General features: G+C 63.3%; 63 protein-coding genes and 1 pseudogene (2 of these 64 cut by a window edge). 25 read left to right on the forward strand and 39 right to left on the reverse strand.

Going from position 1 to position 53885, the window contains the following annotated elements:
* The 3 genes in view from FJ940_RS15425 to FJ940_RS15435 are tightly spaced (at most 4 nt apart) and all read left to right on the forward strand, a layout consistent with a single transcriptional unit that may run on beyond the window.
* Nucleotides 1-728, forward strand: partial view of an ABC transporter ATP-binding protein gene (locus FJ940_RS15425; protein ID WP_140496430.1) — the 3' portion only. Its footprint begins 1156 nt before the window's first position; 728 of the gene's 1884 nt are visible here — the last part of the coding sequence; its start codon lies off the left edge, out of view; its stop codon occupies nt 726-728.
* Between the two features lie 4 nt (nt 729-732).
* On the forward strand, nt 733-1200 hold the full coding sequence (locus FJ940_RS15430) for a GNAT family N-acetyltransferase (protein ID WP_140657071.1): 468 nt from the start codon (nt 733-735) through the stop codon (nt 1198-1200).
* Nucleotide 1201: 1 nt separating this feature from the next.
* On the forward strand, nt 1202-1513 hold the full coding sequence (locus FJ940_RS15435) for a DUF6665 family protein (protein WP_140496039.1): 312 nt from the start codon (nt 1202-1204) through the stop codon (nt 1511-1513).
* Here the strand turns inward: FJ940_RS15435 and FJ940_RS15440 are convergent.
* Nucleotides 1494-2378 carry an alpha/beta hydrolase gene (locus FJ940_RS15440; protein ID WP_140657073.1) on the reverse strand — a complete coding sequence of 295 codons (885 nt, stop codon included), beginning with the start codon at nt 2376-2378 and terminating at the stop codon, nt 1494-1496. The genes FJ940_RS15435 and FJ940_RS15440 overlap by 20 nt on opposite strands.
* Nucleotides 2379-2507: 129 nt before the next feature.
* Complete coding sequence (locus FJ940_RS15445; RefSeq protein ID WP_140496037.1) at nt 2508-2852, reverse strand: cupin domain-containing protein; 345 nt, start codon at nt 2850-2852, stop codon at nt 2508-2510.
* Nucleotides 2853-3163: 311 nt separating this feature from the next.
* On the opposite strand from FJ940_RS15445, the gene petA reads away from it, so the two are divergent.
* From petA to FJ940_RS15470, 5 genes are all read left to right on the forward strand, one after another.
* Complete coding sequence (gene petA, locus FJ940_RS15450) at nt 3164-3724, forward strand: ubiquinol-cytochrome c reductase iron-sulfur subunit (RefSeq protein ID WP_140496036.1); 561 nt, start codon at nt 3164-3166, stop codon at nt 3722-3724.
* Between the two features lie 16 nt (nt 3725-3740).
* Nucleotides 3741-5042 carry a cytochrome b N-terminal domain-containing protein gene (locus FJ940_RS15455; RefSeq protein WP_140496035.1) on the forward strand — a complete coding sequence of 434 codons (1302 nt, stop codon included), beginning with the start codon at nt 3741-3743 and terminating at the stop codon, nt 5040-5042.
* Nucleotides 5043-5069: 27 nt separating this feature from the next.
* Nucleotides 5070-5942, forward strand: a complete 873-nt coding sequence (locus FJ940_RS15460; protein ID WP_140524913.1) for a cytochrome c1 — start codon at nt 5070-5072, stop codon at nt 5940-5942.
* Nucleotides 5943-6128: 186 nt separating this feature from the next.
* Nucleotides 6129-7274, forward strand: coding sequence for an alpha-hydroxy acid oxidase (locus FJ940_RS15465; protein ID WP_140517004.1), 1146 nt, complete (start codon nt 6129-6131; stop codon nt 7272-7274).
* A gap of 191 nt (nt 7275-7465) precedes the next feature.
* Nucleotides 7466-8011 carry an adenine phosphoribosyltransferase gene (locus FJ940_RS15470; RefSeq protein WP_140496033.1) on the forward strand — a complete coding sequence of 182 codons (546 nt, stop codon included), beginning with the start codon at nt 7466-7468 and terminating at the stop codon, nt 8009-8011.
* Nucleotides 8012-8056: 45 nt separating this feature from the next.
* On the opposite strand, the gene FJ940_RS15475 is transcribed toward FJ940_RS15470, so the two are convergent.
* The 4 genes from FJ940_RS15475 to FJ940_RS15490 all read right to left on the reverse strand — a co-directional run bounded on the left by FJ940_RS15475 (nt 8057) and on the right by FJ940_RS15490 (nt 11688).
* Nucleotides 8057-8518 (reverse strand): MaoC family dehydratase, encoded by a 462-nt coding sequence (locus tag FJ940_RS15475; RefSeq protein WP_140516910.1) that lies wholly within the window; start codon nt 8516-8518, stop codon nt 8057-8059.
* Complete coding sequence (locus FJ940_RS15480; protein ID WP_140516908.1) at nt 8515-8985, reverse strand: MaoC family dehydratase; 471 nt, start codon at nt 8983-8985, stop codon at nt 8515-8517. The genes FJ940_RS15475 and FJ940_RS15480 overlap by 4 nt, the downstream gene beginning before the upstream one ends.
* A gap of 124 nt (nt 8986-9109) precedes the next feature.
* Entirely contained in the window at nt 9110-10084 is a 975-nt protein-coding gene (gene corA, locus FJ940_RS15485; protein WP_140496030.1) for a magnesium/cobalt transporter CorA, read from the reverse strand.
* 269 nt (nt 10085-10353) lie between these two features.
* Nucleotides 10354-11688 carry a solute carrier family 23 protein gene (locus FJ940_RS15490; protein ID WP_140657075.1) on the reverse strand — a complete coding sequence of 445 codons (1335 nt, stop codon included), beginning with the start codon at nt 11686-11688 and terminating at the stop codon, nt 10354-10356.
* A 135-nt stretch (nt 11689-11823) separates the two neighbouring features.
* Between FJ940_RS15490 and guaD the strand changes: the two genes are divergently transcribed.
* A complete protein-coding gene (gene guaD, locus FJ940_RS15495) occupies nt 11824-13188 on the forward strand; it encodes a guanine deaminase (RefSeq protein ID WP_140556092.1) in 1365 nt (454 codons plus the stop codon).
* A 25-nt stretch (nt 13189-13213) separates the two neighbouring features.
* On the opposite strand, the gene FJ940_RS15500 is transcribed toward guaD, so the two are convergent.
* The 5 genes from FJ940_RS15500 to FJ940_RS15520 form a co-directional block, all read right to left on the reverse strand.
* Nucleotides 13214-14119 carry an EamA family transporter gene (locus FJ940_RS15500; RefSeq protein ID WP_140524960.1) on the reverse strand — a complete coding sequence of 302 codons (906 nt, stop codon included), beginning with the start codon at nt 14117-14119 and terminating at the stop codon, nt 13214-13216.
* 143 nt (nt 14120-14262) lie between these two features.
* Nucleotides 14263-15366, reverse strand: coding sequence for a redox-regulated ATPase YchF (gene ychF / locus FJ940_RS15505; RefSeq protein ID WP_140524909.1), 1104 nt, complete (start codon nt 15364-15366; stop codon nt 14263-14265).
* 95 nt (nt 15367-15461) lie between these two features.
* Nucleotides 15462-16175 carry an aminoacyl-tRNA hydrolase gene (gene pth / locus FJ940_RS15510; RefSeq protein WP_140524908.1) on the reverse strand — a complete coding sequence of 238 codons (714 nt, stop codon included), beginning with the start codon at nt 16173-16175 and terminating at the stop codon, nt 15462-15464.
* A gap of 23 nt (nt 16176-16198) precedes the next feature.
* On the reverse strand, nt 16199-16837 hold the full coding sequence (locus FJ940_RS15515; protein WP_140496025.1) for a 50S ribosomal protein L25/general stress protein Ctc: 639 nt from the start codon (nt 16835-16837) through the stop codon (nt 16199-16201).
* A gap of 378 nt (nt 16838-17215) precedes the next feature.
* Nucleotides 17216-18250, reverse strand: coding sequence for a class I SAM-dependent methyltransferase (locus FJ940_RS15520; protein ID WP_140567070.1), 1035 nt, complete (start codon nt 18248-18250; stop codon nt 17216-17218).
* 321 nt (nt 18251-18571) lie between these two features.
* Between FJ940_RS15520 and FJ940_RS15525 the strand changes: the two genes are divergently transcribed.
* Nucleotides 18572-20542 (forward strand): EAL domain-containing protein, encoded by a 1971-nt coding sequence (locus FJ940_RS15525; protein WP_140657166.1) that lies wholly within the window; start codon nt 18572-18574, stop codon nt 20540-20542.
* A 185-nt stretch (nt 20543-20727) separates the two neighbouring features.
* On the opposite strand, the gene FJ940_RS28485 is transcribed toward FJ940_RS15525, so the two are convergent.
* Nucleotides 20728-20874: a hypothetical protein gene (locus FJ940_RS28485; RefSeq protein WP_181168390.1), complete on the reverse strand. Its 147-nt coding sequence runs from the start codon at nt 20872-20874 to the stop codon at nt 20728-20730.
* Nucleotides 20875-20971: 97 nt separating this feature from the next.
* Here FJ940_RS28485 and msuE point away from each other — a divergent pair, with 97 nt between their 5' ends.
* The 5 genes and pseudogenes from msuE (at nt 20972) to FJ940_RS15550 (ending at nt 25615) form a co-directional block, all read left to right on the forward strand.
* Complete coding sequence (gene msuE, locus FJ940_RS15530; RefSeq protein WP_140524906.1) at nt 20972-21529, forward strand: FMN reductase; 558 nt, start codon at nt 20972-20974, stop codon at nt 21527-21529.
* 34 nt (nt 21530-21563) lie between these two features.
* Nucleotides 21564-22922: an LLM class flavin-dependent oxidoreductase gene (locus FJ940_RS15535; protein WP_140524905.1), complete on the forward strand. Its 1359-nt coding sequence runs from the start codon at nt 21564-21566 to the stop codon at nt 22920-22922.
* Between the two features lie 24 nt (nt 22923-22946).
* A pseudogene (locus FJ940_RS15540) lies at nt 22947-23794 on the forward strand (ABC transporter permease).
* Between the two features lie 46 nt (nt 23795-23840).
* Nucleotides 23841-24839, forward strand: coding sequence for an ABC transporter substrate-binding protein (locus FJ940_RS15545; protein ID WP_140657079.1), 999 nt, complete (start codon nt 23841-23843; stop codon nt 24837-24839).
* Nucleotides 24840-24856: 17 nt separating this feature from the next.
* Nucleotides 24857-25615, forward strand: coding sequence for an ABC transporter ATP-binding protein (locus tag FJ940_RS15550; protein WP_140516892.1), 759 nt, complete (start codon nt 24857-24859; stop codon nt 25613-25615).
* Between the two features lie 40 nt (nt 25616-25655).
* On the opposite strand, the gene FJ940_RS15555 is transcribed toward FJ940_RS15550, so the two are convergent.
* A complete protein-coding gene (locus FJ940_RS15555; protein WP_140666080.1) occupies nt 25656-26879 on the reverse strand; it encodes an MFS transporter in 1224 nt (407 codons plus the stop codon).
* 151 nt (nt 26880-27030) lie between these two features.
* On the opposite strand from FJ940_RS15555, the gene FJ940_RS15560 reads away from it, so the two are divergent.
* Complete coding sequence (locus tag FJ940_RS15560) at nt 27031-27900, forward strand: helix-turn-helix transcriptional regulator (RefSeq protein WP_140496018.1); 870 nt, start codon at nt 27031-27033, stop codon at nt 27898-27900.
* Nucleotides 27901-28017: 117 nt separating this feature from the next.
* On the opposite strand, the gene FJ940_RS15565 is transcribed toward FJ940_RS15560, so the two are convergent.
* From FJ940_RS15565 to FJ940_RS15595, 7 genes are all read right to left on the reverse strand, one after another.
* Entirely contained in the window at nt 28018-28953 is a 936-nt protein-coding gene (locus FJ940_RS15565; RefSeq protein ID WP_140496017.1) for a ribose-phosphate pyrophosphokinase, read from the reverse strand.
* A gap of 239 nt (nt 28954-29192) precedes the next feature.
* Entirely contained in the window at nt 29193-29822 is a 630-nt protein-coding gene (locus FJ940_RS15570; RefSeq protein WP_140657083.1) for a hypothetical protein, read from the reverse strand.
* Between the two features lie 43 nt (nt 29823-29865).
* On the reverse strand, nt 29866-31017 hold the full coding sequence (locus FJ940_RS15575; protein WP_140516886.1) for a Xaa-Pro peptidase family protein: 1152 nt from the start codon (nt 31015-31017) through the stop codon (nt 29866-29868).
* Complete coding sequence (gene pgeF / locus FJ940_RS15580; RefSeq protein ID WP_140556078.1) at nt 31017-31811, reverse strand: peptidoglycan editing factor PgeF; 795 nt, start codon at nt 31809-31811, stop codon at nt 31017-31019. The genes FJ940_RS15575 and pgeF overlap by 1 nt, the downstream gene beginning before the upstream one ends.
* Nucleotides 31812-32168: 357 nt before the next feature.
* Nucleotides 32169-33266: a class I SAM-dependent methyltransferase gene (locus FJ940_RS15585; RefSeq protein WP_140657085.1), complete on the reverse strand. Its 1098-nt coding sequence runs from the start codon at nt 33264-33266 to the stop codon at nt 32169-32171.
* On the reverse strand, nt 33263-34123 hold the full coding sequence (gene lgt / locus FJ940_RS15590; protein WP_140496012.1) for a prolipoprotein diacylglyceryl transferase: 861 nt from the start codon (nt 34121-34123) through the stop codon (nt 33263-33265). The genes FJ940_RS15585 and lgt overlap by 4 nt, the downstream gene beginning before the upstream one ends.
* A gap of 131 nt (nt 34124-34254) precedes the next feature.
* Nucleotides 34255-34494 (reverse strand): BrnA antitoxin family protein, encoded by a 240-nt coding sequence (locus FJ940_RS15595; RefSeq protein ID WP_031250360.1) that lies wholly within the window; start codon nt 34492-34494, stop codon nt 34255-34257.
* A gap of 214 nt (nt 34495-34708) precedes the next feature.
* On the opposite strand from FJ940_RS15595, the gene FJ940_RS15600 reads away from it, so the two are divergent.
* The 3 genes from FJ940_RS15600 (at nt 34709) to FJ940_RS15610 (ending at nt 36204) form a co-directional block, all read left to right on the forward strand.
* Nucleotides 34709-35011: an accessory factor UbiK family protein gene (locus FJ940_RS15600; protein ID WP_140496011.1), complete on the forward strand. Its 303-nt coding sequence runs from the start codon at nt 34709-34711 to the stop codon at nt 35009-35011.
* A gap of 316 nt (nt 35012-35327) precedes the next feature.
* Nucleotides 35328-35828, forward strand: a complete 501-nt coding sequence (locus tag FJ940_RS15605) for a YbjN domain-containing protein (protein WP_127855850.1) — start codon at nt 35328-35330, stop codon at nt 35826-35828.
* Between the two features lie 16 nt (nt 35829-35844).
* Nucleotides 35845-36204 (forward strand): tRNA-binding protein, encoded by a 360-nt coding sequence (locus FJ940_RS15610; protein ID WP_140496010.1) that lies wholly within the window; start codon nt 35845-35847, stop codon nt 36202-36204.
* A 13-nt stretch (nt 36205-36217) separates the two neighbouring features.
* Here FJ940_RS15610 and FJ940_RS15615 read toward each other — a convergent pair whose 3' ends face one another.
* The 4 genes from FJ940_RS15615 to FJ940_RS15630 form a co-directional block, all read right to left on the reverse strand.
* Nucleotides 36218-37240 carry a glycosyltransferase family 1 protein gene (locus FJ940_RS15615; RefSeq protein ID WP_140496009.1) on the reverse strand — a complete coding sequence of 341 codons (1023 nt, stop codon included), beginning with the start codon at nt 37238-37240 and terminating at the stop codon, nt 36218-36220.
* Nucleotides 37241-37488: 248 nt separating this feature from the next.
* Nucleotides 37489-38904 carry an ATP-binding protein gene (locus FJ940_RS15620; RefSeq protein WP_140567059.1) on the reverse strand — a complete coding sequence of 472 codons (1416 nt, stop codon included), beginning with the start codon at nt 38902-38904 and terminating at the stop codon, nt 37489-37491.
* A gap of 48 nt (nt 38905-38952) precedes the next feature.
* The gene (locus tag FJ940_RS15625; RefSeq protein ID WP_140496007.1) at nt 38953-39672 is read right to left on the reverse strand and encodes a response regulator transcription factor; all 720 of its coding nucleotides are present in this window, start codon (nt 39670-39672) and stop codon (nt 38953-38955) included.
* Entirely contained in the window at nt 39659-40192 is a 534-nt protein-coding gene (locus tag FJ940_RS15630) for a MarR family transcriptional regulator (RefSeq protein WP_181165219.1), read from the reverse strand. Before FJ940_RS15630 ends, FJ940_RS15625 begins: the two co-directional genes overlap by 14 nt.
* Nucleotides 40193-40450: 258 nt before the next feature.
* Between FJ940_RS15630 and FJ940_RS15635 the strand changes: the two genes are divergently transcribed.
* The 3 genes from FJ940_RS15635 (at nt 40451) to FJ940_RS15645 (ending at nt 42614) form a co-directional block, all read left to right on the forward strand.
* Nucleotides 40451-41344 (forward strand): branched-chain amino acid aminotransferase, encoded by an 894-nt coding sequence (locus FJ940_RS15635; protein ID WP_140657087.1) that lies wholly within the window; start codon nt 40451-40453, stop codon nt 41342-41344.
* 146 nt (nt 41345-41490) lie between these two features.
* Nucleotides 41491-41805, forward strand: a complete 315-nt coding sequence (locus tag FJ940_RS15640; protein ID WP_140496005.1) for a hypothetical protein — start codon at nt 41491-41493, stop codon at nt 41803-41805.
* 170 nt (nt 41806-41975) lie between these two features.
* Entirely contained in the window at nt 41976-42614 is a 639-nt protein-coding gene (locus tag FJ940_RS15645; RefSeq protein ID WP_140496004.1) for an MBL fold metallo-hydrolase, read from the forward strand.
* Nucleotides 42615-42701: 87 nt separating this feature from the next.
* Here the strand turns inward: FJ940_RS15645 and FJ940_RS15650 are convergent, their stop codons facing one another.
* The 3 genes from FJ940_RS15650 to FJ940_RS15660 all read right to left on the reverse strand — a co-directional run bounded on the left by FJ940_RS15650 (nt 42702) and on the right by FJ940_RS15660 (nt 44063).
* Nucleotides 42702-43124 (reverse strand): BA14K family protein, encoded by a 423-nt coding sequence (locus FJ940_RS15650; protein ID WP_140516874.1) that lies wholly within the window; start codon nt 43122-43124, stop codon nt 42702-42704.
* 190 nt (nt 43125-43314) lie between these two features.
* On the reverse strand, nt 43315-43527 hold the full coding sequence (locus FJ940_RS15655) for a cold-shock protein (protein ID WP_006202521.1): 213 nt from the start codon (nt 43525-43527) through the stop codon (nt 43315-43317).
* A 323-nt stretch (nt 43528-43850) separates the two neighbouring features.
* Entirely contained in the window at nt 43851-44063 is a 213-nt protein-coding gene (locus FJ940_RS15660; RefSeq protein WP_006202520.1) for a cold-shock protein, read from the reverse strand.
* 581 nt (nt 44064-44644) lie between these two features.
* Between FJ940_RS15660 and FJ940_RS15665 the strand changes: the two genes are divergently transcribed.
* The gene (locus tag FJ940_RS15665; RefSeq protein ID WP_140567056.1) at nt 44645-45049 is read left to right on the forward strand and encodes a Kazal-type serine protease inhibitor; all 405 of its coding nucleotides are present in this window, start codon (nt 44645-44647) and stop codon (nt 45047-45049) included.
* A gap of 77 nt (nt 45050-45126) precedes the next feature.
* Here FJ940_RS15665 and FJ940_RS15670 read toward each other — a convergent pair whose 3' ends face one another.
* The 5 genes from FJ940_RS15670 to FJ940_RS15685 form a co-directional block, all read right to left on the reverse strand.
* A complete protein-coding gene (locus FJ940_RS15670) occupies nt 45127-45351 on the reverse strand; it encodes a hypothetical protein (RefSeq protein WP_140567053.1) in 225 nt (74 codons plus the stop codon).
* An 89-nt stretch (nt 45352-45440) separates the two neighbouring features.
* Entirely contained in the window at nt 45441-45578 is a 138-nt protein-coding gene (locus tag FJ940_RS28490; RefSeq protein WP_181165218.1) for a hypothetical protein, read from the reverse strand.
* Between the two features lie 42 nt (nt 45579-45620).
* The gene (locus FJ940_RS15675; protein ID WP_140560619.1) at nt 45621-45905 is read right to left on the reverse strand and encodes a hypothetical protein; all 285 of its coding nucleotides are present in this window, start codon (nt 45903-45905) and stop codon (nt 45621-45623) included.
* Nucleotides 45902-46171: a hypothetical protein gene (locus FJ940_RS15680; protein WP_140516870.1), complete on the reverse strand. Its 270-nt coding sequence runs from the start codon at nt 46169-46171 to the stop codon at nt 45902-45904. Before FJ940_RS15680 ends, FJ940_RS15675 begins: the two co-directional genes overlap by 4 nt.
* A 168-nt stretch (nt 46172-46339) precedes the next feature.
* Nucleotides 46340-46546, reverse strand: a complete 207-nt coding sequence (locus tag FJ940_RS15685; protein ID WP_140495998.1) for a cold-shock protein — start codon at nt 46544-46546, stop codon at nt 46340-46342.
* A gap of 325 nt (nt 46547-46871) precedes the next feature.
* Here FJ940_RS15685 and FJ940_RS15690 point away from each other — a divergent pair, with 325 nt between their 5' ends.
* Nucleotides 46872-47096, forward strand: a complete 225-nt coding sequence (locus FJ940_RS15690) for a hypothetical protein (RefSeq protein ID WP_140516868.1) — start codon at nt 46872-46874, stop codon at nt 47094-47096.
* Nucleotides 47097-47283: 187 nt separating this feature from the next.
* A complete protein-coding gene (locus FJ940_RS15695) occupies nt 47284-48918 on the forward strand; it encodes a tetratricopeptide repeat-containing sulfotransferase family protein (RefSeq protein WP_140495996.1) in 1635 nt (544 codons plus the stop codon).
* 51 nt (nt 48919-48969) lie between these two features.
* Here FJ940_RS15695 and FJ940_RS15700 read toward each other — a convergent pair whose 3' ends face one another.
* From FJ940_RS15700 to uvrB, 7 genes are all read right to left on the reverse strand, one after another.
* Nucleotides 48970-49323, reverse strand: coding sequence for a DUF1428 domain-containing protein (locus tag FJ940_RS15700; protein ID WP_140495995.1), 354 nt, complete (start codon nt 49321-49323; stop codon nt 48970-48972).
* A 113-nt stretch (nt 49324-49436) separates the two neighbouring features.
* Nucleotides 49437-49862: a glyoxalase/bleomycin resistance/extradiol dioxygenase family protein gene (locus FJ940_RS15705; RefSeq protein ID WP_140495994.1), complete on the reverse strand. Its 426-nt coding sequence runs from the start codon at nt 49860-49862 to the stop codon at nt 49437-49439.
* 153 nt (nt 49863-50015) lie between these two features.
* On the reverse strand, nt 50016-50198 hold the full coding sequence (locus tag FJ940_RS15710) for a hypothetical protein (protein WP_140495993.1): 183 nt from the start codon (nt 50196-50198) through the stop codon (nt 50016-50018).
* A 127-nt stretch (nt 50199-50325) separates the two neighbouring features.
* Nucleotides 50326-50634, reverse strand: a complete 309-nt coding sequence (locus tag FJ940_RS15715) for a HigA family addiction module antitoxin (protein ID WP_140567050.1) — start codon at nt 50632-50634, stop codon at nt 50326-50328.
* Nucleotides 50635-50661: 27 nt separating this feature from the next.
* A complete protein-coding gene (locus FJ940_RS15720) occupies nt 50662-50940 on the reverse strand; it encodes a type II toxin-antitoxin system RelE/ParE family toxin (protein ID WP_140567047.1) in 279 nt (92 codons plus the stop codon).
* A 64-nt stretch (nt 50941-51004) separates the two neighbouring features.
* On the reverse strand, nt 51005-52531 hold the full coding sequence (locus FJ940_RS15725; protein WP_140657089.1) for an ABC-F family ATP-binding cassette domain-containing protein: 1527 nt from the start codon (nt 52529-52531) through the stop codon (nt 51005-51007).
* Between the two features lie 416 nt (nt 52532-52947).
* On the reverse strand, nt 52948-53885 hold the end of the coding sequence (gene uvrB, locus FJ940_RS15730; protein WP_140657091.1) for an excinuclease ABC subunit UvrB. Its footprint extends 2224 nt past the window's final position; 938 of the gene's 3162 nt are visible here — the last part of the coding sequence; its start codon lies off the right edge, out of view; the stop codon is at nt 52948-52950.

Genomic DNA, 53885 nt, shown 5'->3' on the forward strand with positions numbered 1-53885 from the left:
GCATCGATCTCGTGGTGCGGCCGGGCGAGAAGGTCGGGCTGGTCGGGCCGTCCGGCGCCGGCAAGACCACGCTCGCCAACCTTATCCTGCGGCTGTACGAACTCGAAGGCGGAAAGATCGCCATCGACGGCCAGGATGTCTCGCAGGTGACGCAAAATTCGCTGCGCGCCAATATCGGCGTCGTCAGTCAGGACACAGCGCTTTTCCACCGTTCGCTGCGCGACAATATCAAACTCGGCATGCCCGACGCCACCGACGCGCAGGTGATCGCGGCGGCCAGGAAAGCCGAGGCGCATGATTTCATCCTGACCTTGCGCGACAATCGCGACCGACAGGGCTACGAGGCCTATGTCGGCGAGCGCGGCGTCAAACTGTCGGGCGGCCAGCGCCAGCGCGTGGCGATCGCGCGTGTCTTCCTCAAGGATGCGCCGATCCTGATATTGGACGAGGCGACCTCGGCACTCGATTCCGACATCGAGGCGGCGATCCAGGAAAACCTGACGCGGCTGATGGAAGGCAAGACGGTCATAGCCATCGCCCACCGGCTGTCGACGATCGCCGCGCTTGACCGCCTCGTCGTGCTCGACGGCGGCCGCATTGTCGAACAAGGCACGCATGATGAACTGGTGGCGCTCGACGGGCTCTACGCGCGGCTGTGGAAGCGTCAGTCCGGCGGCTTCCTCTATCATGAGGAAGCCGTGCTGGAAGAGACGCGGCCGGCGGAGTAGCGGCATGGGCGCGACGCATGAGACCGACTATCTGCTGAAACGGCTGCGGCCGACGACACCGGCCTTCGATGCGCTGATGGAAGAGAGCCGGCGGGAAGGCTACTGGATGCTGGTGCGGCTTCGCGACGGCTGGACAAGCGGCCGCAACAAGTTCCTGAAACACGGCCAGGCACTGTTCGGAGCATGGCACGGCGGCGAACTCGCCGGCGTGTGCGGGCTGAACATCGATCCCTATTTCGAGGGCAGGAACCATGGCCGGGTCCGGCATCTGTTCGTCGGCGCGCGCCATCGGCGCACCGGCCTTGGCCGCATGCTGGTTGAGACCGTTGTCGACAGGGCACGCCACTATTTCACCGTGCTCAACACCCGTGCGCCGCAGGAAGCCTTCGGCTTCTATGAGCGGCTTGGCTTCGCGCCGGTGGCGGGCGAAGAATTCGTCACGCACCGGATGATTTTCGCGAAAGGAGGCTGAAATGTCCCTGCGTCCGCCGTCCCGTCTGACCAGTGCCTCTGCCGCCGAAGCCGCCTTCGACGCGCTCGGCCATGAAGTCCTCGCCGAGAAGGCGGCGGCACTCGGCCGCGCCGGACAACGCGTCGAAGAAACGCTGGCCCGGCTGCGCAACAATGGCGACGAGCAGTTGCGTCCCCGGCTGCTCAAGGAGGCGGCGGTGGCGGTGCATGGCTACTTCATCCAGCGCGAACTGTGCGGTCTTCGAAAGCACGATGCCGTCATCCGCGAATACAACATCCCGAAGGCGGTGCTGGTCAGGCTCGGCGCCATGTAGGGTTGGCGCTTGCCGCGCCGATTTCCCTGTGGAATCTCGCCAGGCGGCTGGCGAGCGCTTCGGGGTTCTCATCGGGGACGAAGTGCCCGCTGTCGGCAATGATGTCGCCCTCGATATTCGAAAGCCCGGCGGCCCTGAGGCCCTCGACATAGTCGCCGATGTCGCCGGACTCGGCCGAGCCCCTGAGATACAGCACCGGAATAGCTGTAGGCGCCGCGGGCCGCGCGGCATTGGCTTTGGCGTCTTCGGGGAAGGCGCGATACCAATCGAAACCGGCCTGGAGGCTTTCAGGCCGGGAGTAGGCTCTCGCATAGATTTCCCTGGCCTGCGCCGGGATCGATGCCCGATCCTTCGAAAGCACATTGAAGAAGAAGTCGAAATAGGTGCTTTGGTGGCCGCTCACCAGCGTTTCCGGCAGCGCCGGGACGGCATGGAAGGCAAAGTGCCAGATCCGCGGATTGCGAATGACCTCTTCCCACGGCGCGACACCCGGAACAGCGACATCCATGATCGCCGCGCCGGAAAGGATCTCGGGATGGTCGCGCAGCAGGGCGAACACGATCTGGCCGCCGACATCATGACCGGCCGCCACGAGGTGCCGCAGCCCGCAGGCCTCGGCAACGCCTCTCATCAGCCTCGCCAGAGTTCTCTTGTCGCCGGCCTCAGGCATGCCTTGCGAGCCGCCGATGCAGGGCAGGTCAGGTGCGACGACACGGTACTCGGCAGCCAGCCGGCCGATCACCCCTTCGAACGCATAGGAGCTTTGCGGCCACCCATGCAGCAGCAGGAATGCAGGCGCTTCAGCCGGGCCTGCCTCGCGGATCGCTATGCTCAGCCCTTCGATTTCGATGTTCGAGGTTTGCATGTCCTGGCCCTGCCGGCTGCCTATGCCATAGATCTAGGCGGCGATCGGAAGACCGACAGGGCTGGATTGTTTGACCCGTTTGCGGACGCAAACCGTTTCATACTTTTCCAGGAACCACCTGGGCCTGGATCACTCCAGCCACTGGGTAATGAAAGTGCCGTTCTCGTGGATGTCGGTCGTTTCCAGCGGGCCGGGGCCGAGATTGGTGAATTTGTGCGGCGTGCCGGGCGGCACGATGACGATCTGGCCGGCGGAGGCCTCGATCTCCTCACCGCCGACCGTGAACAGGCCGATGCCCTGGCGGATGATGAAGATCTCGGCGTAGGGATGGGAATGCAGGCGCGGTCCGCCGCCGGTCTCCGGCAGGTAGTTGAAGATCAGGCAGGAGTTGGAACCGTAGGGGGCACATTGCAACTCGCCCTTCCAGCGGTCGGGGCGAACAGCCCATTCCTCGCGGTCTATGACATGCGCCATGGGGGCAGGATAGCCCCCCCGGAGCCAGGTGTCGAGGCGAAGCTGACCCCCGGATTCGCTACTGTTCCCCGCTGTTTGGCGGTGTTTCACGGTCATCCGCCGTCTTGTCGCGGGGTGCCGGATTTCGTCCCCGCGACAATCTGCCCTTGTGCCTTCACCCGTCTGGACAAAAACGGGCTTCACGCATAAACCGAAGTCCAAATGCCGGAGGAATTCGCTAGCCTGTTCGCCATGCGCTGTCGGGTTGGCGTGAATGAGCGGGGAACAAGGCTCGCCCACCGGCACGGAAGAGGCGAAAGGATCAGGCACCCGTGAGCGCAACCGACACCCAGGATCCCAACCGTCGAGATTTTCTCTACGTCGCCACGGGCATGGCCGCCGTGGTCGGCGCGGGCGCCGTCGCGTGGCCGTTCATCGACCAGATGCGCCCCGATGCCTCGACGCTGGCGCTCGCCTCGGTCGAGGTCGACGTCTCCTCGCTGACGCCGGGCATGTCGCTGATCGTCAAGTGGCGCGGCAAGCCGGTCGTGGTGCGCAACCGCACCGAAAAAGAGATGAAGGACGGCGAGGCCGTCAATCTCGCCGATCTCAAGGATCCGATCGCCCGCAACGCCAACCTGCCGGCCGACGCGCCGGCGACCGACGCCAACCGCACCACGCCCGGCAAGGAAGCCTGGATGGTGATGGTTCAGGTCTGCACGCATCTGGGCTGCATTCCGCTGGGTCAGGAAGGCGATTTCGGCGGCTGGTTCTGCCCTTGCCACGGTTCGCAATACGACACCGCCGGCCGCATCCGCAAAGGCCCGGCGCCCGAGAACATGGCTGTGCCGGTATTCAAGTTCATTTCCGATACCAAGATCCTTATCGGTTGAGGCAGGGGATATTTCGATGAGCGAGGGACACTCGACCTACACGCCCAAGACCGGTATCGAGCGCTGGTTCGATGCGCGCATGCCTCTGCCGCGGCTGATCTATGACAGCTTCGTCGCCTATCCGGTGCCGCGCAACCTCAACTATGCCTGGACCTTCGGCGGCATCCTGTCGATCATGCTGGTGGCGCAGATCCTGACCGGGATCGTGCTGGCCATGCACTACACGTCCGACACCAATCTCGCTTTCGATTCAGTCGAAAAGATCATGCGCGACGTGAATTCCGGCTGGCTGCTGCGCTACATGCATGCCAACGGCGCGTCGTTCTTCTTCGTCGCGGTCTACATCCATATCTTCCGCGGCCTCTATTACGGCTCCTACAAGGCGCCGCGCGAGCTGCTGTGGATCCTCGGCTGCATCATCTACCTCCTGATGATGGCGACCGGCTTCATGGGCTACGTGCTGCCGTGGGGCCAGATGAGTTTCTGGGGCGCCACCGTCATCACCGGCTTCTTCAGCGCCATTCCACTGGTCGGCGACTGGATCCAGCAGCTTCTGCTCGGCGGTTTCGCGGTCGACAATCCGACCCTCAATCGCTTCTTCGCGCTGCATTACCTGCTGCCGTTCATGATCGCCGGCGTGGTCGTGCTGCACATCTGGGCGCTGCACGTGGTGGGCCAGTCGAACCCGACCGGCATCGAGGTGAAGTCGAAGACCGACACCGTCGCCTTCACCCCTTACGCGACCATCAAGGACGCGTTCGGCATGATCGTGTTCCTGTTCTTCTTCGCCTATTTCGTCTTCTACCTGCCGAACTATCTCGGCCACCCCGACAACTACACGGTCGCCAACCCGCTGAAGACGCCGGCCCACATCGTTCCGGAATGGTACTTCCTGCCGTTCTACGCGATCCTGCGCGCCATCACCTTCAACATCGGGCCGATCAACTCCAAGCTCGGCGGCGTGCTGTGCATGTTCGGCGCCATCGCCATGCTGTTCCTGGTGCCGTGGCTAGACACCTCCAAGGTGCGCTCGGCGGTCTACCGGCCCTGGTACAAGCTGTTCTTCTGGCTGTTCGTGGCCGATGCCATCCTGCTTGGCTGGCTGGGCTCGCAGCCGGCAGAAGGCAGCTACGTGTTCATGGCGCAGATGGCGACGCTGTTCTACTTCGCCTTCTTCCTGATCATCATGCCGGTGCTCGGCCTGATCGAGACGCCACGCAGGCTGCCGAACTCGATCACCGAGGCGGTGCTCGAGAAGAACAAGGGCGGCAGCGGGCATCCGGCGGGCGCCACGGCCGCACCTGAGACCAAGGGTTGAGCGGTAGAGAATCTAAGGGGATTTGGCATGAAAAAGATTCTCACCTCGCTTGCGCTGATCGGCCTTGTGGCCGCCGGCCTTGGGGCTACGGGCACCTGGGCGACCGCGGCCGAAGAGGCGCATAACGCGGCGGCGCCGACGCATTTCCCGATCAACGAACCGAAGGAAATGGACTGGAGCTTCACCGGCCCGTTCGGCACCTATGACAAGGCGCAGCTGCAGCGCGGCCTCAAGGTCTACAAGGAAGTCTGCTCGGCCTGCCATTCGATGAACCTGGTGGCATTCCGCACGCTTTCGGACCTCGGCTATTCCGACGCACAGATCAAGACGCTGGCGGCCGAGTACACCATCCATGACGGCCCCAACGACGCCGGCGACATGTTCGACCGTCCCGGCAAGCCGTCCGACCATTTCCCGGCGCCGTTCGCCAATGAGGAAGCCGCGGCAGCCTCGAATGGCGGCGCAGCCCCGCCCGACATGTCGCTGCTGGCCAAGGCGCGCGGCGTGGAGCGCGGCTTTCCGCAGTTCGTCTTCGACATCTTCACCCAGTATGATGCCGGCGGCCCTGACTACATCCACTCGCTGCTGACCGGCTACGACCAGACGCCTCCGGCTGGAATGGTCATCCCGGAAGGCACGCACTACAATCCGTACTTCATGTCCGGCGTGTCGCTGAAGATGCCCAAGCCGCTTTCCGACGGCCAGGTGACTTATGACGACGGCGCGCCGCAGACCGTCGACCAGTACTCCCGCGACGTCGCCGCTTTCCTGGCGTGGGCGGCTGAGCCGCATATGGAAGCCCGCAAGAAAACCGGCTTCCGGGTGCTGGTGTTCCTGCTCCTGTTCGGCGCACTGGTCTACATGACCAAGCGCAAGGTTTGGGAAGCAGTCGCGCACTAAGCCGCGCGGCCGGAGATTGAAGAAAGGGCGCCCGCGAAGCGCCCTTTTTGCTTGCCGAAGAGGCTGGCGCGTGAGGTGATCGCTTTGTTGTCGAACAAGCCGGTTGGCAGCGCGGCAGGCGATTGCTATTCGACGCCCCGACGGCGGCGAAAGCTTTGCCGCCTATAGGGCGTTTGGGGTTCCATGATGCGGCTCAGCGACTGCCACAACTTCTCCGATTTCCGCCGCATGGCGCAGCGGCGGCTGCCGGGGCCGATCTTCAACTACATCGACGGCGCGGCGGACGACGAGATCACCTATCGCCGCAACACCGAGAGCTTCGAAACCTGCGATCTCGTTCCCAACGTGCTGCGCGGGGTGAACGAGATCGACATGTCGGTGACCGTCATGGGCCAGAAGCTGGCGATGCCGTTCTACTGTTCGCCGACCGCTCTCCAGCGGCTGTTCCACCATCAGGGCGAACGGGCGGTCGCCAGGGCCGCTGCAAAATACGGCACCATGTTCGGAGTTTCCTCGCTCGGCACGGTCAGCCTCGAGGAAGTCCGAAAAATCAGCAGCGGCCCGCAGGTCTATCAGTTCTACTTCCATCGCGATCGCGGCCTCAACCGGGCGATGATGCAGCGGGCACGGGAGATCGGCGTCGAAGTGATGATGCTGACCGTCGACAGCATCACCGGGGGAAACCGCGAGCGCGACAAGCGCACCGGTTTTGCGATTCCCTTCAAGCTCAACCTGGCGGGAATGGCGCAGTTCGCGATGAAGCCTGCCTGGGCGATCAACTATTTCACGCATGAGGCGTTCAAGCTGCCGCAGCTGGACGAGCATATCGACATGGGCGGCGGCACGATGTCGATCAGCCGCTACTTCACCGAAATGCTCGATCCGTCGATGACGTGGGACGACGTCGCCGAGATGGTGAGGCTTTGGCCGGGACCGTTCTGCCTCAAGGGCGTCATGTCGGTGGAGGATGCCAGACGCGCCGTCGAGATCGGCTGCAAGGGCATCGTGCTGTCGAACCATGGCGGCCGGCAACTGGACGGTTCGCGCGCGGCTTTCGACCAGCTCGCCGAGATCGTCGATGCGGTCGGCGACCAGATCGACGTCCTCATGGATGGCGGCGTGCAGCGCGGCACGCATGTGCTAAAGGCGCTGTCGCTCGGCGCCAAGGCCGTCGGCGTCGGACGCTACTATCTGTTTCCGCTGGCGGCGGCGGGCCAGCCTGGCGTCGAACGCGCACTCGAGCAGATGCGCATCGAGATCGAACGCGGCATGAAGCTGATGGGGTGCAGCTCGATCGAACAGTTGACCCGCCGGAATTTGCGTTTTCGGTGATGGCCATTGCTTCGATGCGAAAGATCGCAGCGCCGGCAGAGGCAAGCCTTTGGACGTATATGCTCCTTTCGCCGGATGCGCTTGTCTCGGCCGCCACATCGCGCTAGCCGTTGTCGGTCGCGCCGGGTTAGGATTTGGCGCTGCGCCATTTCACGCCTTTCCGCCGAAACTGGACCACCCGGAGCCGCCTCATGAAACCTTCGCTCGAAGACACGCTGCTGGCGGCCATCCGCACCATTCCGGACTATCCCAAGCCCGGCATATTGTTCCGCGACATCACCACGCTGCTTGGCAACGCGCGCGCTTTCCGCCGCGCCATCGATGAGCTGGTGCATCCCTATGCCGGCGAGAAGATCGACAAGATCGCCGGCATCGAAGCGCGCGGCTTCATCCTCGGCGGCGCCGTCGCCCATCAGCTCTCCGCCGGCTTCGTGCCGATCCGCAAGAAAGGCAAGCTGCCTTATGAGACAGTGCGCGTCGCCTACAGCCTGGAATACGGGCTGGACGAGATGGAGATGCACAAGGACGGCGTGTCGCCGGGCGAGAAAGTGATCCTGGTCGACGATCTGATCGCCACCGGCGGCACGGCGGAGGCGGCGGTGAATCTCCTGCGCCAGATCGGCGCCGATATCCTTGCCGCCTGCTTCGTCATCGACCTGCCGGATCTCGGCGGCCGCGCCAAGCTGGAAGCGCTCGGCGTGCCAGTGCGGACGCTGATCGGGTTCGAGGGGCATTGAGAGAGCAGTTCCTCCTTCTCTCCCTGGGAGAAGGAAGAGGCGCCATTACTCCACCTTGACCAGCACGGCGCTTTCGAACTCCAGTACCTTGTCGCCGGTCGAATCGAAGGCTTCCGAGCGCAAGGTCAGCACCCGCCAGCCCGGACGTGAGGCGATCGGGCGGTGGGAAAGGGCGGTGCGGGTGAAGGTCACGGTCTGCCCGGCATAGACCGGCTTCAGCCATTTCAGGTTCTTGAAGCCAGGCGAGGGCCCGAATTCGGGCGTCGGGCCAGGGCCGGTCCACTCGGCGTCCATGCGGGTTTCGAGGTTGAGCTTCATCCAGGTGGCGGCGGTATGCCAGCCGGACGCACACAGCCCGCCCAGCACGCTCTTCTTCGCGGCATCCTCATCGACGTGGAAGACCTGGGGGTCGTATTTGCGGGCGAAGGCCTTGATCGCCTCGGCTTCGAACGTATGCGAGCCCAGCGTGACGGTGGTGCCGACGCGGAAGAATTCGTCCAGCATCATGCAAGGCTCCCTGCGGCATTGCGCGTGAGGAACATGACGGAATTCTCGAGCTCGAAGACGCTTTCGCCGCGTTGGTTGAGCAGCTCGCTGCGCATGGTCACGAAGCCGAGCTGCGGCTTCGATTTCGAAGGACGCTTGGCCAGGACGACGAGGCTGCCCTTGAGCGTGTCGCCGGCCAGCACCGGCTTCTTCCATTTGACCTGATCGACGCCGGGTGCGCCCTGGCAGGTCGAGTCCAGCAGGAAGGCATCGCATAGCATGCGCATGAACATGGCGCAGGTATGCCAGCCCGAGGCCGAGAGGCCGCCCAGGATGCTTGCCTTGCCGGCCTCCTCGTCGAGATGCATCGGCTGGGCATCGAATTCGCTGGCGAACTCGATGATCTCGGCCGCGCTCACCTGTTTGGTGCCGAGGTCGAACGAGGCTCCTTCGACGAAGTCCTCATAGGCCCATGTCTTTCCAGTCATGGCGTGGAATCCGGTTGCAGAACGTGCGATCCACATGGATCGGCAAACCCGGATGCAGGCCGGACGGCGTTTGGTCAAGCCCTTTCTGGTGAGCCAGCCGCGGGCGCCCGGCCGGCCGTTGCGATCACAGCCAGCCGCGGCGGCGGAAATACCAGAAGGGCAGGATCGCCGAGAGGACCATCATGGCGATCGCGAACGGATAGCCGAACTCCCATTTGAGCTCGGGGATGACGTCGAAATTCATGCCGTAGATCGAGGCGACCAGCGTTGGCGGCAGGAAGATGACGGCGGCGACCGAGAAGATCTTGATGATGGCGTTCTGCTCGATCGAGATCATGCCGAGCGTGGCGTCGAGCAGGAAGGAGATCTTCTGCGACAGGAAGGTGGCGTGGTCGGCAAGAGAAAGCACGTCGCGCGACAAGGTCTTGATACGGGCGCGGACGTCCTTGCTCATCTTGGCCTGGGTCGCGACATGGGCGAGGAAGCCGGCCAGCCGCTGCAAGGAGATCAGGCTGTCGCGCACGGAGGAAGCGATGTCCTCCTTGCGGCCGATGCCCTTCAAGAGTTCCTGGAAATCACGGTTGCGCTTCGACACCTTGGTCGATCGCGCCTCGAAAATGTCGCGCGAGATCGCTTCGACGTCGCGGCCGGCGCGCTCGAGGATGTCGGCGAGCCGGTCGACGATCGCTTCCAGCAGGCCGATCAGGATGGTGTCGCCGCTGGTGCAGCCGGTCGCCACCTTCTCGGCGCGCAAAGGGAAGGTCTTGAACGCTTTCGGTTCGTGATAGCGCACGGTGACCAGCCTGTTGCCGGCGAGTGCGAAGGTAACCGGCGAGATCAGGGGATCGTCGACGTCGGTCTGGGCGGGCAAGGTGGCGGTCATGAAGTAGGCGCCGTCCTCGATATAGAGGCGGCTGGAAATCTCGATCTCCTCCATCTCCTCGCGGGTCGGAATGGCGATGCCGAGCCAATTCTCGATTGTTGCCTCTTCGTCCTTGGTCGGATTGAAGAGATCGGCCCAGACGACCTTGTCGCCATTGGCCAGGAGATCGTCCGTGAGACGCAGGCGATCATTGTCCACGACGAAAGCCTTGATCATCGCCAGATCTCCCTGCCGGAAAGCGCGTTCGGATTGCTGCGTCGTATCGGATCGCACTAGCCTTCGTGCGCCGAGCCTGTGCCCGCCGCTTAGACTTGCGGCATGACAAAATCAAGACACGCCGGACTTGGGGCCGACACCAGGGGCGCTCAGAAAAATTCGTCGAGCAGCCGGCAGCATGAAAGCTTCGACGGGTCGGGTCATCGACCGCGCTTCGGGCTTATCGTGGAGAGCAGGCCGGACCCGCGGGGGCCGGCCTGCGAATGCCCCTATCGGGCGCTCGGCAGGATCTGGTGCAGCACGATGGCCCAGACGGCGCCAAAGGCGATGGACGAGCCCAGAATGTACTGCACGATATCGGGAAGCGTCTTGACGAAATCCGGCGGCGCAAGCGTAGCAAACAGGGCCATCAGGATCGGCAGGCCGACGACCAGCATGTTCCTTTCCGTCAGCGGCGTGCCGCGCACGACGCGGAACCCGTTCATGGCGATGACGACGCAGAGCACGCCGAACACGCCGCCGATGATCGGGCCCGGGATCGAGGCGATCACCGCCGACAGTTTGCCGATCAGTCCGAACAGGACCAGGAAGATGCCTGCCGCGGCGAAAGCGGCGCGGCTGGCGATGCCGGTGATGGCGATGATGCCGGCATTCGACGAATAGCCGGTGACCGGCGTGCTGCAAAGCAGTGCGCTGACCAGGCAGCCGAGGCCTTCGCCGGTGGCGCCCCTGTCGAGCTGTTCATTCGACAGCGGCTTGTCGATAACGGCGCCGACCGCGAACCAGGTGCCGGTGGTTTCGGCGAGGACCACGATATAGACGATGAGCATCGTGAGCGTCGCCGAGAGCGAGAACGTCACGTCAAGATTGAGGAAGGCGATGCGCGGCATCGAAAACCAGGTCGCCTCGGAGACCGCTCCCATGTTGAGTTGGCTCATGGAGGCGGCGGCCACGCAGCCGGCCACAAGTCCGATGATTACGGAGAGCAGGCGCAGCCAGGCGCCCTTTGCGCCGAGCGCCATGCCGGTCAGCATGCAGCCGACGAGCACCGCCGCCGCAACAAAGGCAAGGATGATATTGCCGCCGACGGTGGCCGTGCCGTGGACCGCGAACACGCTTTCGCGGAGTGCGACCGGCATCAGCGCGATGCCGACGACGATGATGATGGCGCCGCCGACGATGGGCGGGACAAAGCGGTCTACCAAGCGATGGAAGATTCCCGTGGGCGAACCGAGCAGCATGACCAGTATGGCGCCGGGAATGAGCGCTCCGATCACCGCGGAAAGACCGGCAATGCCGCCGCCGGCACCGAAGGCGATAGCCAGCACCGCGCCGATCGGCACAAAGGACGGCCCCTGCACCACCGGCAGGCGCATCAGAAGCTGCGACTGGATCAGGGTGGCGATGCCCGCCGCGACGAAAGCCGACTGGATGAAGGCGCCGGCATCGCCCGCGCTGAAGGCCAGGACCGATGCGATGATGAACGGCACGATGTAAACATCCATCGCCAGCACGTGCTGGAGGCCGAGCAGGGCGGCCTTGCCCAGTGGCAGCGGATCGTCCGGCTGAGCAATCAAAGTGATTTCCGGTGCAGTGCGTTCCATGATGTCCCCTCTGGAATTTCCCGGCCGATCATGGGATCAGTCGGCGCCAAAGGACAGCGGCGCAAAGGCTTGCCAACTGTTTTCTTGCGCGCCATGCAATAACGGCCACACGCGCCAGCGCAACCGGAGCGATCCATGACAAGAGAGGCCTTCACGCTGCTTGGCACCGCCTTCCACACGCCGGAGCGCGGCCGGCTGGAGGTGCTGAAGGACCATCTGTTCAGCATCGATGCACAGGGACGGATCGCGGAGATTCTCGCACCCGGCCATCCCGAATACGCGGCGAGGAAGAGCGATGCCCGCCAGGCGGGCAGCCTAGTGGAGCTCGGCGAAGGCCAGTTCCTGCTGCCCGGCCTGATCGACCTGCACATCCACGCGCCGCAATGGCCCCAAATGGGCAAGGCACTGGACGTGCCGCTCGAGGTCTGGCTGCAAAAATATACGTTTCCGCTCGAGGCGCGCTATGCCGACACCGGCTACGCCCGTGAGGTCTATGCCGACCTGGTCGACAATCTTCTCGCCAACGGCACCACCACGGCACTCTATTTTGCCACCGTCCATGTCGAGGCCAGCTTGGCGCTTGCCGAGATATGCCTCGAAAAGGGCCAGCGCGCTTTGGTCGGCAAGGTGGCGATGGACGATCCCGAGCAGTGCCCGTCTTTCTATCGCGATGCCGACGCGGCAAGCGCCATTTCCGACACCAGACGCTTCATCGAGGCGGTCAGATCGTTGGATACCGGCGAAAGACCGCTGGTCCGGCCGGTGATCACGCCGCGCTTCATCCCCAGCTGCACGGATGCGGCGCTGCAAGGCCTGGGCGAACTCGCAACGGAATTTAGCTGCCACGTGCAGACACATTGCTCGGAGAGCGATTGGGCAAGGCAATTCGTCGAGACGCGCTTTGGCTGCACCGACGCGGCGAGCCTCGACGGTTTCGGCCTGCTGACGCGCCACACCATCCTGGCGCATTCGAACTTCATCGACGGGCGGGATATGGACCTCATCAAGGGGAAGGGGGCTGGGGTTGCGCATTGCCCGCTGTCCAACTTCTATTTCGCCAATGCGGTGTTTCCGCTGCGCGACGCGCTTGACCGGCACATGCATGTCGGGCTCGGGACGGACATTTCCGGCGGCTACAGCCCGTCGCTCTTCGACGGCTGCCGGCATGCGCTGTCAGCCTCGAGGACGCTGCAGAGCGGCGTCCATGCCGGCATGGACGCAGCGCAGCGCGGCGCGCCCGGCGCGCCGATCACGCATCAGGAGGCGTTCTGGCTGGCCACCGCCGGCGGTGCCGAAGCGCTCGACCTGCCGACGGGCAGCTTTCGCGTCGGCCATGAATTCGACGCGCTGCTGATCGACACGACGGCGAAGGCCTCGAACATCCACATCATCCCGGCGGACGACACGCTCGACGATGTCTTCCAGAAGATCGTGCTCAACGCGGCACGCGCCAACATCGCCACGGTGTGGGTGAGCGGAAGGACGGTGGCCGGGCAGTAGCCACGTCGCAGTCGCAGATCTGGCCCTATGCGCGCGATGGTTCCTCGGTAAGAGATTGTTTTTGCACCTTCAGCAACATGTCCTTGGCAGCGATCACCGCGCCGACCGTGATCAGGACGCAAGCGAGCGCAACAGACCAGTGAAAGATACCGAATCCGGCCAGCAGCAGCACGATCACGGAGAACAGCGGCGCGGCATAGGAAAGCGCGCCCAGGATCATGATGTCTCCATGCTTGCAGCCATAGTCCCATGCGTAGAAGCCGGCGCCGAGCGGTATCACGCCTAGAATGACGATAGCGCTCCATTGCGTCATTGTCTGCGGCCAGACAGTGATCTCGAGCGCGAGATGGAGAGTGAAGGCGACGGCCGCGGTGATCAGGCAGTACACCGCCACCACATCGGTCGGCACCTGGCCGAAACGGCGCGACAGGACGGAATAACCGGACCAGACGAAGGCGCAGAACAGGGCAATGACGTGGCCCGGCTTCACGCCGTCAGCAAGGCCCACGCTGCCGCCTTTGGTGATGACGACGATGGCACCCGCCAGGCCGAGCATCACACCGGCTATGTGGTGAGACCTCAGCCGCTCTCCCGGCAGGAAAGCGGCGAAGACGACGATCAGCAATGGCCAGAGATAAGCAATCAGGCTCACCTCGACCGGCGGGGCGGACTGGATGGCGAAAAAGTACGCGCAGTGATAGATGCACAGCCCTGCCGTGCCGATTGCCCAGACCTGCCATGGCTGCCGCAGCGACTTGAGCGCCGACGGGCGGACAATCCAGCTGGCCGCCCCGACTGAGCCTCCCAGCAGAAACGTCATTGCCGCCAATTGAAAGGGCGGGATCGGCCCCGCGGCGGTCGAAAGCAGCGCGAGGAACGACCAGGTCAGAATGGCCGAGAAACCGATCAGGGTCGGGATGGTCCTTTTCATATGGTCCCCTTCCGCGTTCACTGAGCCAATAGCGGAAAGGCCTAGCGAGGGCAGCCCGTGCACGGCCTTACCCTGTCGGGAATGCGACCCGGCCTGGTCTGTTCACACTCTGGCCTGTGGTCCCTGCGGAGATGACCGAAGGATCACGTATTAAACTTGAACAGCATGATGTCGCCGTCCTGGACGACATACTCCTTGCCTTCGTCGCGCGCCTTGCCGGCTTCCTTGGCCGCTACTTCGCCGCCCAGCGTGACGAAATCATTGTAGGCGATGGTCTGGGCGCGGATGAAGCCGCGCTCGAAATCGGTGTGGATGACGCCGGCGGCCTGCGGCGCCTTGGCGCCCTTGTGCACAGTCCAGGCGCGCGTCTCCTTCGGCCCGACGGTGAAATAGGTGATGAGCTGCAACAATTCGTAGCCGGCGCGGATCACCTTGTTCAGGCCGGGCTCGTCGAGGCCGAGCGAGGACAGGAATTCCATCTCTTCCTCGTCGGAGAGCTGCGCAACCTCGGCTTCGATCGCGGCCGAAATAACGACGGTGCGTGCGCCCTGCGCGGCGGCCATCTGCTCCACGGCCCTGGTGTGCTCGTTGCCGGTGGCCGCGTCAGCCTCGGCGACGTTGCAGACGTAGAGCACGGGATGTGAGGTCAGAAGGTTCAAGCCTTGCAGAATGCGCAGGTCTTCCGCCGAGATGCCGTCGAGCAGGATGCGGGTCGGCTTGCCTGCCTGCAGAAGCTCAAGCGCTGCCTCCATCATCGGCAGCACGGTCAAGGCTTCCTTGTCCTTGCCGGACGCGCGCTTGCGGAATTGCGCGATGCGGCGTTCGAGGCTCTCGAGGTCGGCGAGCATCAGCTCGGTCTCGACCGTCTCGGCGTCGGCGACCGGGTCGATGCGGCCCTCGACATGGGTGATGTCGTCATCCTCGAAGCAGCGCAGCACATGCACGATGGCATCGACCTCGCGGATGTTGGCGAGGAACTGGTTGCCCAGGCCTTCGCCCTTCGAGGCGCCGCGCACCAGGCCGGCGATGTCGACAAAGGAGATGCGGGTCGGGATGATCTCCTTCGACTTGCCGATCGCGGCGATCTTCTGCAGGCGCGGATCGGGCACCGCCACCTCGCCGGTGTTCGGTTCGATGGTGCAGAACGGGTAGTTGGCGGCCTGCGCGGCGGCCGTCCTCGTCAGCGCGTTGAAAAGCGTCGACTTGCCGACATTGGGCAAGCCAACGATGCCGCATTTGAAACCCATTTTGTCCGGTCCTATCGGGAATTTGAGATTTGGTGAGGGCTATGGGCGATAGGGGTGATGAACGTCAAGCCCTGTAACGCCGTATGGACCCGAGCTCAGTCCTTGTTGCCGAACAGCTTCTTCAGCATGGCGGCCATCGGGCCGCTCTCCGGCAGCTTGGCGGGCGCCTGTTGCGGCCGTGCCTGGCGGATGTGGCTTTGCTGCTTGGGCGCCGGCTTTTCCGGTTCCACGCCGGCCTTGCCCTGAACGGCGAGGGCGGCCTTGTTCATGAAGCCGGATTCGTCGCCCTTGACGATCATCGCCGCGTTGTCGGCGACCGCGTCGAGCAGCGGGTCCAGCCAGTCGCGGTCGGTCTTGCCGAAATCGCCGAGTACATGATGCTGCACCATCTCCTTGACGCCGGGATGGCCGACACCGATGCGCACACGCCGATACGCGTTGCCGACATGGCCGTCGATCGAGCGGATGCCGTTGTGGCCGCCGGCGCCGCCGCCGGTCTTGATGCGCAGCTTACCTTCGGCAAGGTCGATCTCGTCGTAGAAGACGGTCAGCGCCCCGGGGCCGAGCTTGTAGAAGCGCAGCGCTTCGCCGACCGACTGGCCGGACAGGTTCATGAAGGTCTGCGGCTTGATCAGGATGATCTTTTCACCGCCGAGCGTGCCATCGGCGATCAATCCCTGGAATTTCTTAGACCAGGGCGAAAAGGAGTGGCGGCGGGCGATCGCGTCCACCGCCATGAAGCCGACATTGTGCCGGTTGGCGGCATATTTCGCGCCCGGATTGCCGAGGCCTGCAAAGACAAGCGGCATCGTCAGCTCCGGGCGTGAAAAAGTTACTTCTCTTCGGCGGCGGGAGCCGCCTCAGGTGCAGCCTCGACCGTCTCTTCCGTCTCCGGCTTCATCGCCGACGAACCGGCGACGGTCGCGATGGTGAAGTCGCGGTCGGAGATGACGGGCTTGACGCCGGCCGGCAGCTTGACCGACGAGATATGGATCGAATCGCCAATGTCGGCGCCGGTGAGATCGACGGTAATGAATTCCGGGATCGCATTGGCCGGGCAGTGGAACTCGACCTCGTGACGCACGATGTTGAGCACGCCGCCGCGCTTGATGCCGGGCGACTTGTCCTCGTTGATGAAGTGGACAGGCACGTCGACATTGACCTCGGTGTCCTTGCCGATGCGCAGGAAGTCGACATGGACAGGGAAATCCTTGACCGGGTCGAGCTGGAAGTCCTTCGGCAGGACCTGGATCTTCTTGCCGTCGACATCGATCGTGGCGATCGTGGTCAGGAACCCGCCGCCGTGGATCTTGTAGTAGATGTCCTTGTAGGTGAGAGCGATCGCCAGGGGAGGCTGCTTGTCACCGTAAATTACTGCAGGCACTTTACCGTTGCGGCGAACTGCACGGGCGGACCCCTTACCGACCTGTTCGCGCGCTTCGGCCTTGAGCTCGTAAGTATCGTGGCTCATGGCACTTCCTTTCGCGTTGTTCTGGAGCGTTTGCGGTTGGCAATGGGCCTGGACCGTAAACGTCGAAAGCCGCCGGGTGAGGCGGCCTTCCGCCGCGTTGCCTCCAAGGGTGTCTACGCGGGTGGCGGCTCTATAGCGGAAGGCGGCCGGAGGTGCAAGCCAAAGGCAGTCATCCAAAGGCAATGGTCCGGGACGGGACGCCTCGCCCGGCCGAAAGCGCTCGAGGCTTCACGCCGGCGCCGGTCCAAGGTTGTCACTGGAGCGGTTCAGCGTGATAGGATCGCCGACCCGCTCCAGTTCTTTGTCTTAGGCAATTGCCCGGGAAGGCGCTACGCACTTTCTCCGGGAAAACCGCTGCACATTTTTCCTGGAATTGCCCTATCCGCGCTTTTCGATGACGCCATACAGCACGTTGCGGTTTTCGCCAAAGAACACCTGCGCCTCGACGGTGTTGCGGTCGACGCTGGCATTGATGATGTTCCACATGTCGGCCTCGGAGCGCAGCAGCAGCACCCAGTCCATGAACGTTTCCCGATAGCCGGCGTCGGGATTGCCCTCGGCGTAGTTGGCAAAAAGGAACCTGCCGTTCGGCTTGAGCATCTGCAGGCAAGTCTTCGTGAGTTTCACGGCGACGTTGTGCTGGAGGTAGTCGTAAAGGCCGGAGGCGTAGATGAGGTCGAACTTGCCCAGCTTGTGGCCCCTGGTGAGCACGGTCCGCACCGAGCCGTCGACGGCCTCGACCGCGGTGCCCTGGAAGTCTCGCGCGATCAATCCAACGCTCTGGGGATCCTGATCGAGCGCAACCCAACGCTTGAGGCGGCCCTCAGCCAAGGCGGTCGAACGATTGGCCTCGCGCAGATGACCGGCGGCGATCGCCAGGACCTCGGCTTGCGGTCCGCTCTTGTCCGCCGTCTCGTCGACATACCGGGTCAAGAGATCGCGCCGTTCCCGCGCCGCCACGCAGGACGGTACGTCCTTGGTATGGCTGTAGAGTGCCTTCCCTGTGTCCGAGGCACCGGCCACGCTTTCGGCCACGTGCGGATCACAATAGATGTAGTCAAGCAACTGCGCGTCGCCGGAATAGCCCCTGGGCTTGGTGAATGACCACCGGGTGAGCGGGTCCTGGAGAAAGTAGTCAAGGATCGGATGGTTTTGCGCCACCGGTATCAACGACTGCCAAACGTCGGGGTGAACCTTGGCCCGCAGGGCGTTGAGATAGGACAGCAGGCGACGAACGATCTCGGCAGGGTCTTTCTCTTCCTCGACCTGCTGGTGTGTCGCGTGGAGAATGAGCGCGAGTTCCGCGCGGGCGGTTTCGAACGCCTCGCCGTGATGCTCGGGCTTTCTTCGAGGAAAACTGCCGGCAATCATCTCGGCAGTAATCAGGCTTTTGCCATCAAAGACACTTTGCACTCGAGCACTCCATAGTTAACAGTCAGTTAACTTATTGCGTACAATGCTCGATTTGCCAATGTCGTCCCGAACGCATTTTAACGGTATGCTTAATTTCCCGCCAACCATGTTCGCGCGTTAAAACCCACCGCATTGGATTCACGGCCTGAATTAACCGAAATTTGTTTCGCGCCGTTGCATTGTCGTGCGAGGTGCGCAGTCGCCGTCGCGTCCAAGGAGTTGGCCCGCGTGGGGGCAGAAGCCAAAAAAGAACTTGGAACGCAAAATCCCCTTCAACCAGGATTTGTCGAGAGCGAACGCGTGTCATCCAGACTGGCCGACATGGCGCATGTAGAGCCGTACGAAGCCCGCTACGAGCCGGGGCCCGACGAGCTTCGCGTCCTTTACCGGAGGGAAGCCCAGGCGAAGCGAAGACTGGAAGCCCGGCCTGGGCTTTGGATCGCCGTGGCCATCTATCTCCTGTTTTCGGCAACGGATCTGCTGCTGATCCCGGACGTGGCGGCCTATACGATCATGGCGCGCTTCGCCGTCGGCGTGACCGCGCTGTCGATCCTGGAGGCGCAACTTCGCCGGGGAGTGGCCACGGAATGGCTCGACGTGACTTGCGCCGGGGCCATCATTTTCGGCTATATCGGCTGGTTGTTCCCGGCCTTTATGAGCGCGGACAAGGAAAGCGTCGCCTACTATATGGTATTCGGCACCATTTTCATGATGAGTGCGAATCTATTCTTTACATTCAGTTTTAATTTATCGATCGTGACATCAACCATCATTATGTGTGTCTTGTATGTCGTGAATTACTTTGTGCCTGCCACGGTAACATACAAGATGGTATTTGGCGCCTTCTACGTTTCGTGCTTCACATTCACGTCCTATGTGAACTGGAAGCTGAACGAGGAGCGCTACAACGTCTTCCTGAACGCGCTGGAGGCCAAAATCCAGCACAAGGAAGCCACCGAACGCGGCAAGGCCCTGCTGCGGCTGTCGCGGACCGATCCGCTTACGGGTCTGGAGAATCGACGGGCGATCGACGAAAAGCTCAGGGACTACTGGGGGGAGTGGCAAAGGGTCGGCACCAGTTTCGTGGCGATGCTCATCGACGTGGACTTCTTCAAGAAGTTCAATGACTGCTACGGCCACCAGGAAGGCGACCGTTGCCTTATCCATGTCGCCAATGCCCTCCGGGATATGATCAGGGAATACAATGGCTCGATCGGCCGCTACGGCGGTGAAGAATTCATCGTCCTGGCCCGCATGGAGAACAAGGATCAGATCATAGATATCGCGGAAGCCATCTGCCGCACCGTCGAGAATCTGGCGCTTACCCACGAACTGCGGCGCGACGGTATCTCGGTTGTGACGGTAAGCGTTGGCGCCGCATTCACCAGGAGGCAGACCGGTGCCAAGCTGGAGAAGATCATCCACGAGGCCGATCGCGCACTCTATCTGGCAAAGGCAGGCGGTCGAAACTGTGCCCGGCTGTTCGACCCAACCGATCCCCAGAGCAGCGACGAGAGCGAGAACATTGCGGCTTTGCTGAAGATCGCGATCGGCCAGGATCTCGTTTCACTCGTCTATCAACCGATCCAGGATGTCGCGACGGACCGGGTTGAAGCGGTGGAGGCCCTGATGCGCCTCAAAATGCTGGACGGCACATCGGTTCCGCCGAGCCTGTTCATCCCTGTAGCGGAGCGAACCGGCGCCATCCTGGAACTCGGGCGCTGGGCCATCAGGACTGTGTGCGCCGAGCTCCTGGCGCACGATCATGTGCGCGTGGTCAGCGTCAACGTCTCTCCGATCCAGCTCAAGACGCCCGGCTTCGCGGCGTCGGTCGCGACCATCCTGGGCGAGACCGGCGTAACCGGCAACAGGCTGGCCTTCGAGATCACCGAGGGGCTGGAGATGGAGATGCATTCGGACATTCTTCGCTGCATCAGCGACCTGAAGCTGCTGGGGATCAAGATCTGGCTTGATGATTTCGGCACCGGCTTCGCTGGCCTCTCGTGGCTTCGCCTGATCGATTTCGATACGGTGAAGATCGACCGCTCCTTCCTTCACGACTGCGCCACCCCGAACGGCAAGGCAATGCTCCAGGACATTGTCGCCCTGGTCCGAAACCGCGGCCACAAAATCCTGGTCGAAGGGGTGGAAACGGACGAGCAGATGGCTCTCATGCGCGAATTCGGCATCGACAAGGTCCAGGGTTTTCATGTCGGCCGTCCCGCTCCGGCCGGGAGTTTCCAGGCCAAGCGGACCGTCAAGCGCCCATTCACCGTGCTGAAATCCGCCTGATCAGGCTTGGCTCAGGTCCCGCCGACCCGCACGGCGGGCCGTCGATTTGATCCTCGCCCCGCACAATCCATCCTTCGGGACGGCTGCCAGGCGCGGGTGTGGCTAACGATCGCTCGTCAACGCCGCGCACAGCGGCTGGATCTCTCGGTTCAGGCATCGAGTTCGGCCAGCGTCCGGTCGGGGTCTCATTCGAGCGTTGCAGTGGACGGGCAGCTTGCGGCGGCGGTCGGGTCGACCTGGATCTGTCGCTCGTCGGCCTGGCGTCCGAGAATGGCGACGCCCTTGGCCGGAACCGCGCATCTGCCGAACCACTGAAGGGCGCTGCGGCGCAAACTCAATCTCCCTATTCCGCCAGTTTTGAAATCTTCTCGCTCATTTAATTCTACAAAATCGGTAGTCTTAATGAATAAGGACCGCGAGGAGAGCCCGATGACGAACAAGCTGGTGGTGGGAATATCCGGCAACCTGACCCGCCCATCGAAGACCAAGGCCTTTATCAGCCATATCGCCGGCGAGGCGGCGAACCGCATCGGGGCGACCTCGGCTATATACGACATTGAAAATCTCGGTCCGTCGCTGCCGGCGGCAAGGCGCCTCGGCGATCTCGATCCTGCGGCCCGCGCCATCATCGAACAACTGGTCGGCGCCGACGTGCTGGTCGCGGGGTCGCCGACCTTCAAAGGCAGCTATACCGGGCTCTTCAAGCATTTGTTCGATCTGCTCGATCCGTCGTCGCTGCGCGGAAAACCGGTCATCCTTGCCGCGACGGGGGGCGGCGAACGCCACTCGCTGATCGTCGAACATCAGCTGCGGCCGCTGTTCGGTTTTTTCGAGGCGCTGACCGTGCCGACCGCGATCTACGCATCGGACAGGGATTTCGCCGACGGCGTCCTGGTGTCGGAGGCCATCCATGCCCGCGCCCGGCAGGCGGTTGCCGAGGTTTCCCGCGTCGTCGGGACGGCACGCAGCGTCGGCCTCGCCGCCTGAACTCCAAATGGTTTTCGAACAAAGGGACCCAGCCATGACCATCAAATCAAGACAGATCAAGCTCGGCGCCTTTCTACCCGGTGGCGGCCAGCATGTCGCCGCCTGGCGCCATCCCGACGCTCCGGCCGACGGCGCGACCAATTTCGAGTTTCACAAGCAGCTCGCGCTGACCGCCGAACGGGGCCTGTTCGATGCCTATTTCCTCGCCGACAACCTGACGGTCGGGCTTGGCGCCCGCGAAGGCGGCAACGCCAAGATCGCGGGTTTCGAACCGGTGACGTTGTTTGCGGCGCTGGCGCCGCTGACGACGCATCTCGGATTCATCGCCACGGCCTCGACCACCTATGAGGAGCCCTACACGCTTGCCCGTAAATTCGCCTCGCTCGACCTCTTGTCGAATGGCCGGGCAGGCTGGAACGTCGTCACCTCGGCGGGCGACGACACGGCGCGCAACTTCAACCGCGACATCCAGCCCAACCATGCCGAGCGCTACGCACGAGCGCATGAGCATGTCGAGACGGTCAAGGCGCTGTGGGACAGCTGGGAGGACGACGCCTTTATCCGCGACAAGAAAACGGGCCGCTTCTACGACAAGGACAAGCTTCACGACATCGACCACAAGGGTGAGCATTTCAGTGTCAAAGGGCCGCTCAACGTGCCCCGCCCGGTGCAGGGCCACCCCGTGGTCGTGCAGGCGGGCCAGTCCGAGGATGGGCGCAAGCTCGCGGCCGCCTCGGCCGAGGTCATCTTCACCGCGCATCAGAACCTTGCCTCCGCGCAGGAATTCTATCGCGACATCAAGGCCCGCGTGGCGGCGGCCGGCCGCGATCCCGAACAGGTGCTGATCATGCCGGGCGTGGCGCCCTTTGTCGGCCGCACCGAAGAAGAGGCGCGAGCCAAGTATCAGCAATTGAACGACCTGATCCTGCCCGAGGACGGCGTCGCGCTGCTCAACGGACTTGCCGGGCAGACGCTCGATCTCAGGGGCTATCCGCTCGACGGACCGCTGCCGCCGAGCCGCGAAACCGAAGGCATGAAGAGCCGCCAGGCGCTGATCCGCCAGATCGCCGACGAGCACAACTTCTCCATCCGCCAGCTCTATCAATGGGTCGCGACCGCACGAGGCCACTACACCGTGATCGGCAGCGCCATTCAGGTCGCCGACCAGCTGGAGGAATGGTTCAGCAACGAAGCCGCCGACGGGTTCAACATCCTGCCGCCATGGCTGCCCGGCGCGCTAGACGATTTCGTCGACCTGGTGGTCCCCGAATTACAGCGGCGCGGCCTGTTTCGTACCGCTTACGAGGGCAGGACGCTGCGCGAGCATCTTGGCCTCAAGCGGCCGCAGAACCCCTGGACGGTTGCCCGTTCGACCGTGCTCGCCGCCGAATGATGCGTTGAAGCGAAAGGCATGACGATGACTTTGCAGCACATTGAACGGCCGACGGGCATCGGCGCGCATGAAAACGGCAACGGGCTCGGCGCCGATATTCTGAGCCTGGCTGGCCGAACCCTCACGCGTCTGCTGTCGCGCTATGGCGTGCTTTGGGGTTCCTGGCGCTTTGGCAGGCGGCGGCGAGCGGCGGCTGGGTCAATGCCGCGGTGTTGCCGCCGATCGACATGATCGTCGTAGCGCTCTGGAAGGGCCTCGCCGGGGGCAGCCTGCTCGGCGACATCGCCATCAGCCTGCAGCGCGCCGGCCTCGCCTTCGCCGCGGCGGCTACGGTCGCCATCCCGCTCGGCCTCGTCATGGGTCAGACCCGCAGCGTCGAGACGGCGCTCGATCCGATCCTGCAACTGTTCCGGCAGACCTCGGCCCTGGCGCTCTATCCCGTCTTCATCCTGCTTCTGGGGCTAGGCGAAGCCTCCAAAGTGTTCGTCATCTTCTGGGCAACGCTGTTTCCACTGCTGCTCAACACGATCAGCGGCGTCAAGGAGGTCGATCCGAAGCTGCTCGAAATGGCGCGCGTCTACGGCGCCCGGCGGCTGACCATATTCCGGCGCGTCGTGCTGCCGGGCGCCGTGCCTTCGATCTTCGTCGGGTTGAGGCTCGGCGCGACCACCGCGCTGCTGCTGCTGATTGCCTCGGAAATGATCGGCGCCAACAAAGGCATCGGCTTCCAGGTGATGAACGCGCAGTATAATTTCCAGATCCCGCTGATGTTCGCGTCCATCCTCATCCTGGCCGCGCTCGGCCTGATCGCGAACCAGGTGCTGGTCAGCCTGCAGCGGCGGCTTTGCCGCTGGAGCAGTTCCGCCGGCTGAACAGCCGCCCCATCATCGTCATTTTTGAAAAGTGAAAGGCCGGATCATGACCATCACACGCCGCTCGCTGCTTCTGCGCGCCCCTCTTGCCGCCGGCATCATCGCCGTCGGGCTACCATCGATCGCGCGCTCGCAGGCCGCTTCCGTCACGATACGCTATCTCGCCAGCCGCGGCAGCATCTCGCCGCATGAGCTTGCCGACCAACTCGGCTACTTCAAGGGCCTCGGCATCGAGCTCGAGAATGTCGGCTATGCCGGCGGCGGCCCGGAATCGCTGTTTGCGCTCGCCTCCGGCAGCGTCGACCTGGGTTCGGCCGCCACGCCGGCCGTGATCAACTCGATCGCCGGCGGCAACGACTTCGTCGCCGCCTATCCGAGCAACGGCATCAACAGCCAGGTCAAAAGTGTTTTCTATGTGCTGGAGGACAGCCCGATCAGGTCGATCGCGGACGTCGCCGGCAAGACGATCTCGGTCAACACGCTCGGCGCCCATCTCGACTACGCGGTGCGTGAAGCGCTGCACAGCGTCGGCCTGCCGCCGGACGCCGCCAAGCTCGTCGTGGTGCCCGGGCCGCAACTCGAGCAGACGTTGCGCTCGCATCAGGTCGATGTCGCCGGGCTCGGCTACTGGCAGGCGACTTTCGCCGGTGCCCTGGTGGCCAATGGCGGTGTGCGCGGCGTGTTCAACGACGCCGACGTGCTGGGCGAGATCGCTGGCGGCTTCGTCGTGCTGCGGCGGGATTTCATCGTCGCCAATCGCGACGCCGCCAAGAACTTCGTCGAACAGTCCGCGCGTGCGGCCGACTGGTCGCGACAGAATCCCGACGAGGCGCGCAAGGTGCTGGCCGAAATCCTCGACAAACGCGGCGAGAACGGCGAGCTGGCGCGCTACTGGACGGGTTTCGGCCTGCGTGAGAAGGCGGTGGCGACCGACCGCGACATCGACTTCTGGGTGGCTGTGCTCGAGCGCGACGGCCGCCTGCCGAAAGGCAAGCTCAAGGCTGCCGACATCCTCTACCGACCAGGCGAAAGCAAGACCAATTGAGCAAGGAGGCACCCAGCATGGCCACCGCACGCGGCGAGGTCACGATCCGCGACCTGTCGAAGTCCTTTGCGCTCGGCGGGCGCTCGCTCGCCGTGCTGCGTTCGCTCAATCTCGACATCCGCTCCGGCGAGTGCCTGGTCATTGTCGGCGCCAGCGGATCGGGCAAGACGACATTGCTGCGCATCCTTGCCGGGTTAGAGATCGCCGATGAAGGCGCCGTTGCGATCGACGGCAAGCAAATAAAAGGCGTCGGCGCGGAGCGGGCGGTGATCTTCCAGGAACCGCGCTTGCTGCCGTGGCTGAGCGTGCTTAGCAATGTCGCCTTCGGCCTCGAAGTTCGCGGCGTGCCCAAGGCGCAGGCCGAGCAGAGGGCGCGCTTCTACATAGCATTGGTCGGTCTTGCCGAGTTCAGCGATGCCTACCCGCGGCAGCTTTCGGGCGGCATGGCGCAACGCGTCGGCATCGCCCGGGCGCTGACGGTGCAGCCCGAGATCCTGCTGCTCGATGAGCCGCTCGGCGCCCTCGACGCCATGACCAAGATCTCCATGCAGGAGGAACTGGCGCGCATCTGGAGCGAGGAAAACGTCACCATGGTCATGGTCACCCACGATCTGGAGGAGGCGATCTATCTCGCCGACAGAGTGCTGATCCTGCCCAAGGAGAAAGGCGGCGCGGCGCGTCTGATCACCGTCGACCTGCCGCGCCCCCGTGATCGCAGCGAAAGCCGCTTCGTGCGCCACCGTGAGGAGCTGCTGCGCGAATTCGGCCTGCACTGAGGCCTCGACGCGGTCGCACGTGTCGAGGCGCTTTCCCAGGCTAGGCCTTCCGTGCTTCCTTCATATTGGGCAGGAACACCGTCAACAGGCCCAGGAACGGCAAATACGAACAGATCTGGAAGACGAAGTCGATGCCCTTCATGTCAGCGACGATACCGAGCACGGCGGCGGCGATACCGCCGACGCCGAAGGCGAAGCCGAAGAAGATGCCGGCGATCATGCCGACGCGGCCCGGCACCAGTTCCTGCGCGAAGACGACGATGTTGGAGAAGGCCGACGACAGGATCAGGCCGATCAGCACCGTCAGCACCATCGTCCATTCCATGTTGGCGTAGGGCAGCGCCAGCGTGAAGGGCAGCACGCCGACGATGGAGAACCAGATCATCGCCTTCTGTCCGTAGCGGTCGCCGAAGGGACCGCCGAGCAGGATGCCCAGCGCCGAGGCGCCGAGGAACAGGAACAGCATGACCTGCGACATCTGCACCGAAACGCCGAACTTATGGATGGCGTAGAAGGTGTAGTAGCTGGATAGGCTGGCGATGTAGGCGTTCTTGGTCAGCACCAGCAGCGTCAGCACGGCCAGGGCCCCCATCACCTTGCGGCGCGGGAAGGGCGAGACGAAACTGGACGTCTTGCGGTTCGCCTGTGTGGCGCGCAAGCGGCTGTACCACCCGCCGACCTGCCACAACACGACGATGCCGATAAGCGAGCCGACGGCGAACCATGAAATGCTGGTCTGGCCGAAAGGCACGACGATAAATGCCGCCAGCAGCGGTCCCATGGACTGGCCGAAATTGCCACCGACCTGGAACAGCGACTGCGCCAGGCCGAAGCGGCCGCCTGAGGCGAAGCGGGCGATGCGCGAGGATTCCGGATGGAAGATCGCCGAGCCGATGCCGATCAGCGAAGCGCCGATCAGGAGCAGCGTGTAGTGGCCGGCATAGGCAAGCACGATCAGGCCGATCAGCGAAGAGGCCATGCCGTAGGGCAGGGAATAGGGCATTGGCCGCTTGTCGGTGATCATGCCGATCACCGGCTGCAGCAACGACGCAGTCACCTGGAAGGTGAAGGTCAGAAGGCCGATCTGCCAGAAATCGAGGCCGTAATTCTCCTTCAACAGGGGATAGATGGCCGATAGCAGCGACTGCATGATGTCGTTGATGCAATGGCAAAAACTCACCGCCAGGATGACGGTGAAGGCCGTCGCCTGGGCTGAAGCATGGCTGGCGGTCGCGGGAGGGGCGACGGCTGTCGTATCGGTCAAGGCAGGCTCCGTAGTCTCTTTGGCGGGCATACCCGCGGGCAAGCTGGCGGACGCTCCTGCGGCCGCCTTGGGAACGGATGGCTTATAGGCCGCTTGCGGGACGACTTCTTTCGTGGTTTGGTCCAATAGTTTCGCAAGTGGGCCATAGCTTATGCCGCATGGCAGGGAAATTTTTCACGCTGGCAATGCCGACCTCGAGCAGTTGCACGAGCGTCGCTGGCTATGGCTGGAGCAAGTGGCCGGGCCGGCGGTGGCGTTGCCGACCGAATATCCCGACGGCTACCATGTGCCGCGGCACCGCCACAGCCGCAGCCAGTTGCTGCATGCGCTGGTCGGCGTCGTGCTGGTGACGACGCGGCACGGGCGCTGGATGGTGCCGCCCGATCACGCCATGTGGATCCCCGCGGGCACCGAGCATTCCGTCGAGATGCTGGGCGATGTCTCGATGCGCTCGGTCTATGTCATGCCGGGAGCGATCCCCGGACTGCCGGAAGGCTTGCGCGTCGTCGGCGTCACCGACCTGATGCACAGCCTGATCGTTGAATCGGAAAAACTGCCGCAAGGCGGCGTGCTGGAAGGGCGTGGCGGGCTGATCATGAATCTCCTGCTGCACGAAATTCCGACTTTGCCGGAGCGGCCGCTTGGCCTGCCGTTCCCCTCCGATCCCAGGCTGGCGGCGCTGTGCCGGCGTTTCGTGGCGGCACCGTCGCCGCGCGCGACGATCGACGAGTGGGCGGACGCCGCCGGCATGAGCCGACGCTCCTTCACGCGCGCCTTTCATCGCCAGACCGGACTGTCGCTGTCGACATGGCGCCAGCAAGCATGCCTGTTCGCGGCGCTGCCGAGGCTCGCCGATGGGGAGCCGATCACCCGGGTGGCGCTCGATCTCGGCTATGACAGCGTGCCGGCCTTCATCACCATGTTCAAGCGCATGCTGGGCGCCTCGCCGCGCGGCTATATGCGCGGTGCGCGAGATGCCGGCGAAAACCCGCGGCGCATAGGCGGTCCGATCGCCGCTTGAGGCATGCCGATGGCATCAAGCTGATGCGCCAACCTTCGGTCTAAGGTCCATTTGCAGGAGCACTGATTGCACGTTGTAATCGGTTTTGCTGCGCTACGCGCCCGCCGGGATCGACAATTAGTCGAACAGGCTCGACACCGATTCCTCGGTTGCCGTGCGCGAGATGGCTTCGCCCATCAGGTCGGCGATCGAGATGACGCGGATATTGGGGGCGTCGAGCACGCCCTGGGTCGGCTGGATGGAATCGGTGATCACCAGTTCCTGCAGCTTGGAGCCACTGATGCGGGTGACCGCGCCGCCCGACAGCACACCATGAGTGATATAGGCGGTGACGCTGGTGGCGCCGTTGGCCAGCAGCGCATCGGCGGCGTTGCACAGCGTGCCGCCGGAATCGACGATGTCGTCGATCAGCAGGCAGTCCTTGCCGGCGACCGCGCCGATGATGTTCATGACCTCCGATTCGCCGGGACGCTCGCGGCGTTTGTCGACGATGGCGAGCTGTGCGTCGAAGCGCTTGGCCAGCGCGCGTGCACGCACCACGCCACCAATGTCGGGCGACACCACGACGACGTTGCCGAGCTGCTTGTATTTCGCCTTCACATCGCGGGCCATGACCGGCACCGAGAACAGATTGTCGGTCGGAATATCGAAGAAGCCCTGGATCTGGCCGGCGTGGAGGTCGAGCGTGAGCACGCGGTCGACCCCGGCGCGGGTGATCATGTTGGCGACCAGCTTGGCCGAGATCGGCGTGCGGCCGGAGGCGCGGCGGTCCTGCCTGGCATAGCCGAAATAGGGGATCACCGCCGTGATGCGCTTGGCCGACGAGCGCATGAAGGCGTCGATCATGATGAGCAGTTCCATCAGGTGATCGTTGGTCGGAAAGGAAGTCGACTGCAGGATGAAGACATCCTCGCCGCGCACGTTTTCCTGGATCTCGACGAAGATTTCCTGGTCGGCGAAGCGCCTGACGCTGGCCTTGCCCAGCGGGATGTTGAGATAGCGGGCGACCGCCTCGGCCAGCACCCTGTTGGAATTGCCCGCGAAGAGTTTCATGCACCGTTCCTGGTGGAGGATGGAGAGCCCCAACAGACTCGCCTACGCCCTTTAACCGGGCTTTTAGCGGCCCGCGCGGCTATTGCAAGCACCGTGATTGGAAATCCGCCGGCTAATCCTGGGAAATGTTCGCGCCATCGCGTATGGGCAACACCGGGCAGCGGACCCGGCGCCGCTGCTCCTTCCCCTTGTTCAAGCATCGGATTTCCCCGCGGCCGTTTCCATTCGGGTCCGATGGTCTAGCCCGCCTTGCCGCCGAGCCATGCCGCGAACTGGTCGATGGTCTGGTCGGCGATCGCCTGCATGGTGGCTGGCGCCACCGCTTTCCAACTGTCGCCGCCCCCGCTGGCGCCGGAATTGGCCGAAGCCGCCTTCTGCTGGCCGTTGATGCGATGCAGGCGGTTGCCCGAGGGATCGTAGACGTCCCACACATAGATGACGGTGGTGTCCTTGCCTTCGGAGATCACCGAGAAATAGCCTTTGAGCACATGGGTCGCGGTCTGGTCGGCGCTGCCGGCCAGCGTGATGCCGCGCTGCCTAGCGCGCGTCTGCAACTCCGCCGTCAGCGGCGTCGCCGCTTCCACCGAAGCGCCGACGATCGGCGCGATCTGCAGGCGCGTCCTGGCAAGGATTGCGGCGGTCTGTGCGGGCGTGGCTGACGTCGTGGTCGTTGCTGGAGCGCCCGCCGTGGTCGTGGCAGGGCCAGCGGGCGCCGGGGTGGCGGCGCTGCCCTGGGCTGCCGGCGTGGCCGGCGCCGCGGCCGTGGGCGGGGTGATGGCGGAGGGTTCGAGGACGTCTTTTGCGTTGGTGCAGGCGGCGAGCGCCAGGACCACGAGCAATGACACGGTCGTCAGCTGCGATCGTCTCATTTGCCTTCTAACTCCTTGGCGAAGAACGCCTCCCATCGTGGATTCACTGTACGATCAAGTCGAGATCATGGCGGGAAAGCGGCTTCGGCTGTGATTCGGTCGTGAGATAGGTGCGGCCAAGCGTCATCGCCGTCTCGGTTTCGGAATCCATGATGATCATGTGGGCGAACAACGTCATGTTCGGCGCGATCGGCTCGGGATTGCCCTGGTAGAACATCGGCATGTCCATCCAGGACGGGGTGAAGCGGGCGCCGACCGAATAGCCGCAGGCATTCAGCCGATGCTTGGTCAGTCCACGTGCCTCCATGACACGGGCATGCGCGTCGAATACGTCGCCGAAACTGTTGCCCGGCGTCATCGCCTTCTCGACCGCCAGCAGCGCGGCACGGGCCGCGTCGAACAAGTCCTGGTGACGCTTCGAGGCCTTGCCGGTCAGCACCGTGCGCATCATCGGCGCATGATAGTGATGAAACACTCCCGCCCATTCGAGCGTCAACTGGTCGTTCTTGGTGAGCTTGCGGCGACCGGCCTTGTAGCGGCACAGCAGCGCGTCGACGCCGGAGCCGATGATGAATTCGTTGGCCGGATAGTCGCCGCCGCCGGCAAAGATCGCGCCTTGCATGGCGGCAAGGATCAGCGCCTCGTCACCGCCCTGCTTGATCAGCGGCAAGGCCGCATCCAGCGCGTCGTCGGCCAGGTTCGCCGCCTTCTCGGCCTTGGCGATCTCGGCCGGGCTCTTGAACAGGCGCAGCCGACCGACGATGCCGGACGCATCGGCGATCTGGCCGAAGGTCTGCAGCTGCTCGTCGAGGCGGCGGCCATTATAGGCGGTCAGCCCATGAGTGTCGTATTCGACCCCGATGCGGGCGCCGAGCAGGTCGAGCTCGTTCAGCAGATTGCGCAGGTCGACGGCCGGATTGGCGCCATCGCGATCGGTCCACAGCACGATGTTGTCGATGATCGAGGTGTGGCGCGCCTGACGCAGGTCGGCCGAGCGGGTCAGCAACACCATGGACCCGTCGGCTTTCACCACCAGGCACTGGAAGAAGCAGAAACCGAACGTGTCGTAGCCGGTCAGCCAATACATGCTTTCCTGCGCGAAGAGCAGGATGGCGTCGAGCTTCTTCTCGGCCATCTCGATCACCAGCCGGTCGCGGCGCGCGTCGAATTCGGATCGTTCAAAATGCAGCGCCATTATTCACTCTCCAAAACGATTGCCGATATCTGCCGGCCGTAATCGGGTTCCTTGCGGTGCGTCGTGCGCCGGTAGGAGTAAAACAGATCTTCCTCGGTATAGGTGCAGCGGCCGAGACCTTGCGCGGTCACACCCGCCCTGTCGAGCCGGTCCACCGTGTAGCGGTTGAGGTCGAACATCGAATGACCGGGATTCGCCGAAGGCGCGAAATATCTGTCATTTTCGCCATCGGCCTCGACGAAGCGGGCGACGAATTCAGGCCCGACCTCGTAGTTTTCCGGGCCGATCGAGGGGCCGAGCACGGCGACGATGTTTTCACGCCTGGCGCCGAGACTTTCCATGGCGGCAATGGTGTTCTCGAGCACCCCCGTGAAGGCGCCTTTCCAGCCGGCATGCGCCGCGCCGATGATACGCGCCGCGGCATCCGCGAACAGCACAGGGCCGCAATCGGCGGTCGAGGCGCCGATGGCGATGCCCGGCCGGTCGGTGACGATGGCGTCGGCCTTGGGACGCTCGCCTGCAAAGGGTCCCCTGGCGACGACGACATCAGGCGAATGGATTTGCCAGGCGGTCAGGAGATGGTCCGCCGGCACGCCCATCCAGGCGGCGACACGGCGGCGGTTCTCGGCGACCAGCGCCTGGTCGTCATCCGAGCCGGTGCCGATGTTGAGGCCCTGATAGATGCCGGTCGAGACGCCGCCGACGCGGGTGAAATAACCGTGGCGGATGCCTTGTGCCTGCGCCAGGTCCAGCAGCGGCGACCGCACGGGATCCAGTTTGGTCTGATTCAGCATGTGGGCGTTGTTGTCCGTGTGGGCGGTTTCGTCAAGAAAAAGTCCGAAGCGAGACGGCCGGCGTTCAGCCGCTCTTTTACCGGACGGGAGATTGGGAGGGGTGACGGTGAAAAGTCAATCCGGCGTGGCGAAGGGGCAACGCAACCAATCCGGGGTAACGGTTCCTTCGCCGCTGCGCGGTGAGGGAGCATTGAACGGAAAAACCCGCCTGTGCGGCGGGTCCCTGGCGCAACTCAGCACCATAACCAAATATCTACCATAGTTGCCTTCACCCTGTCAAGAAAAAATTCCTATCATGAGAAGTTGCCGGCCATGAAAAGCTACCGACACAACCGGACTGGCCGTCGTCACGCCTTGTCAATCCGAGCTCGGAGCCTGGGCAAAGGGGCGAACGGCAACGCCGCGCGGCACTATGGCAAGCACCTTGAACAGGTCGCCCATGGCCTGCGGCCCGGCGAGGCGTTCGACATCGCCAGCGATCTTGTCGCGAGCCGCCTGGCTGGCATCGGCGCCAAGCCGGCCGGCGCGCTCCAGAATGCCCAGGCCGAGCAGGAAATCGCCCTGCGTCGACAGATGGGCGTCGAGACCATGCGCGCGCACCACCCCGGCAAGGGCGGCGAAATCGACATGGGAGGTGAGATCGGCTTCGCCGGGATTGGCCAGCACATCTTCGTGATCATGACGACGCAAGGCCTGCAACGTGTCGCCGACACCCGGCCGCAGATGGCCATAGTCGACAAACAGGCCGGAGCCGCCGTGAGCCGCTATGCGCTCGGCGATGGTCGCCATCAGGGCGCTGCGCGCCGGCGCCACTTCGACGATCGCGCCTTGCGGCGCCTCGCCGGCATCGGCGGGCAGCAGCGTCGGGTCGAGCGAGCCGGCGCCGGCGAAGAAGCAAAGATTGTCAGCGCCGTCGAGGCCGATCACGCGCTCGCGCCAGCCGGTGCCGGTGCGGACGAACTGGCGGATGGGGATGGCGTCGAACAATTCGTTGCCGACGATGAAAAGCGGCTGTGGCGGCAGCGTGTCGATGGTCTCGTGCCAGCGAATGGAGAACGGTGTGGCGCCGAGCGTCTGTTTCTGCACCTCGGTCAGGCGCGGGCTGGTCTCGATCATGGCGAACGCAGCGTCGTTGGCCAGTGCCGGTTCGAGCCGCGACAGGGTGCGCAGCACGTCCTTCATCAGCGTGCCGCGGCCGGGGCCGATCTCGCCGATGGTGACCGGCGTCGGCCGGCCGACCGCTAGCCAGGCCTGGTAGAGCCAGACGGCGACGAGCTCGCCGAACATCTGGCTGATCTCCGGCGCGGTGATAAAATCGCCGGCGGCGCCGAACGGTTCGCGCGTGGTGTAGTAGCCCGCCTCGGGATCGAACAGGCACAATGCCATGTATTCGTTGACGGGGATCGGCCCCGTCGCCTCGATCAGATCGACGATGCGTGCCTTCAGCCGCGTCATGTCGCCTGCGGCCGTGACTGTGGCACCGGCTTGGCTGTCGTCATCGCCCAAATGCCGGCCAGCACCATCGGCGAGGACAGGATCATACCCATGGTGAGCCAGTTGGTGCCAAGGAGATAGCCGAGCTGCTGGTCGGGCTCGCGGAAGAATTCGACTGCTATGCGCGACAGGCCATAGCCGCAGATGAAGGCGCCGCCGACGAAGCGCGGCGTCTTCAGCTTGAGGCGCGAATGGGTGAGGAAGCGCAGCACGAGAAAGAGCACCAGGCCTTCAAGCAGGGCCTCGTAAAGCTGGCTCGGATGGCGGGTAAACGGCCCGCCATTGGGAAACTCGATCGCCCATGGCACGTCGGTTGGCCGGCCCCAGAGCTCGGAGTTGATGAAGTTGGCGACGCGCACGAGGCCAAGACCGACCGGCACGCCAGCGGCCACGACGTCGAACAGCGACCAGGTGCGGATGCCGCGCTTGATCGAAAACAGCGTCATGGCGAGGATGACGCCGAGCAGCCCGCCATGGAACGACATGCCGCCCTGCCAGACGGCGAAGATGTCGAGCGGATGCGCGATATAGCGCGGCAGGTCATAGAACAGCACGTAGCCGGTGCGCCCGCCCAGCACGACGCCGATGGCCGCCCAGATGATGAAATCATCGAGGTCCTCCGGCTTCATCGGCAGGATGCCGTCGGGCCAGAGTTTCGGATTGGCGGCGAGCCGCTTGGCGTACCACCAGGCGAACAGGATGCCGACGATGTAGCCGACGCCGTACCAGTGCACCGCCAGCGGCCCGATCTGAATCAGCACCGGGTCGATGTTGGGAAAGGGCAACGAGGCCAGCGGCAGCAGGAAATATTCGTTCAACGGGGAGCTCTCGGTTGCGTTTGGCGCGGACCATGCGGCAGGGTTTTGGCGGGGTCAAGGCAAGGTGGTCGGCGTCAAAGATCGGATCGGATCACCGCTTGCAGGCCCATCGCGCCGTGCGGGCGGTGAGCTCAATCCCTTGGCTTGGCGGCCACCAACTGCCGCAACGCGTCGTTGATCCTGTCCTGCCAGCCGGGGCCATCTTCCTGGAAATGATCGAGCACGGCCCGGTCGATCCGGATCGAAACAAGCTCGCGGACGTTCGGCGCGGCCGAAGCTTCGCGAATTGGCGGTGCCGGCTTCTTCACCGGTTTGAAGGCAGCTTCGGCGGCTGCCATCGGATTGGTCGGTCGGCGCGGAGGGGTTGCCATTGGTGACCTGACTGAAGTGTGCTTGAGGCAATACGAGACGAGAACACAATAGGCGAGCTTGCGCCCTCAAGTACAGCTCTGGCGCCGTTCGGGAGCTTCTTACAGGAATGGCACTGCCATGCGCCACAGCAACGCAGATGGAACGGCAACCCTCAACGTTCTTGCATTCGGCGCGCGGCACTACTAACTCAATTTCAGCAACCGAGGATTTGCCATGTCGACCGGACCGAACCGCATTCTCGACGAATTCGCCAAGCTGATGACCGATGCCGCGGGCGCCGCGCAGGGCGTGCGGCGCGAGGTGGAGACCGCCTTCAAGGGACAGGCCGAACGCATCCTGAATTCGATGGACGTGGTGCAGCGCGAGGAGTTCGAGGCCGCGCGCGAGATGGCCGCCAAGGCCAGGGAAGAGAATGCTCGCCTTGCCGACCGCATCGAGGCGCTTGAGGCCAGGCTTGCCGAACTGACCGGGCAGGCCACACCTGCGGCTTCCGCAAAGCCCAGGCCGAAAAAATAATTCGTTAAACTTTTCCACAAAGCACCAGCCTGAAAAGCGCTTTGCCGTGAATCGCTTACCGGCATTGCGTGACTCTGTGTGACAGCGCCTTTCCACATGCGAATGACGCAGCGCGAAAAATTGGGCTGTTCACGCGACTCCCGATCAATAGACTGAATTTGTTGCATGATTCGGAGCAGGGTCATGCGCCGGGCGGTGGGGTCCGGTCTGGGGTCTTTGCGTCGAGAAGTCCTGGCCGTCCGAGTTCTAGATCAGATTGTTCGTCGTGTGTGCCCCGCGGAGCGTGTGGCGCTCCCCTGAACACAGGAAGCATTCCATGGAACTTCTCGAACTCGAATTCTCCCGCGAAATCCATCCGGTGGATGTCATTGAGCAGGTGGCCCACAACAATGACTGGTCCTTCGAACGGGCCGGCGACGACGAAATCTCGATCTCGGTCGCCGGAAGCTGGACCGACTATCACGTCTCCTTCTCGTGGATGGAGGATTTCGAGGCGCTGCATCTGGCCTGTGCCTTCGACATCAAGGTGCCGGAGGCGCGCGCGCTGGAAGTGATGCGGCTGTTGTCGCTGATCAACGAACAGATGCTGTTCGGCCATTTCGACCTGTGGGAGCAGGAAGGCGCGATCATGTTCCGCCAGTCGCTGCTTCTGGCCGGCGGGGTCGAGCCTTCGAGCCAGCAGGTGGAGGTGCTGCTGTCGTCGGCGCTGGAGGCCTGCGAATGCTACTTCCAGGCGTTCCAGTTCGTCGTCTGGTCCGGCACATCGGCCAAGGACGCGCTGGCCGGGGTGCTGTTCGAGACTTTCGGCAACGCCTGACCAAGATGCCTTCGACATGAGTTCAAGCAGCGAGCGCAAGCCCGAGATCAGTTTCGCCGATTTCGATCGTGTCGACATCCGTGCCGGCACGATCATCGAGGCCGAACCGTTTCCGCAGGCGCGCAAGCCGGCGTTCAAGCTCAAGATCGATTTCGGCCCCGAGATCGGGGTGAAGAAATCGTCGGCGCAGATCACCAAATATTATACGCCCGAGACGCTGATCGGCCGGCAGGTGTTCGCGGTGGTCAATTTTCCGCCGCGCCAGATCGGGCCATTCATGTCGGAAGTGCTGACGCTCGGCTTTCCCGACGAGGAGGGCGCCGTGGTGCTCGGCGCCATCGAGCGCAAGGTGCCGGACGGCGGGCGGCTGTTTTAGCCGAGAGGGAGCGTCAGGCGGCCAGCTTCCGCGTCGTGCCCAGCGCCTCCTGGACCGTATCGAGAAACATTTCCGCGCAGGCTTTCCAGCTGTAGCGCATAGCGCGTTCTCGCGCCTGGGCGCGGTCGACATCGAGGGCGGCGAGCGATGCCGCGCGCAGGTCGTTGGAGACCGCGCCGCCGAAGCCGTCGCCGACGATGTCGATCGGTCCCGTGACCGGAAAGGCGGCGACCGGCGTGCCGCTGGCCAGCGCTTCGATGATGACGTTGCCGAAGGTGTCGGTGCGGCTCGGAAAGACGAAAACGTCGGCCGAGGCGTAGATTTCGGCCAGTTCATCGTTGGGGCGGTGGCCAAGAAAATGCGCGGCGGGGTAGCGCGCCTTGAGCTTCGCCAGTTCCGGGCCCTCGCCGACAATCACCTTGCTGCCGGGCAGGTCGAGATCGAGGAAGGCGGAGAGGTTCTTCTCGATGGCGACGCGGCCGACACAGAGGAACAACGGGCCGGGGAAGCCGAGATCCTTCCTCTTGTCGGGCCGGAAATGATCGGTGTCGACGCCGCGCGTCCATGGCCTCAGCTTGTTGAAGCCGCGCGCTGCAAGATCATCCGCCAGCGACTGCGTCGCGACCAGCGTGCCTTGGCCGGAATTGTGGAAATCGCGCAGCCAGCGATAGGCCCAGCTTTCCGGCACCGGCAGCCGGGCGCTGAGATATTCAGGAAAGCGTGTGTGGTAGCTGGTGGTAAACGGCCGGCCGGCATTGCGGCAGTAGCGCCGCGCCATGATGCCGAGCGGACCTTCGGTGACGATGTGGATGTGGTCTGCCTTGTAGGCCTCGATCAGGCGCGCGACATGACCTGGCGTGGTCAACGCCAGGCGGATATCGGGATAGGTCGGCAAGGGCAAAGTGCGAAAGATGTTGGGCGTCAGGAAATCCACCGCGACATCGAACGATTTCAGTGTTTCGGTGAGCCGCTCCAGCGTGTGGACGACGCCATTGACCTGTGGGCGCCAGGCGTCGGTGACCATCAATATGCGCATGACGGGCCTTTGCTCGAAAGGTCGGCGGTTGCCTCGGCCCGATGCCCGGACGGCGACCAGCCTGCTGCCCTCGCTTCGCTCCAGCACACCCGGGCGGGTACGGGATCGAAGTCAGACGGCGGGCTCGAATCAAGTGAGGTCGCGCGCTTCATGCGCGCTCTTCAGCATGGTTTCATGACGCGCCAATGAAATCGGCCGAACATGACCTCGTCCGGAAACGGTTTCCGCTTCCCGCGATTGAATCCCTGTCAGGCCGGAACCTTGATCACGGCGCGCAAGCCGCCGAGCGGGCTGACGTCGAGCGTGATGTCGCCGCCATGGCTGCGGGCGATGTCGCGGGCGATCGACAGGCCGAGGCCAGTGCCGCTGGCATCGAGATTGCGGGCCTCGTCGAGCCGCATGAAGGGTTTGAACACCTCTTCGCGCTTTTCGGCCGGAATGCCTGGACCGTCATCGTCGATGGTGACGACGAGCGAGCCGCGGCCATGATTGGCGGCCACTTCCACCGTCTTGGCGTAGCGGAAGGCGTTGCCGATGACATTCGACATCAGCCTGGCGAAGGCGTTCGGCCGCACATGCACGGTCGGATCGCCGGAAAGCGTCGTCGACAATTTGCATTTGCGCAACCGAGCTTCCTCGCTCAGCTTCTGGAAATAGGCTTCGAGATCGAAGCGCCCGGTGTCTTCCGAGGCCTCGCCGCGGGCGAAGGCAAGATAGCCTTCGAGCATCGACTGCATGTCGTCGATGTCCTGGTTGAGCGCGGCCTTGGTCTCGGCCTTGCCGCCCGCCAGCGCCAGCTGCAGCTTGAAGCGGGTGAGGATGGTCCTGAGGTCATGGCTGACGCCGGTGAGCATGGCGGTGCGCTGTTCGATCTGGCGCTCGATGCGCTCGCGCATCTGGATGAAGGCAAAACCGGCGCGGCGGACCTCCTCCGCGCCGCGCGGGCGGAAATCACGCGGCATCGGCCGGCCCTTGCCGAAGCTTTCGGCGGCTTCGGCCAGCGTCAGGATCGGCCGGATCTGGTTGCGCAGGAAGGGGATGGCGATCATCAGCAGCACCAGCGAGGTACCGACCATCCAGATCAGGAAGATGTGCGTGTTCGAAGCATAGGCCTGGCTGCGGCGCACGAAGACGCGCAACACCTTGCCTTCGAGCTGGACGCGCACCTCGATGATGTTGGAGTTGCCGACCGTATCGATCCAGAACGGCCGGTTGATCTGGCGGGTGATCTCGGCGGAGAGAACGTCGTCGAGGATGGAGAAGAACGGCTTTGGCCCGGGCGGCGGCAGCGGGTCGGGCGGCAGGAGGTCGACCTTCAACTGCATGCGGTCCTGGGCGATGCGGATGATGTTGGCGTAGTCGGCGTCGTGCGGATAGGTCTCGATCAGGTCGATGATGGCGGCGATGTCGCGCACGGTCGCCTGCGACAGGCGCTGCGTAACGGTCGCCCAATGCCGCTCCATGAAGACGAAGGCGACCACCGATTGCAGCAGGATCATCGGCGCGATGACGATGATCAGCGAGCGCGCGTAGAGGCGCTTGGGCATGTAGAGCGAAACGAGGCGCCAGAACCGGTTCCAGACGCGCGGAACCCTCTTGAGCAGCCGGGTGGAGCGCGTGCTCAAGCCGTCAGATTCCGGCTGTTCCAGTTCCGTGGTCGCCATTCACCTTTCGCTCGCTCCGTGGCCGTCAGGCAGGCCGAAGGCGGTAGTCTATTCGACGCTGAGCCGATACCCAATACCGCGGACCGTCTGCAGCCAGACCGGATTGGAGGGATCGCGCTCGATCTTGCGGCGCAGCCGATTGATCTGGACGTCGATGGTGCGCTCGCCGACATCCGATTCGTCGCCGACCAGTTCGTGGCGCGGGATGGTTTCGCCGGCGCGCGCGGCGAATATCGCCAGTATCTCCTGCTCGCGATCGGTCAGCTTCAGCGCCTCGCCGCCACGCTTCAATTCGCGCCTGGCGATCTGGAACGTGTAGGGGCCGAAGACGAGCTGCTCCACCTTGGGCGTGGTCGCAGGGCCGCCGCGGCGCAGGATGTTGTTTATGCGCAGGATCAATTCGCGCGGATCGAAGGGCTTTGGCAGGTAATCGTCGGCGCCGGCCTCCAGGCCGGTGATGCGGCTGTCGGTTTCCGATAGCGCCGTCAGCATCAGGATCGGCACGTTCTTCTCGGCCCGCAGCGCCTTGGTCAGGTCGACGCCGTTTTCGCCGGGCATCATCACATCCAGCACAAGAAGATCGAAGTCGAGGCCGGCGAGCTTGCGCCGGGCCTCGCCCGAATTGCCGGCGACGGTGACGCGAAAACCGTTTTCGGTCAGATATTGCTTGAGCAGGTTGCGGATGCGGGTGTCGTCATCGACCACAAGCAGATGCGGCGCATCGTCGTCCGGTGCGGCCGCGTGATCAGCGCGTTCAGTGCTCTCCATGGCTTTTCCCTGACATTTTTGCGGACCCAACGTCGATCTGGGCTCTCAGTTCCGGATTGACCATTGCTTCGAGGAAGCGTTCCACCTGGGTCCGTTCGGCGGCTCCGGAATCTTCCAATGCAGCATGGATGCGGCGCGACTGTGGCCGTGCCAGCGCCAGCGCCAGCGCGCGGCCCTTGGCGGTCGGATACAGTTCGCGCTGGCGACGATCGCGCGGCCCTTGCAACTGCACGACATGGTCGGTGTCGATCAGCTGCTTCAGCACGCGCGCCAGGCTCTGCTTGGTGATCTTCAAGACATCGAGCAGTTCGGCGACCGTCAGGCCCGGCCTGCGGTTGACGAAATGCAGCACCCTGTGGTGGGCGCGGCCGAAGCCATAGTCGGCCAGGATCTGATCGGGATCCGAGGTGAAATCGCGATAGGCGAAGAAAAACAGCTCGATGAGGGCGAAATCAATGCCATCCTCGATTGACATCGCGGTCCTGATCGGCGTCCCGGCTGCTCGGCTTCGATCCGTCATCTTTTCTCCATGAGTAGGGAAGATTATGTCAGTACTATTGACGTAATTTCCCTGCAATGGTAATTTTTGACAAGGTTTTGGGCGGATTGCGAACGAAAAGGCAAGACAGGCCGGGTTTTCCGGAACTTCCTGAGTTTGCCAGAGCACGATTATCCGCCTACCTTTCCAGACAGCGGCAGGCGCCCCAACCAGTTGGCGCGGCCGACAAGAGCACGCAACGAACAACGATATGCGGGCTGCCGCCCGCGGGAGGTTACCATGGCATCCGTTCCCTTTGATCAACTGGACGGCTTCATCTGGATGAATGGCGAGTTCGTGCAATGGGGCGAGGCCAAGATCCATGTGCTGACCCACGGCCTGCACTATGCCAGCGCGGTGTTCGAGGGCGAGCGGGCCTATGGCGGCGAGATCTTCAAGCTCAACGAGCATACCGAGCGCCTGCATGAATCGGCGCGGCTGCTCGGCTTCAAGATCCCCTATTCGGTGGCCGAGCTCAACGACGCCTCCGGCACCCTGCTGAAGAAGCAGGGCTTCAAGGATGCCTATGTCAGGCCGATCGCCTGGCGCGGCAGCGAGCAGATGGGCGTTTCGGCGCAGAACAACCGCATCAATTGCGCCATCGCCATCTGGCAGTGGCCTAGCTACTTCGATCCGGCGCAGAAGCTGAAAGGCATACGTCTCGATATGGCTGAGTGGCGCCGGCCCGACCCGCGCACGGCGCCGTCCAAATCGAAGGCTGCAGGCCTCTATATGATCTGCACCATGTCCAAGCATGCCGCCGAGGCCAAGGGCTATGCCGACGCCATGATGCTCGACTGGCGCGGCCAGGTCGCGGAAGCCACCGGCGCCAACATCTTCTTCGTCAAGGACGGCAGGATCCACACGCCAAAGCCGGACTGCTTCCTCGACGGCATCACCCGCCGCACGGTCATCGGCCTCGCCAAGGACCGCGGCCTGGAGGTGGTGGAGCGCGCCATCATGCCGGAAGAACTCGAGGGCTTCGAGCAGTGCTTCCTGACTGGAACGGCAGCGGAAGTGACCCCGGTTTCGGAGATCGGGCCGTACCGATTCGAGGTCGGCGAGATCGCCAAGACTCTGATGAATGACTATTCTGCGGCCGTTCAGCCGAAGCACGCGATCGCCGCAGAATAACGAAAGTCACAGCTTTTCGCGCAAGCAGGGGCGGTTTTCGGGCCGCCCCTTTTATTTCAGCGTTTCTGCATTTGACTTTCGCCGAATTCAGCGTCTCCATGATGGTGTCGGCCCGGGAGGCTGGCAGCTATGGAGGGACTGGTAAGATGGACATGAATACGCTTCTTCCGATCATCGTTCAGATCATTACAGGCATCATCGGTGGTCAGGCGGTCGGCGCGGCGATCAAGACGGCGGCGCTGGGGCAGCTTCCCAAGATCCTGGGCGGCGCCATTGGCGGCGTCGGCGGCGCGGCGATCCTCGGCAGCCTGCTCGGCGGCACAGTCGATCCGGCAGCGGCTGCGGCAGCGACGAGTGGTCTGGGCAGCGCGCTCAACCTGCAGAACATCGTCGGCGGCGCCGGCGGCGGCGCGATCCTGACCGGCATTATCGGCGCGGTCATGGGCGCCATGAAGAAGTAAGCCTGCGATCTCGGGCTGGCCAAATGGGCGGCTTCGGCCGCCCATTTCTGTTTCCAGAGCGCGCCGCATGAATGCGTTTCGACGCGACGCGCTTTGGAACGACCGATCCCAAGGGTGGACGCCCTTCGCTCGCGCCTCTACATCACGGCGTGAACATCGAAAGGACGATCATGGGTCAGCTCAATGCCGGCATCGTGCCGGTCACGCCTTTCCAGCAGAATTGCACGATCCTGTTCGACATGGACGACAAGCACGGTGTCGTCGTCGATCCGGGCGGCGATATCGACAAGGTGCTGGCGGCGCTGAAGGACAATGCGATATCGGCCGGCGCGATCTGGATCACGCATGGTCATATCGACCATGCCGGCGGCGCGATGGAGTTGAAGGAAGCGCTCGGTGTCGAGATCATCGGCCCGCACGAGGCCGACAGGATGTTGCTCGACAATCTTGAGAACCAGGGCGAGCGCTATGGCATTGCCGGCGTGCGCAACTGCGTGCCCGACCGGTTTCTCACCGAAGGCGAGACGGTCTCGTTCGGCTCGCATCTCTTCGAGGTGCTGCATTGCCCCGGCCACGCGCCCGGCCATGTCGTCTATTACAACCGCGCGGCCAAATTCGCCCATGTCGGGGACGTGCTGTTTCGCGGCTCGATCGGGCGCACCGACCTGCCGGGCGGCGATCATGCGGCACTCATCGCCTCGATCAAGGACAAGCTTTTGCCGCTCGGCGACGACATCGGCTTCATCTGCGGCCACGGTCCGGGCGGGCGTTTCGGCGAGGAGCGGCGGAGCAATCCGTTTTTGACGTGAAGCGCGTCGCGCCGAAGCCGGTGCCGGCTTGACAAAAAAGCGCCGGCCTTGCGGTCAGCGCTTTTGTTGAGGCAGGGAAGCCCTTGATCAGTTAGCGGTGCAGAAATGCTGCTCGCCGTCATTGCCGGTGAAGGTGCCGGTGCGGGCGTTGAAGGTGCGGTACCGGTCGGAGCAATAGTCGTACCAGCCGCGCGTCCACGGTTCGGCATAGCGGTCGGCGTAGACCACTTGCGGTTCGGCATAGTAGCGGCGGACCGGCGCCGGGCGAATCCGCACATCGCGATCGTAATAGCCATCATCGTAGTAGTCGCGGGGCGGCGGCTGCTGGTTGGCCAACGCACCGCCGATCAGCGCGCCGGCCGCGAGGCCGAGGACGCCGGCGGCAATGGCATCGCCATGGTCATGATGGTGGCGGTGACGCCAATCGCCCGCATTGGCCGCGGGCAAGGCCGCGAACGTGGTGGCAACCACTGCGGCGGACAGCACGGCTGTCTTGAAAATTCGGTTCATGTCGATCTCCTTCGTGCCGGCCCGTAAGAATTCCGGGGATGCGGTCCGGCTTTACGAAAGATTAATATGAGACCGTGGCTGAACGGGGGCTGAACGAATTTTTGCCTGACCGGAGGGCACGGGCATCAACTATCGAACGCTCCAGGGAGCGAAGCTGTCCTGCCAGAACAGCCGCCGTTCCGGAGCGGGCTCAGCCGATCGACAGGTTGACGGCCTTGGGACCCTTGCCGCGCTTGTCAGGCTCGGTGTCGAATGTCACTTTCTGCCCATCCTCAAGACCGGGAAGACCCGACGCCTGCACGGCCGAAATATGAACGAAGACATCCTTCGCGCCATCATCCGGTGTGATGAAGCCGAACCCTTTGGCATGGTTGAAGAATTTGACGGTGCCGGTCTGCGGCATGGGAAGCTCCTTTGATCCCATAAACTCCAGTCTCGGGCCGGCAAATGCCCGAATGGAAATTTGTCCTTTATTTTAGCGTCATCGGCAAGAGAAAGTTTTGCGGGCACTTAAAGCGCGTCGCGCTTTAAGTTTTCATTATGATGCATGTCGTTGACCCGACACCGGATCCACTTTGGGGCGACAGCATTTTTGCTGCGCTGCGACATGAAAAAGGCGCGACGAAAATCGCCGCGCCTTCAAAATTCGTTTGCCTCTTCCGAAGTCATTCAAGCTTCGGAGCCTCAGTCGCACGGCCAGGAAGGGCGTGCGGCTTGGCCGATGGCTCAGGCGGCGCGGAGGTTGACGGCCTTGGGGCCTTTGCCCATGCGATCCGGCTCGACGTCGAAGGTGACTTTCTGGCCGTCGACGAGCGTGCGCAGGCCCGAGGCCTCGATCGCGGAAATGTGGACGAATACGTCCTTGGCGCCGCCGTCGGGCGTGATGAAACCGAAGCCTTTGGTCGCGTTGAAGAATTTAACGGTGCCGGTCTGGGCCATTGGGGAAACTCCTTCACCCGTTCAGTCTTGATGGTCCTGCCCGCCACCTCGCGTCGAGGGCAGTTCCCGGTGGTAGCTTTCGGCAGTCATGCATTGGCGCATGGTCAAACCCCCCGCCGAAAAACGGGGCCGTCAGAGATTCACAGTATCGGGGAAAGGTCGTCCAAAACGTTCCGCTCTCCGGGTCGCAAATGCCCGAACACGGAATTTATCGCACGGAAAAGTGAAGGTTGCAAGATAGCGCCGCGGGCCGCCCCCGATGGGCGCGTCCCGACGCATGAATCGACCAATCCGAGCATCGACGCGCCGCAAATAGGCCTCGTTGCCTGAGGGGTCATCGGCCACAGCCCCGTCACGCATGGGCCAGCGGCGGCGACGGCTGGCGGTGCGAGGCGCCGGGATAATCCAGGCGACGTTCTTTTTAGCAGCCGGCTGCAAACGAGGGTTGCAATCGGCGATGGAATGCGGAGGATCGCAACAGCGCGACTGGTTTGAGCCTTTGCTTCGTGAATATCATTGTCCCGAACAGCTGCGTATTTGGAGCGGCACGCAGCGAGGCGAGGATCGAGGGAGAGACGATCATGAGGTTTCTTGCGGCAATCTTCTCGCGACAGGGTTTTGTCGTCCTGTTCCTGTCGGCTGTTCTTGCCGCCTGTACAGTGGTCGTCGACGACGGCCCGGGACCGCGGCCACGGCCGCCGCGGCCGGGACCGCAATTCTGCACCAAGCAGTACGAGCCCGTCTGCGCCAGGCGCGGTGACGACCGCCAGACCTTCGCCAATGCCTGTCTTGCCGACCGGGCGGGTTATCGCATCGTGCGCGACGGTCCCTGCCGTGACGGCGGCGAGGGTGGCGGCGAGCAGACTTTCTGCACCCGCGAATACGCGCCGGTCTGCGCCCGGCGCGGCGGAGAGTTGCGAACCTTCCCCAACGCCTGCGAGGCACGCGCCGCCGACTACCGCATCGTTGGCGGGGGCCGCTGCTGAAAGGCCGGGTGTTCGTCTTTTCCGCACTTTGGGAAACGCGGATGCCGTCTAAAACAAATTTCGGGGACGTGTGACGGTCACAACGCGGATGGATAGGCGCCGTCGGCCGGCCCGGCGTAAAGCTCGCTGCCGTGCTCATCGCAGATGCGCACGCGGTCGGGGATTTGCGGCATTGCGAGCGTATGGAAGAGCGCGGTGGCGCCCTGCCAGGCTGCGCGCAGGGTAGGGGCTTCCAGCGACACCTTGTCGAGCGTCGCTTCCTCGGCTTCGCGCGATCGGTAAAACTCGATGACGAAATTCAAGGACGCCTCCATGGTGCGTTGTTCCGCCAGGGAGATTCTCCGGCAGGAGATTCTGCGGCAGGGATGGGCGCGGAAGAAGTCGTCCGCGATCAGCTCTTCGATTTCGGCTTCAGGCCGCTCTCGGCCTGCTTGACCGACGAGCCGAACGGGGAGGCGGGCTTGGCCACCACCTTATCCTTCTTGGGCTTGCGTGTTTCGCGGTTGCTGCGCTGTTGACCCTTGGCCATCTTGTCTGCTCCTCGTGCTGGTGGTCTGGCGTCGCCGGGGTCTCAGACCGCCGGATCGTTGCCAACGATCGGATTGTCGGTACCAATCGGATTGTCGGCTGGTTCGAGATTGTCTTCCGTGGTGACCCGCTCGTGGGTCTCCTGCTCGCTGCGGATGCGGTACTGCGGGGAGCCGTCCTTGACCGGCAGCCTGCTCTTGATCTCGAACAGCTCCGCAGTCTTGTTGAGGAGCCCTGTGCGGCTCTTCATGCGCACGGTCTGGCCGACCGCGAAGAGATGCGAGGGCGTGTCGGTGCGCGGACGCGCATTCTGCTGGAAACGGATCATGCTGCATTCTCCCTGTCGCGCTTCAGCGCTGTTTCGAGGTCCAGGTAATCGATGGCGACGAGTTGACTGGTGGTCGGGTTTTTCACCGCTCTTGCCGGCAAATGGATGAAGGTGGCGACGCGGCGCCAGGCAAGCCGCGACATGCCCTCGATCAGCTCTTCGTCGTGATCGATGTCGTAGTCGCCCGCCGGCAGTTGCCCTTCCAGCCCGCCGAGTACGAAAGGAGCCATGAAATGTGCGACGGAATGGGTCGTGCGGTCCGGCATTGTCCTGCCTTGATGTTTTAAGCCCTGTGGCGACATGCGAGGCGGAGAGCCTCAAAGCAAAAAAGCGGGGACGAGCCCCGCTTTCCTATTTCCGGCAATCGCTGGAAATAAGCCATTTTCGAGAGCTGCCAGTACATCCGTGGTCAGCGGTCATCGAATTCGGCCGGATCAGATCAGTTGCAAATTGGCGGCCGACTCGCGGCCCTTGGCATCACGCTCCAACTCGAATTGCAGCTTCTGGCCTTCGGCGAGGCCAGGAAAGCCCGCGCGTTCCAATGCGCTGACATGGACGAAAACGTCCTTACCGCCGTCGGTTGGTTGAATGAAGCCAAAACCCTTCTGGCCATTGTAGAATTTCACGGTTCCGGTGTTCATGGGTGTCTTTCGAAGAATGAGAACGGTCGCGGAGCAAATGCGCCGCGTTGCCGATATCGATGATTTGGAATGAGATTGGCGGGTCGAGAACCTCTGACGCCGCGAAATGCCAATTCTGGCCCAAACGCTCATATATATGTAGCTCGACTTTGCATAGTTTTCAAGAAGATTTGGAAAAATAAGTAAGCCAAAGGAAAAAGATTGCTGCGTTAATTTGAAAAACTCTGCTATGGTTTGATGATATTTTCCAAAAATTCTCAAAAAATCATTTTGGGGTCCGCTCCCGAAATTTGCGTTTTATTTCTCCAAAAAAAGGACAAAAACCATGGTTTCTGCGAGAAGCTCACGAGGCAATACCACAGCGATCAACCCGCCCATCAGGCCGGCCACTGCATATGCCGTCGCCATCGGGCGTACCGGCAAACCTATGATCGTCAAGTCGGCGCGGCTGACCGTCAGGAGCGACGAGGCGGAAAGGCGGACGATCGCCGATACTGACGGAACGGTTCGGCGCGCCAGGCAGACGGCTGAGACCAACCGGCTGATTTGATCTTGTCCGCGCCGATGGCAAGCGCAAGAAACCAAGCAAAGCCTTGAACCCGCCGCGCCAATGGCCTAGATCGCGGCAGGCGGACAAACACGGCAGGTTTCCCATTAACAGAGATCAGAGACGAGCGGCGGGTGCTGGCGCCAACTCCGGCTCGGGCGGACAGCCGCCGTCGAGTCTCGACCAGCATGTGCAGAGGGCGCTGCAACTGCATCAGGCGGGGCGGCGGCAAGAGGCCGAGGCGCTCTATCGGCAAGTGCTGACGCACAAGGTCAACCATGCGGCGGCTGCGCATTTTCTCGGTCTTTTGCTGCACCAGACCGGGCGCAGCGCCGAGGGGCTCGGTCTCCTCGAGCAATCGGTGCGCTTGCAGCCGAAGAATCCGGATTTCCTCAACAACCTCGGCACGGTGATGCGCGATCTCGGCCGTGTCGCGGCGGCCGCCGACTTCTTCCGCGGCGCGGTGGCGCTGCGGCCGGACCAGCTCGCGGCGCGCGACAATCTCGGCTCGTCACTGAAACAGCTTGGGCAGTTCGAGGGCGCCGAGGAGATCTATCGCGGCACGGTCGCGCGCAATCCCTTCCATTTCCGCGCCCGCATCGGGCTTGCCGAAACCTTGCAGGAAGCGGGGCGCCTGGACGAGGCGCTGGCCGTCTTTCGCGGGGCGCTGTCGATCCGTCCGAAGGACGCCGAACTGCTGCACGGGCTGGGCGTCGGGTTGATGGAAAAAGGCGAGCTCGACGAGGCGGCCGACCTGTTCCGGCAGGCGCTGGCGGCCGATCCCGGCATGGCGCGCGCCTGGCTGATGCTGACGCAGGTCAAGCGTCAGAAGGAGCGCGATGCCGAATTGACCGGGATGGAGGCCCAGCACGCCAAGGCGCTGCCGGACAGCCTGGCGCGCATGCAGCTTGCCTTCGGCCTCGGCAAGGTCAATGACGATCTGAAGGATTATAACAGAGCCTTCGACTATTTCGCCGAAGGCAATGCCATCCGCCGCAAGGGCATCGACTACGACGCGGAAAGGACACGCGCCGAATTCGAGGCTATGAAAACGGTGTTCGACAGGGATTTCTTCCAGAAGCACAGGCCCAGCGCGATCTCCGACGATACGCCGATCTTCGTCGTCGGCATGCCTCGTTCGGGCACGACCCTGGTCGAGCAGATCATCGCCAGCCATCCGCAGGTCTACGGCGCCGGCGAACTCGGCATCCTGAAGACGGCGGTCGGCAGGCAGTTCCCGGCGACCATGCCCGGCGGCTTCCCCTGGGGCGTTTCGGATGCGCCCGATACGGATTTTGCCGAGGCGGGACGCGCCTATCTCGACATGCTGCATGCCCGCTATCCGCACATGCGCCACGTCACCGACAAGATGCCGGGCAACTTCCTGCTTGTCGGCTTCATCCACATGATGATGCCAAAGGCCAGGATCATCCATTGCGCCCGCGATGCGGCGGCAACCTGCCTTTCGATCTACAAGGTGCATTTCCGCGGCGACAGCCACCGCTACGGCTATGATCTGGGCGAACTCGCCGATTTCCACAATCTCTACACGGACATCATGGCGCATTGGCACAAGGTGCTGCCTGGCGTCGTGCACGATGTGCGCTACGAGGATTTCGTCGCCGACCAGGAAGGCCAGAGCCGGGCGCTGATCGACTATCTCGGGCTGCCATGGGACGATGCCGTGCTGTCGTTCCACCAGACCGACCGGCCGGTGCGCACGGCTTCCGCCGCGCAGGTGCGCCAGCCGATGTATCAAGGCTCGGTCGACCTGTGGAAGCGCTACGGCGACAGGCTGAAGCCCCTGCTGGACAGACTGGCTTAATGCGGCTCGGCATTTCCGGCGGAGCGCTCCCGCTCCGCCCAAGTGCGTTGCCTACAATTCCATGAACGTCTGGAATCCGCCGAAGATCATGCGCTTGCCGTCGAACGGCATTGTCGACATATCCGGCTGCAATCGTGGATCGGCCATCACCTTGGCCATGACCGCGTCGCGGTCCTGCCTGGATTTGTAGACGATCCAGGAAAAGATGACGACTTCGTCGTCCTTGGCCTGCACGGCGCGTGGAAACGACGTGACCTCGCCATAAGGCACATCGTCGCCGACGCACTCGACATAGGCGAGCGCGCCGTGTTCCTTCCAGACGGCGCCGGCGGTGTTGGCCAGCTTCTTGTAATCGTCGAGTTTTGCCTTTGGCACGGCAAGCACGAAACCGTCGACATAGGACATGGCAATCTCCTTGTTTGCTGCATCCGGCGCCGGGCCGGCAGGGATGCGACCCGGGGCAGGTGGGCGCGCACTTCTCGCCGAGAGTGCTGACGCCCGCTATCGAATTGCGACGGTTATTGCTCCACTGGAGCGTTCATCGCCCATGCGACTCCGAAAGGGTCCTTCACCTGGCCCCAGCGGTCGCCCCAGAACATCACCTGCAGCGGCGTCACGATCTCGCAGCCGGCGTCGACCGCGCGCTGCCACCAGCCGTCGATCTCGTCGCTGCCGAGATGAAGCTGGAGCGTATAGCCCTGCGGCGCCTGGTGCGGGTGGCCGTGCTCGGGATAGGCGTCGCCCAACATCAGCGTCGAGCCGTTGATGTGGAGGTGGACATGCATCGTGCGGCCTTTTTCGTCCGCGGGGTAGGCAAAGACCTGTTCGGCGCCGAACGCCTTCTGGTAGAATTCGGCAGCCTTGAAGGCGCCGTCCACCTGCAGATAGGGGGTCAATCCGCCGAGCACTTTCGCCTTGGGCTGAACAGGGGTCTGGTCGGTCATTGCGTGTTCCTCTTCACGTTTGATTTGGCCTTGCGGACATAGGACGCGTGAGGTGACGGCGGTCCTACATGGGCTTGAAATTTTTCTCGTGGGCCGGGCCCGGACTGGCCGGGCGACCGGCGAACTCCAGCAATAGACGCATGGCTCGGCCGTTCATATGACCCTGGCCGGGACGGCGGCTGAGCGGCGGCTGTTCTGCGCGTCGAAGAGTTCCGGAAAGCCGATGTCCTTGCGCAGTTCGACGGGCAGCGAAAGCAGGATGCGCTCGCTGCGATGGCGGGCACGCGCCGCCGCATATCGGGTTGCGATGCGGCCGATGGAGGAAAGGACGGACATGATGCATTCTCCCTGGGTTGGCGCCGGCATCATCGTGTCGGCATCCCAAGGACGAGGCAGGTTCAGGCGATCCGACAGGTCGTCGATTTTTCTCGCAGCGTTTAATTTCTCATTCGAGCGCCACCGCCTACGCGACCTTGAGCGTCGGAATAGCCGAAACATCCACCTCACGTTCGGCATGCCAGGCATCGAAAGCTGCCTGCATGCGAAGCCAGATCGCGGCCCCGTCGCCGAACAGCTTCCCAAGGCGGGCGGCTACAGCCGGTGAAACCGGCTTCTTTTCGCGGATGATGTCATAGAGCTGCTGCCGGGAGATGCCGAGCAGGTTTGCAATTTCCACCTTGGTCTTTCCAGTTGCCGGGATAATGTCCTCAAGCAGCGCTCCCGGGTGGGAGGGACAGCGCTCGATAGGACGCGTCGGCTCGTGCACGCTCATAGGTCGAACTTCTCCAATCTGGCCGCCTCAGTGGTATTGCTCGAAATCGACGCGGGCGGCGTCTTTGCCGTCGAATTCAAACGTGATGCACCACGGGACGTTGACGTGGACCGTGTAACGGATGGGATCGAAGCCTCTCAGCGCATGGAAGGCAAAGCCAGGAAGGTTCATCTCCTCCGGCTTTTCTGAAGCTTCCAGGCGGTCAAGCCGGACAAGAACGCGCTTGTGCATCTTGGCGTCGATCTTGCCGGTTTTCCCGGTTTGAAAGAGCTCTGACAGGGCCTTGTTCCTGAAAGACTTGATCATGAGGTATGTAAACAGATCGCTTACAAGATTCAAGGACCTGTAAGCGGATAATTTACAATCCGATCTATCCCGCCCCTTCAGCCACTGAGCGGAAGAACTCCTCGGGATCGTCGACTTCGGTCAGCCGCCGCCTCTCGATCAGCCAGAAGCGGTTGCCGATGGCACGGATGAAGGAGCGATCGTGCGAGGCGAGCACGCAGCTTGCCTGGTGCTTGAGCAATTCCTCCTCCAGCGCTTCCTGGCCGTCGATGTCGAGATGGTTGGTCGGCTCGTCGAGCAGATAAAAATTCGGATTGGCGAGCCTCAGCGCAAGCATCATCAGCCGCGCCTTCTGGCCGCCGGACAGCACACTGATCCTGCGCTCCTGCATCTCGATGCCGACGCCGGCGCCGGCAAGCAGAGAGCGGGCGCGCTGTTCGCCGACATCGTAACGGCGCGACACCATCGCCAGTGGCGTATCGTCGCCGCCGATGCCGGACAGGGCCTGGTCGCTGTAGCCGAGCACCGTCGACGGCGTCACCTTCACGTTCTGAACCGTGTCGGGTTCGATAATGGCGTTGCGGATCAGCGTGACGAAGCGCGACTTGCCAACGCCGTTGCGGCCAAGCAGCACGATGCGGTCGCCCTGGCAGATGTGGCGCTTGCCGGTCCTGAACAAGAGCGTGCCGTCGGGCGTTTCCACCGCCGCGTCGTCGAGCGTGATCAGCACCTTGGCGTGCGTGCCGCGATTGGCCAGCCGGATCGCCCCCGCCGATTTCTCGTGATGCGCCGGGGCCGCCGCGTCCTCAAGTCGCTCCGCGCGCTGCTTGAGCTGCTTGGTCTTGACCGTGAGAAGGTCGCTGCCCGAATTGATGCCGATATTGTTGAGCTTGGCGGCCTGGCGTCGCAATTGCTGCGCCACCTTCATGTCGCGCTGGAATTTTCGCTCGGTCGAGGCATCGACCTCATCGAGGGCCTGCCGGGCGCGGGAGTAGGGAAGGGAAAACACCGGCGACTGGTCCGGGCGCAGGAACAACGTGCGGTTGGTGGCGGTGTCGAGAAAGGCGCGGTCGTGGCTGGCGATCACCACCGGCACCTCTCGCGGTAGCGCGTTCAGCCAAGTTTCGAGCTGGCTGATGCGGGCAAGGTCGAGATGGTTAGTCGGTTCGTCGAGCAGCAGCATGTCGGGATCGGTGACCCAGACACGCGCGATCAGTGCCAGCCTCTGCCAGCCGCCGCTCAGCGCCTGCATCTCTCGCTCGCGCATCGCCTCAGGAACGTCGAGCGAATCCAGCACCACATTGACACGCCATAGTTCGCTTTCGGCTTGCTCGGGCGGCAAAGCGTCAGCCACCACCTGATGAAAGCTGCGGCCAAGCAGGGCAGGGGAAACGGACTGCTCGACATGGCCGACGCGCAAGCCGCGCGTGCGGCTAATGTCGCCGGAGGTCGGCTCCATCTCGCCGGCCAGGCATTTGAGCAAGGTCGACTTGCCGCGACCGTTGGCGGCAACGATGCCGAGCCGGTCGCCGCTGCCGATGGTGAGGTCGAGATTGGAAAAGAGCGGCGCACTCATCGTGACGCCGAGGGATTTGAGGCTGATCAGGGCCATGTCGATTTCTCTGGTCTATCCGGAAAGTCCGGCTCAATGCACTTTGTCAGTGCGCAAGCGGCCATCAGGCTCGGCAATGCGCACCACGAAGGGCAGACCAAAAAATCGAAGCGGGAAAAACCCGGACCGTCCCTGGTCAGCCCTGCAAGCAAGCTCGCAGGGCGGAAATCGGGCCACGCTGACGATGGTGATCGATAAACACGCAGCCCTCCTTTCAAGACGTTTGAGTGTGGGGACTGAGTACACCAAAGGTCATGCGCTGGGCAAGAGGAGGGTAGTGTCGAGCGGGGCGCTGAAGCTGCCAATCTCCCCACTCGTGGGGGAGATGTCCGGTCCACCCTCCGCAGCTGCAGCGCAGCTGCTGCGGAGGACGGGCAGGACAGAGGGGGCGCCGTCCCGCCGGCATTTCGAACGAACTACTTTCCGGGCCGTCCTGTCTTCGCGGGCCGGCGCTTTTCGCGGCGGGCGTCGCCGGGGTCTTCATAAGAACCAATGCCGGCGCGTTGGCGCACGACGGGTTTGTCCTCGCGTTCCTTCGCGCCCCCGTCTGTCCTGCCGGCCCCAACAACGGGGGAGATCGGCTGAGGCTTCGCCGGCACTTTTCCCTCGACCGGTTTCTCGGTGCGGCGCACGGTCATCTCGTCGAGAGAGTTTTTCTTGAACAGCGGTTTGGTCGGCTCGCCGGGAATGCCGAAATCCGAGCCGTGTGCTTCGGACGCCGATTGTTTCTTGAACAGCGAGCGCGACACCGCACCGGCCGGCGTCGGCATGTCGGTGCCGGGACCCATATCGTCGATCGACGGTTTGGCGAACAGCGGCTTCTTCACCGGCACCGCGCCATCGGCACCCATCTCGTCGAGATCGGGCTTGCGGAAGAGGTTGGGCCGGGCAGCCTTGGCTGCCTCTTCGGCGGCGCGTGCTTCGTCGAGCTTGCGGAAACGCTCCTGTTCCTCCGATGTACGATGCCTGGCCACGCCCTTGTTGTGCTTGCCTTTTTCGCGGCCCGAGACCGGACTTTCCATATCGGCGTATTTGGCCAGCGGATCGTCGGAGATCGACATCTCCATCTCACGCAGCCGCTTGATCTCGTCGCGAATGCGGGCCGCCTTCTCGAAATCGAGGTTGGCGGCGGCGTCGCGCATCTGCTTCTCAAGCGCGTCCAGATGGGCCTTGAGGTTGTTGCCCATCATGGCGCCGGCGCTGTCGGTGAACTGCGAGATGTCGGCGCGGACATGGTCCTTCTCGTAGACCGAATCCAGAATGTCCGAGATGCGCGACTTGACCGATTCCGGCGTGATGCCGTTGGCGGCGTTCCACTCCATCTGCTTTTCGCGACGGCGATTGGTCTCGGCCA

The sequence above is a fragment of the Mesorhizobium sp. B2-3-7 genome, from assembly GCF_006442695.1.
Taxonomy (GTDB): Bacteria; Pseudomonadota; Alphaproteobacteria; order Rhizobiales; family Rhizobiaceae; genus Mesorhizobium.

Bases quoted from the DNA above. Each gene is read 5' to 3' on its own strand.
- FJ940_RS15545 (WP_140657079.1), top strand. From the start codon at position 23,841: ATGACCATCACACGCCGCTCGCTGCTTCTGCGCGCCCCTCTTGCCGCC.
- FJ940_RS15595 (WP_031250360.1), bottom strand. From the start codon at position 34,494: ATGGCAACCCCTCCGCGCCGACCGACCAATCCGATGGCAGCCGCCGAA.
- FJ940_RS15445 (WP_140496037.1), bottom strand. From the start codon at position 2,852: ATGGCGCATGTCATAGACCGCGAGGAATGGGCTGTTCGCCCCGACCGC.
- FJ940_RS15565 (WP_140496017.1), bottom strand. From the start codon at position 28,953: ATGAAACTCTTCGCGGGCAATTCCAACAGGGTGCTGGCCGAGGCGGTC.
- FJ940_RS15705 (WP_140495994.1), bottom strand. From the start codon at position 49,862: ATGACCGACCAGACCCCTGTTCAGCCCAAGGCGAAAGTGCTCGGCGGA.
- FJ940_RS15660 (WP_006202520.1), bottom strand. From the start codon at position 44,063: ATGGCCCAGACCGGCACCGTTAAATTCTTCAACGCGACCAAAGGCTTC.
- FJ940_RS15585 (WP_140657085.1), bottom strand. From the start codon at position 33,266: ATGACGCGGCTGAAGGCACGCATCGTCGATCTGATCGAGGCGACGGGG.
- FJ940_RS15430 (WP_140657071.1), top strand. From the start codon at position 733: ATGGGCGCGACGCATGAGACCGACTATCTGCTGAAACGGCTGCGGCCG.
- FJ940_RS28490 (WP_181165218.1), bottom strand. From the start codon at position 45,578: ATGGCCAAGGGTCAACAGCGCAGCAACCGCGAAACACGCAAGCCCAAG.
- FJ940_RS15550 (WP_140516892.1), top strand. From the start codon at position 24,857: ATGGCCACCGCACGCGGCGAGGTCACGATCCGCGACCTGTCGAAGTCC.
- FJ940_RS15575 (WP_140516886.1), bottom strand. From the start codon at position 31,017: ATGGCGCTGCATTTTGAACGATCCGAATTCGACGCGCGCCGCGACCGG.
- ychF (WP_140524909.1), bottom strand. From the start codon at position 15,366: ATGGGTTTCAAATGCGGCATCGTTGGCTTGCCCAATGTCGGCAAGTCG.
- FJ940_RS15710 (WP_140495993.1), bottom strand. From the start codon at position 50,198: ATGTCCGTCCTTTCCTCCATCGGCCGCATCGCAACCCGATATGCGGCG.
- FJ940_RS15620 (WP_140567059.1), bottom strand. From the start codon at position 38,904: ATGGCGACCACGGAACTGGAACAGCCGGAATCTGACGGCTTGAGCACG.
- FJ940_RS15535 (WP_140524905.1), top strand. From the start codon at position 21,564: ATGACCATCAAATCAAGACAGATCAAGCTCGGCGCCTTTCTACCCGGT.
- FJ940_RS15675 (WP_140560619.1), bottom strand. From the start codon at position 45,905: ATGATCCGTTTCCAGCAGAATGCGCGTCCGCGCACCGACACGCCCTCG.
- pgeF (WP_140556078.1), bottom strand. From the start codon at position 31,811: ATGCTGAATCAGACCAAACTGGATCCCGTGCGGTCGCCGCTGCTGGAC.
- FJ940_RS15600 (WP_140496011.1), top strand. From the start codon at position 34,709: ATGTCGACCGGACCGAACCGCATTCTCGACGAATTCGCCAAGCTGATG.
- FJ940_RS15610 (WP_140496010.1), top strand. From the start codon at position 35,845: ATGAGTTCAAGCAGCGAGCGCAAGCCCGAGATCAGTTTCGCCGATTTC.
- FJ940_RS15460 (WP_140524913.1), top strand. From the start codon at position 5,070: ATGAAAAAGATTCTCACCTCGCTTGCGCTGATCGGCCTTGTGGCCGCC.
- FJ940_RS15700 (WP_140495995.1), bottom strand. From the start codon at position 49,323: ATGTCCTATGTCGACGGTTTCGTGCTTGCCGTGCCAAAGGCAAAACTC.
- FJ940_RS15715 (WP_140567050.1), bottom strand. From the start codon at position 50,634: ATGAGCGTGCACGAGCCGACGCGTCCTATCGAGCGCTGTCCCTCCCAC.
- FJ940_RS15515 (WP_140496025.1), bottom strand. From the start codon at position 16,837: ATGAGCCACGATACTTACGAGCTCAAGGCCGAAGCGCGCGAACAGGTC.
- msuE (WP_140524906.1), top strand. From the start codon at position 20,972: ATGACGAACAAGCTGGTGGTGGGAATATCCGGCAACCTGACCCGCCCA.
- FJ940_RS15605 (WP_127855850.1), top strand. From the start codon at position 35,328: ATGGAACTTCTCGAACTCGAATTCTCCCGCGAAATCCATCCGGTGGAT.
- FJ940_RS15480 (WP_140516908.1), bottom strand. From the start codon at position 8,985: ATGACTGGAAAGACATGGGCCTATGAGGACTTCGTCGAAGGAGCCTCG.
- FJ940_RS15690 (WP_140516868.1), top strand. From the start codon at position 46,872: ATGGTTTCTGCGAGAAGCTCACGAGGCAATACCACAGCGATCAACCCG.
- FJ940_RS15680 (WP_140516870.1), bottom strand. From the start codon at position 46,171: ATGCCGGACCGCACGACCCATTCCGTCGCACATTTCATGGCTCCTTTC.
- FJ940_RS15455 (WP_140496035.1), top strand. From the start codon at position 3,741: ATGAGCGAGGGACACTCGACCTACACGCCCAAGACCGGTATCGAGCGC.
- FJ940_RS15665 (WP_140567056.1), top strand. From the start codon at position 44,645: ATGAGGTTTCTTGCGGCAATCTTCTCGCGACAGGGTTTTGTCGTCCTG.
- FJ940_RS15615 (WP_140496009.1), bottom strand. From the start codon at position 37,240: ATGCGCATATTGATGGTCACCGACGCCTGGCGCCCACAGGTCAATGGC.
- FJ940_RS15435 (WP_140496039.1), top strand. From the start codon at position 1,202: ATGTCCCTGCGTCCGCCGTCCCGTCTGACCAGTGCCTCTGCCGCCGAA.
- FJ940_RS15570 (WP_140657083.1), bottom strand. From the start codon at position 29,822: ATGAGACGATCGCAGCTGACGACCGTGTCATTGCTCGTGGTCCTGGCG.
- FJ940_RS15685 (WP_140495998.1), bottom strand. From the start codon at position 46,546: ATGAACACCGGAACCGTGAAATTCTACAATGGCCAGAAGGGTTTTGGC.
- guaD (WP_140556092.1), top strand. From the start codon at position 11,824: ATGACAAGAGAGGCCTTCACGCTGCTTGGCACCGCCTTCCACACGCCG.
- FJ940_RS15650 (WP_140516874.1), bottom strand. From the start codon at position 43,124: ATGAACCGAATTTTCAAGACAGCCGTGCTGTCCGCCGCAGTGGTTGCC.
- FJ940_RS15645 (WP_140496004.1), top strand. From the start codon at position 41,976: ATGGGTCAGCTCAATGCCGGCATCGTGCCGGTCACGCCTTTCCAGCAG.
- FJ940_RS15470 (WP_140496033.1), top strand. From the start codon at position 7,466: ATGAAACCTTCGCTCGAAGACACGCTGCTGGCGGCCATCCGCACCATT.
- FJ940_RS15630 (WP_181165219.1), bottom strand. From the start codon at position 40,192: ATGACGGATCGAAGCCGAGCAGCCGGGACGCCGATCAGGACCGCGATG.
- FJ940_RS15640 (WP_140496005.1), top strand. From the start codon at position 41,491: ATGGACATGAATACGCTTCTTCCGATCATCGTTCAGATCATTACAGGC.
- FJ940_RS15475 (WP_140516910.1), bottom strand. From the start codon at position 8,518: ATGATGCTGGACGAATTCTTCCGCGTCGGCACCACCGTCACGCTGGGC.
- FJ940_RS15635 (WP_140657087.1), top strand. From the start codon at position 40,451: ATGGCATCCGTTCCCTTTGATCAACTGGACGGCTTCATCTGGATGAAT.
- FJ940_RS15725 (WP_140657089.1), bottom strand. From the start codon at position 52,531: ATGGCCCTGATCAGCCTCAAATCCCTCGGCGTCACGATGAGTGCGCCG.
- FJ940_RS15440 (WP_140657073.1), bottom strand. From the start codon at position 2,378: ATGCAAACCTCGAACATCGAAATCGAAGGGCTGAGCATAGCGATCCGC.
- corA (WP_140496030.1), bottom strand. From the start codon at position 10,084: ATGATCAAGGCTTTCGTCGTGGACAATGATCGCCTGCGTCTCACGGAC.
- pth (WP_140524908.1), bottom strand. From the start codon at position 16,175: ATGCCGCTTGTCTTTGCAGGCCTCGGCAATCCGGGCGCGAAATATGCC.
- FJ940_RS15465 (WP_140517004.1), top strand. From the start codon at position 6,129: ATGCGGCTCAGCGACTGCCACAACTTCTCCGATTTCCGCCGCATGGCG.
- FJ940_RS15525 (WP_140657166.1), top strand. From the start codon at position 18,572: ATGGCGCATGTAGAGCCGTACGAAGCCCGCTACGAGCCGGGGCCCGAC.
- FJ940_RS15720 (WP_140567047.1), bottom strand. From the start codon at position 50,940: ATGATCAAGTCTTTCAGGAACAAGGCCCTGTCAGAGCTCTTTCAAACC.
- FJ940_RS15625 (WP_140496007.1), bottom strand. From the start codon at position 39,672: ATGGAGAGCACTGAACGCGCTGATCACGCGGCCGCACCGGACGACGAT.
- FJ940_RS15490 (WP_140657075.1), bottom strand. From the start codon at position 11,688: ATGGAACGCACTGCACCGGAAATCACTTTGATTGCTCAGCCGGACGAT.
- FJ940_RS15500 (WP_140524960.1), bottom strand. From the start codon at position 14,119: ATGAAAAGGACCATCCCGACCCTGATCGGTTTCTCGGCCATTCTGACC.
- FJ940_RS15560 (WP_140496018.1), top strand. From the start codon at position 27,031: ATGCCGCATGGCAGGGAAATTTTTCACGCTGGCAATGCCGACCTCGAG.
- FJ940_RS15655 (WP_006202521.1), bottom strand. From the start codon at position 43,527: ATGCCGCAGACCGGCACCGTCAAATTCTTCAACCATGCCAAAGGGTTC.